Source organism: Pseudomonas kermanshahensis (assembly GCF_014269205.2).
GTDB lineage: Bacteria > Pseudomonadota > Gammaproteobacteria > Pseudomonadales > Pseudomonadaceae > Aquipseudomonas > Aquipseudomonas kermanshahensis.
In genome coordinates this window covers 1,664,432-1,718,652 of the sequence record NZ_JABWRY020000001.1, presented here as the reverse complement: position 1 = coordinate 1,718,652, position 54,221 = coordinate 1,664,432, and the positions used below count along the sequence as shown (strand labels likewise).

General features: G+C 60.3%; 63 protein-coding genes, 3 tRNA genes and 1 pseudogene (2 of these 67 running past the window's edge). 39 read left to right on the top strand and 28 right to left on the bottom strand.

What is annotated here, in order from left to right; genetic code table 11:
* The 6 genes from gorA to HU764_RS07885 form a co-directional block, all read right to left on the bottom strand.
* A protein-coding gene (gene gorA, locus HU764_RS07910) for a glutathione-disulfide reductase (RefSeq protein WP_186681135.1) crosses the window boundary here: on the bottom strand, positions 1–655 show its beginning. Its footprint begins 701 nt before the window's first position; only the first 655 of its 1,356 coding nucleotides appear in the window; the start codon lies at positions 653–655; the stop codon falls past the left edge of the window.
* Between the two features lie 97 nt (positions 656–752).
* The gene (gene galU, locus HU764_RS07905) at positions 753–1,592 is read right to left on the bottom strand and encodes a UTP--glucose-1-phosphate uridylyltransferase GalU (RefSeq protein ID WP_027592671.1); all 840 of its coding nucleotides are present in this window, start codon (positions 1,590–1,592) and stop codon (positions 753–755) included.
* 47 nt (positions 1,593–1,639) lie between these two features.
* Positions 1,640–3,001 carry a UDP-glucose dehydrogenase family protein gene (locus tag HU764_RS07900; protein ID WP_186704060.1) on the bottom strand — a complete coding sequence of 454 codons (1,362 nt, stop codon included), beginning with the start codon at positions 2,999–3,001 and terminating at the stop codon, positions 1,640–1,642.
* 101 nt (positions 3,002–3,102) lie between these two features.
* Entirely contained in the window at positions 3,103–4,017 is a 915-nt protein-coding gene (locus tag HU764_RS07895) for a c-type cytochrome (RefSeq protein ID WP_186681139.1), read from the bottom strand.
* On the bottom strand, positions 4,014–4,664 hold the full coding sequence (locus HU764_RS07890; RefSeq protein WP_186681141.1) for a c-type cytochrome: 651 nt from the start codon (positions 4,662–4,664) through the stop codon (positions 4,014–4,016). Before HU764_RS07890 ends, HU764_RS07895 begins: the two co-directional genes overlap by 4 nt.
* 145 nt (positions 4,665–4,809) lie before the next feature.
* Entirely contained in the window at positions 4,810–5,169 is a 360-nt protein-coding gene (locus tag HU764_RS07885; protein ID WP_027592675.1) for a hypothetical protein, read from the bottom strand.
* 160 nt (positions 5,170–5,329) lie between these two features.
* On the opposite strand from HU764_RS07885, the gene HU764_RS07880 reads away from it, so the two are divergent.
* From HU764_RS07880 to csrA, 8 genes are all read left to right on the top strand, one after another.
* Entirely contained in the window at positions 5,330–5,632 is a 303-nt protein-coding gene (locus HU764_RS07880) for a DUF1883 domain-containing protein (RefSeq protein ID WP_027592676.1), read from the top strand.
* Between the two features lie 7 nt (positions 5,633–5,639).
* On the top strand, positions 5,640–5,810 hold the full coding sequence (locus HU764_RS07875) for a hypothetical protein (protein ID WP_186681143.1): 171 nt from the start codon (positions 5,640–5,642) through the stop codon (positions 5,808–5,810).
* Positions 5,811–5,861: 51 nt separating this feature from the next.
* Positions 5,862–6,938 (top strand): NAD(P)H-dependent flavin oxidoreductase, encoded by a 1,077-nt coding sequence (locus HU764_RS07870; RefSeq protein WP_186704061.1) that lies wholly within the window; start codon positions 5,862–5,864, stop codon positions 6,936–6,938.
* Positions 6,939–7,044: 106 nt separating this feature from the next.
* Entirely contained in the window at positions 7,045–7,803 is a 759-nt protein-coding gene (modA, locus tag HU764_RS07865) for a molybdate ABC transporter substrate-binding protein (protein ID WP_186704062.1), read from the top strand.
* Complete coding sequence (modB, locus tag HU764_RS07860) at positions 7,803–8,483, top strand: molybdate ABC transporter permease subunit (RefSeq protein WP_027592679.1); 681 nt, start codon at positions 7,803–7,805, stop codon at positions 8,481–8,483. The genes modA and modB overlap by 1 nt, the downstream gene beginning before the upstream one ends.
* Before the next feature lies 1 nt (position 8,484).
* Positions 8,485–9,576, top strand: a complete 1,092-nt coding sequence (modC, locus tag HU764_RS07855) for a molybdenum ABC transporter ATP-binding protein (protein ID WP_186704063.1) — start codon at positions 8,485–8,487, stop codon at positions 9,574–9,576.
* 57 nt (positions 9,577–9,633) lie between these two features.
* The gene (locus HU764_RS07850; protein ID WP_186704064.1) at positions 9,634–10,656 is read left to right on the top strand and encodes a DNA topoisomerase IB; all 1,023 of its coding nucleotides are present in this window, start codon (positions 9,634–9,636) and stop codon (positions 10,654–10,656) included.
* 253 nt (positions 10,657–10,909) lie between these two features.
* The gene (gene csrA, locus HU764_RS07845) at positions 10,910–11,107 is read left to right on the top strand and encodes a carbon storage regulator CsrA (protein WP_099454680.1); all 198 of its coding nucleotides are present in this window, start codon (positions 10,910–10,912) and stop codon (positions 11,105–11,107) included.
* A gap of 46 nt (positions 11,108–11,153) precedes the next feature.
* Here the strand turns inward: csrA and HU764_RS07840 are convergent, their stop codons facing one another.
* From HU764_RS07840 to HU764_RS07830, 3 genes are read right to left on the bottom strand one after another with little or no spacing between them, the layout of a single operon-like run.
* Positions 11,154–11,507 carry a response regulator gene (locus tag HU764_RS07840; protein ID WP_186681151.1) on the bottom strand — a complete coding sequence of 118 codons (354 nt, stop codon included), beginning with the start codon at positions 11,505–11,507 and terminating at the stop codon, positions 11,154–11,156.
* Positions 11,508–11,518: 11 nt separating this feature from the next.
* Entirely contained in the window at positions 11,519–12,964 is a 1,446-nt protein-coding gene (locus tag HU764_RS07835; protein ID WP_186681153.1) for an ATPase domain-containing protein, read from the bottom strand.
* 29 nt (positions 12,965–12,993) lie between these two features.
* A complete protein-coding gene (locus HU764_RS07830; RefSeq protein ID WP_186704065.1) occupies positions 12,994–14,130 on the bottom strand; it encodes a two-component system sensor histidine kinase NtrB in 1,137 nt (378 codons plus the stop codon).
* Positions 14,131–14,406: 276 nt separating this feature from the next.
* On the opposite strand from HU764_RS07830, the gene HU764_RS07825 reads away from it, so the two are divergent.
* Together HU764_RS07825 and HU764_RS07820 are read left to right on the top strand one after the other, a co-directional pair.
* Positions 14,407–14,491 (top strand) — tRNA-Leu (locus tag HU764_RS07825).
* A gap of 104 nt (positions 14,492–14,595) precedes the next feature.
* On the top strand, positions 14,596–15,009 hold the full coding sequence (locus tag HU764_RS07820; RefSeq protein ID WP_099454684.1) for a DoxX family protein: 414 nt from the start codon (positions 14,596–14,598) through the stop codon (positions 15,007–15,009).
* Position 15,010: 1 nt separating this feature from the next.
* On the opposite strand, the gene HU764_RS07815 is transcribed toward HU764_RS07820, so the two are convergent.
* Entirely contained in the window at positions 15,011–15,208 is a 198-nt protein-coding gene (locus HU764_RS07815) for a hypothetical protein (protein WP_085273068.1), read from the bottom strand.
* A gap of 366 nt (positions 15,209–15,574) precedes the next feature.
* Between HU764_RS07815 and HU764_RS07810 the strand changes: the two genes are divergently transcribed.
* On the top strand, positions 15,575–15,826 hold the full coding sequence (locus HU764_RS07810; protein ID WP_186704066.1) for a hypothetical protein: 252 nt from the start codon (positions 15,575–15,577) through the stop codon (positions 15,824–15,826).
* A gap of 45 nt (positions 15,827–15,871) precedes the next feature.
* Here the strand turns inward: HU764_RS07810 and HU764_RS28065 are convergent, their stop codons facing one another.
* From HU764_RS28065 to sohB, 4 genes are all read right to left on the bottom strand, one after another.
* Positions 15,872–16,051 (bottom strand): hypothetical protein, encoded by a 180-nt coding sequence (locus tag HU764_RS28065; RefSeq protein ID WP_369124820.1) that lies wholly within the window; start codon positions 16,049–16,051, stop codon positions 15,872–15,874.
* Positions 16,052–16,162: 111 nt separating this feature from the next.
* Positions 16,163–16,387 (bottom strand): hypothetical protein, encoded by a 225-nt coding sequence (locus HU764_RS07805; RefSeq protein ID WP_027592688.1) that lies wholly within the window; start codon positions 16,385–16,387, stop codon positions 16,163–16,165.
* Positions 16,388–16,832: 445 nt separating this feature from the next.
* A tRNA-Cys gene (locus tag HU764_RS07800) sits at positions 16,833–16,906 on the bottom strand.
* A 153-nt stretch (positions 16,907–17,059) separates the two neighbouring features.
* Positions 17,060–18,079 carry a protease SohB gene (gene sohB / locus HU764_RS07795; RefSeq protein ID WP_186681240.1) on the bottom strand — a complete coding sequence of 340 codons (1,020 nt, stop codon included), beginning with the start codon at positions 18,077–18,079 and terminating at the stop codon, positions 17,060–17,062.
* Between the two features lie 198 nt (positions 18,080–18,277).
* Between sohB and HU764_RS07790 the strand changes: the two genes are divergently transcribed.
* The 4 genes from HU764_RS07790 (at position 18,278) to HU764_RS07775 (ending at position 21,410) form a co-directional block, all read left to right on the top strand.
* Positions 18,278–18,991, top strand: a complete 714-nt coding sequence (locus tag HU764_RS07790; protein ID WP_186681159.1) for a histidine phosphatase family protein — start codon at positions 18,278–18,280, stop codon at positions 18,989–18,991.
* A gap of 54 nt (positions 18,992–19,045) precedes the next feature.
* On the top strand, positions 19,046–19,363 hold the full coding sequence (locus HU764_RS07785; protein ID WP_085273065.1) for an SCP2 sterol-binding domain-containing protein: 318 nt from the start codon (positions 19,046–19,048) through the stop codon (positions 19,361–19,363).
* 188 nt (positions 19,364–19,551) lie between these two features.
* Complete coding sequence (locus HU764_RS07780) at positions 19,552–20,619, top strand: phosphotransferase family protein (RefSeq protein ID WP_186704067.1); 1,068 nt, start codon at positions 19,552–19,554, stop codon at positions 20,617–20,619.
* Positions 20,620–20,642: 23 nt separating this feature from the next.
* Entirely contained in the window at positions 20,643–21,410 is a 768-nt protein-coding gene (locus HU764_RS07775; protein ID WP_027592693.1) for an SDR family oxidoreductase, read from the top strand.
* On the opposite strand, the gene HU764_RS07770 is transcribed toward HU764_RS07775, so the two are convergent.
* Positions 21,411–22,232: a class I SAM-dependent methyltransferase gene (locus HU764_RS07770; protein ID WP_186681163.1), complete on the bottom strand. Its 822-nt coding sequence runs from the start codon at positions 22,230–22,232 to the stop codon at positions 21,411–21,413.
* A 32-nt stretch (positions 22,233–22,264) separates the two neighbouring features.
* Positions 22,265–22,615: a hypothetical protein gene (locus tag HU764_RS07765; protein ID WP_085273062.1), complete on the bottom strand. Its 351-nt coding sequence runs from the start codon at positions 22,613–22,615 to the stop codon at positions 22,265–22,267.
* Between the two features lie 114 nt (positions 22,616–22,729).
* On the opposite strand from HU764_RS07765, the gene HU764_RS07760 reads away from it, so the two are divergent.
* Positions 22,730–23,032: an RcnB family protein gene (locus HU764_RS07760; protein ID WP_027592696.1), complete on the top strand. Its 303-nt coding sequence runs from the start codon at positions 22,730–22,732 to the stop codon at positions 23,030–23,032.
* Between the two features lies 1 nt (position 23,033).
* On the opposite strand, the gene HU764_RS07755 is transcribed toward HU764_RS07760, so the two are convergent.
* Positions 23,034–24,194: a GGDEF domain-containing protein gene (locus HU764_RS07755; RefSeq protein ID WP_186704068.1), complete on the bottom strand. Its 1,161-nt coding sequence runs from the start codon at positions 24,192–24,194 to the stop codon at positions 23,034–23,036.
* A 224-nt stretch (positions 24,195–24,418) separates the two neighbouring features.
* Here HU764_RS07755 and HU764_RS07750 point away from each other — a divergent pair, with 224 nt between their 5' ends.
* From HU764_RS07750 to HU764_RS07735, 4 genes are all read left to right on the top strand, one after another.
* Positions 24,419–24,607: a hypothetical protein gene (locus HU764_RS07750; RefSeq protein WP_085273060.1), complete on the top strand. Its 189-nt coding sequence runs from the start codon at positions 24,419–24,421 to the stop codon at positions 24,605–24,607.
* A gap of 74 nt (positions 24,608–24,681) precedes the next feature.
* Positions 24,682–25,068, top strand: coding sequence for a glycine zipper domain-containing protein (locus tag HU764_RS07745; RefSeq protein ID WP_027592699.1), 387 nt, complete (start codon positions 24,682–24,684; stop codon positions 25,066–25,068).
* Between the two features lie 140 nt (positions 25,069–25,208).
* Entirely contained in the window at positions 25,209–27,038 is a 1,830-nt protein-coding gene (locus tag HU764_RS07740; RefSeq protein WP_186704069.1) for an SLC13 family permease, read from the top strand.
* A gap of 138 nt (positions 27,039–27,176) precedes the next feature.
* Positions 27,177–28,601: a GGDEF domain-containing protein gene (locus tag HU764_RS07735; protein WP_186704070.1), complete on the top strand. Its 1,425-nt coding sequence runs from the start codon at positions 27,177–27,179 to the stop codon at positions 28,599–28,601.
* 1 nt (position 28,602) lies between these two features.
* Here the strand turns inward: HU764_RS07735 and HU764_RS07730 are convergent, their stop codons facing one another.
* Positions 28,603–29,364 carry a sulfite exporter TauE/SafE family protein gene (locus HU764_RS07730; RefSeq protein ID WP_027592702.1) on the bottom strand — a complete coding sequence of 254 codons (762 nt, stop codon included), beginning with the start codon at positions 29,362–29,364 and terminating at the stop codon, positions 28,603–28,605.
* Between the two features lie 98 nt (positions 29,365–29,462).
* Between HU764_RS07730 and HU764_RS07725 the strand changes: the two genes are divergently transcribed.
* A complete protein-coding gene (locus tag HU764_RS07725; protein WP_186704071.1) occupies positions 29,463–30,368 on the top strand; it encodes a LysR family transcriptional regulator in 906 nt (301 codons plus the stop codon).
* Positions 30,369–30,500: 132 nt separating this feature from the next.
* Here HU764_RS07725 and HU764_RS07720 read toward each other — a convergent pair whose 3' ends face one another.
* Together HU764_RS07720 and HU764_RS07715 are read right to left on the bottom strand one after the other, a co-directional pair.
* Complete coding sequence (locus tag HU764_RS07720; RefSeq protein WP_186704072.1) at positions 30,501–30,695, bottom strand: hypothetical protein; 195 nt, start codon at positions 30,693–30,695, stop codon at positions 30,501–30,503.
* 417 nt (positions 30,696–31,112) lie between these two features.
* A complete protein-coding gene (locus HU764_RS07715) occupies positions 31,113–31,466 on the bottom strand; it encodes an SH3 domain-containing protein (RefSeq protein ID WP_085273059.1) in 354 nt (117 codons plus the stop codon).
* Positions 31,467–31,676: 210 nt separating this feature from the next.
* Between HU764_RS07715 and HU764_RS07710 the strand changes: the two are divergent.
* The 5 genes and pseudogenes from HU764_RS07710 to HU764_RS07690 all read left to right on the top strand — a co-directional run bounded on the left by HU764_RS07710 (position 31,677) and on the right by HU764_RS07690 (position 34,075).
* Positions 31,677–32,722, top strand: a pseudogene (locus HU764_RS07710) (alpha/beta fold hydrolase).
* Positions 32,723–33,057: 335 nt separating this feature from the next.
* On the top strand, positions 33,058–33,243 hold the full coding sequence (locus HU764_RS07705; protein ID WP_186704073.1) for a hypothetical protein: 186 nt from the start codon (positions 33,058–33,060) through the stop codon (positions 33,241–33,243).
* A gap of 90 nt (positions 33,244–33,333) precedes the next feature.
* On the top strand, positions 33,334–33,540 hold the full coding sequence (locus HU764_RS07700; RefSeq protein WP_186704074.1) for a DUF6434 domain-containing protein: 207 nt from the start codon (positions 33,334–33,336) through the stop codon (positions 33,538–33,540).
* An 85-nt stretch (positions 33,541–33,625) separates the two neighbouring features.
* Positions 33,626–33,841 (top strand): hypothetical protein, encoded by a 216-nt coding sequence (locus tag HU764_RS07695; protein WP_225935623.1) that lies wholly within the window; start codon positions 33,626–33,628, stop codon positions 33,839–33,841.
* A 54-nt stretch (positions 33,842–33,895) separates the two neighbouring features.
* Positions 33,896–34,075, top strand: a complete 180-nt coding sequence (locus HU764_RS07690; protein WP_085273057.1) for a hypothetical protein — start codon at positions 33,896–33,898, stop codon at positions 34,073–34,075.
* Positions 34,076–34,283: 208 nt separating this feature from the next.
* On the opposite strand, the gene HU764_RS07685 is transcribed toward HU764_RS07690, so the two are convergent.
* From HU764_RS07685 to HU764_RS07665, 5 genes are all read right to left on the bottom strand, one after another.
* Positions 34,284–35,513, bottom strand: coding sequence for an OprD family porin (locus HU764_RS07685; protein ID WP_225935702.1), 1,230 nt, complete (start codon positions 35,511–35,513; stop codon positions 34,284–34,286).
* A 443-nt stretch (positions 35,514–35,956) separates the two neighbouring features.
* Positions 35,957–36,652 (bottom strand): hypothetical protein, encoded by a 696-nt coding sequence (locus tag HU764_RS07680; RefSeq protein WP_186681178.1) that lies wholly within the window; start codon positions 36,650–36,652, stop codon positions 35,957–35,959.
* Positions 36,653–36,668: 16 nt separating this feature from the next.
* On the bottom strand, positions 36,669–37,562 hold the full coding sequence (locus HU764_RS07675; protein ID WP_186681180.1) for a fumarylacetoacetate hydrolase family protein: 894 nt from the start codon (positions 37,560–37,562) through the stop codon (positions 36,669–36,671).
* A 3-nt stretch (positions 37,563–37,565) separates the two neighbouring features.
* Positions 37,566–38,366, bottom strand: coding sequence for a 2-keto-4-pentenoate hydratase (locus HU764_RS07670; RefSeq protein WP_186704076.1), 801 nt, complete (start codon positions 38,364–38,366; stop codon positions 37,566–37,568).
* Between the two features lie 5 nt (positions 38,367–38,371).
* Complete coding sequence (locus HU764_RS07665; protein ID WP_027592714.1) at positions 38,372–39,166, bottom strand: IclR family transcriptional regulator; 795 nt, start codon at positions 39,164–39,166, stop codon at positions 38,372–38,374.
* A 362-nt stretch (positions 39,167–39,528) separates the two neighbouring features.
* Here HU764_RS07665 and HU764_RS07660 point away from each other — a divergent pair, with 362 nt between their 5' ends.
* The 4 genes from HU764_RS07660 to HU764_RS07645 all read left to right on the top strand — a co-directional run bounded on the left by HU764_RS07660 (position 39,529) and on the right by HU764_RS07645 (position 44,069).
* Positions 39,529–40,959, top strand: a complete 1,431-nt coding sequence (locus HU764_RS07660) for an MFS transporter (protein WP_099454718.1) — start codon at positions 39,529–39,531, stop codon at positions 40,957–40,959.
* A 160-nt stretch (positions 40,960–41,119) separates the two neighbouring features.
* On the top strand, positions 41,120–41,944 hold the full coding sequence (locus HU764_RS07655; RefSeq protein WP_186681186.1) for a shikimate dehydrogenase family protein: 825 nt from the start codon (positions 41,120–41,122) through the stop codon (positions 41,942–41,944).
* A 302-nt stretch (positions 41,945–42,246) separates the two neighbouring features.
* On the top strand, positions 42,247–43,245 hold the full coding sequence (locus tag HU764_RS07650; RefSeq protein WP_186681188.1) for a Gfo/Idh/MocA family protein: 999 nt from the start codon (positions 42,247–42,249) through the stop codon (positions 43,243–43,245).
* 29 nt (positions 43,246–43,274) lie between these two features.
* A complete protein-coding gene (locus HU764_RS07645; protein ID WP_186681190.1) occupies positions 43,275–44,069 on the top strand; it encodes an IclR family transcriptional regulator in 795 nt (264 codons plus the stop codon).
* Positions 44,070–44,150: 81 nt separating this feature from the next.
* On the opposite strand, the gene HU764_RS07640 is transcribed toward HU764_RS07645, so the two are convergent.
* Positions 44,151–44,960 carry a sugar phosphate isomerase/epimerase family protein gene (locus tag HU764_RS07640; protein WP_186704077.1) on the bottom strand — a complete coding sequence of 270 codons (810 nt, stop codon included), beginning with the start codon at positions 44,958–44,960 and terminating at the stop codon, positions 44,151–44,153.
* A 267-nt stretch (positions 44,961–45,227) separates the two neighbouring features.
* Here HU764_RS07640 and HU764_RS07635 point away from each other — a divergent pair, with 267 nt between their 5' ends.
* Positions 45,228–46,016 (top strand): SDR family NAD(P)-dependent oxidoreductase, encoded by a 789-nt coding sequence (locus HU764_RS07635; RefSeq protein WP_099454723.1) that lies wholly within the window; start codon positions 45,228–45,230, stop codon positions 46,014–46,016.
* Positions 46,017–46,747: 731 nt separating this feature from the next.
* Here the strand turns inward: HU764_RS07635 and HU764_RS07630 are convergent.
* Positions 46,748–46,835 (bottom strand) — tRNA-Ser (locus HU764_RS07630).
* Between the two features lie 133 nt (positions 46,836–46,968).
* Between HU764_RS07630 and HU764_RS07625 the strand changes: the two genes are divergently transcribed.
* The 8 genes from HU764_RS07625 (at position 46,969) to HU764_RS07590 (ending at position 52,753) form a co-directional block, all read left to right on the top strand.
* A complete protein-coding gene (locus HU764_RS07625; protein WP_003251184.1) occupies positions 46,969–47,640 on the top strand; it encodes a Bax inhibitor-1/YccA family protein in 672 nt (223 codons plus the stop codon).
* Between the two features lie 179 nt (positions 47,641–47,819).
* Positions 47,820–49,199: a nucleobase:cation symporter-2 family protein gene (locus HU764_RS07620; protein ID WP_085273009.1), complete on the top strand. Its 1,380-nt coding sequence runs from the start codon at positions 47,820–47,822 to the stop codon at positions 49,197–49,199.
* A gap of 117 nt (positions 49,200–49,316) precedes the next feature.
* Positions 49,317–49,709 (top strand): sulfurtransferase complex subunit TusD, encoded by a 393-nt coding sequence (gene tusD, locus HU764_RS07615; protein WP_099428820.1) that lies wholly within the window; start codon positions 49,317–49,319, stop codon positions 49,707–49,709.
* 1 nt (position 49,710) lies between these two features.
* The gene (gene tusC, locus HU764_RS07610) at positions 49,711–50,070 is read left to right on the top strand and encodes a sulfurtransferase complex subunit TusC (RefSeq protein ID WP_099454724.1); all 360 of its coding nucleotides are present in this window, start codon (positions 49,711–49,713) and stop codon (positions 50,068–50,070) included.
* A complete protein-coding gene (tusB, locus tag HU764_RS07605) occupies positions 50,070–50,366 on the top strand; it encodes a sulfurtransferase complex subunit TusB (protein WP_186681195.1) in 297 nt (98 codons plus the stop codon). The genes tusC and tusB overlap by 1 nt, the downstream gene beginning before the upstream one ends.
* Positions 50,363–50,698, top strand: coding sequence for a TusE/DsrC/DsvC family sulfur relay protein (locus tag HU764_RS07600; RefSeq protein WP_027592724.1), 336 nt, complete (start codon positions 50,363–50,365; stop codon positions 50,696–50,698). Before tusB ends, HU764_RS07600 begins: the two co-directional genes overlap by 4 nt.
* Entirely contained in the window at positions 50,695–51,696 is a 1,002-nt protein-coding gene (locus HU764_RS07595; protein WP_186681197.1) for a glycosyl transferase family protein, read from the top strand. Before HU764_RS07600 ends, HU764_RS07595 begins: the two co-directional genes overlap by 4 nt.
* A 94-nt stretch (positions 51,697–51,790) precedes the next feature.
* Positions 51,791–52,753, top strand: a complete 963-nt coding sequence (locus tag HU764_RS07590; RefSeq protein ID WP_186704078.1) for a glutathione S-transferase family protein — start codon at positions 51,791–51,793, stop codon at positions 52,751–52,753.
* A 115-nt stretch (positions 52,754–52,868) separates the two neighbouring features.
* On the opposite strand, the gene cysG is transcribed toward HU764_RS07590, so the two are convergent.
* Positions 52,869–54,221, bottom strand: partial view of a siroheme synthase CysG gene (gene cysG / locus HU764_RS07585; RefSeq protein ID WP_027592727.1) — the 3' portion only. The gene runs 39 nt beyond the window's last position; only the last 1,353 of its 1,392 coding nucleotides appear in the window; its start codon lies off the right edge, out of view; it ends in the stop codon at positions 52,869–52,871.

Genomic DNA, 54,221 nt, shown 5'->3' with positions numbered 1-54,221 from the left:
TTTCCAGCTCTTCTTTCAGGTGCGTGCGCACCGAGCCGTCGAAGCCACGCAGGAACAGGTCGCCGCGGTACAGCAAGGTGGTGTCGGCACCCAGGCCCTGGAAGATGCCGGCAAACTCGACGGCAATGTAACCACCGCCCACCACCAGCACACGGCGGGGCAGTTCCTTGAGGTAGAACGCCTCGTTGGAGGTGATAGCCAGTTCCTTGCCTGGGATGTCTGGCACCTGCGGCCAGCCACCAGTGGCAATGAGGATGTGCTCGGCCGTGTAGCGCTGGCCGTCGACGTCCACTTCGTTGGCGCCGGTCAGCCGTGCATGGCCTTGCAACAAGGTCACCCCGCTGTTGACCAGCAGGTTGCGGTAGATGCCGTTGAGGCGCTCGATTTCCCGGTTCTTGTTGGCAATCAAGGTGCCCCAGTCGAAATGCCCTTCTTCCAGGGTCCAGCCGAAGCCTGCGGCTTGTTCCAGCTCGTCAGCGACGTGCGCGCCATACACCAGCAGTTTTTTCGGCACGCAGCCGACGTTTACGCAGGTACCGCCCAGGTAGCGGCTCTCGGCCACTGCCACTTTCGCGCCAAAGCCCGCGGCAAAGCGCGCAGCGCGCACACCGCCGGACCCGGCACCAATCACGAACAGATCAAAATCGTAGGCCATTTATTCAGTCTCCTAGGCTGGCGCCCAGCATACCGCCGTTGGCCGCCGCAAACAAAAAAGCCACCCCGAAGGGTGGCTCTCAGACCTGCCAGGCTTATCAGTAAGCCTTGCCCGTCTTGTAGTAGTTCTCGAAGCAGAAGTTGGTCGCGTCGATGTAGCCTTCGGCGCCACCGCAGTCGAAACGCTTGCCCTTGAACTTGTAGGCGATCACGCAGCCATCTTTGGCCTGCTGCAGCAGGGCGTCGGTGATCTGGATTTCACCGCCTTTGCCCGGCTTGGTGTTGGCGATGATATCGAAGATATCCGGGGTCAGGATGTAGCGACCAATGATCGCCAGGTTCGATGGCGCGTCCTCAGGGGCCGGTTTTTCGACCATGTCGGTGACGCGGAAGATGTCGTCGCGGATCATCTCGCCGGCGATCACACCGTACTTGTTGGTTTCCTGCGGGTCGACTTCCTGGATGGCAACGATCGAGCAGCGGTACTGCTTGTACAGTTTGACCATCTGGGTCAGAACACCGTCACCTTCCGGGTTGACACACAGGTCGTCAGCCAGCACAACGGCGAACGGTTCGTCGCCGATCAGCGGACGGCCGGTGAGGATCGCGTGGCCCAGGCCCTTCATTTCGGTCTGACGGGTGTAGGAGAAAGAGCACTCGTTGAGCAGACGACGGATGCCGACCAGGTATTTTTCCTTGTCGGTGCCCTTGATCTGGTTTTCCAGCTCGTAGCTGATGTCGAAGTGGTCTTCCAAAGCACGCTTGCCACGGCCAGTCACGATGGAGATCTCGTTCAGCCCGGCATCCAGCGCTTCTTCAACGCCATACTGGATCAGCGGCTTGTTGACCACCGGCAGCATTTCCTTGGGCATGGCTTTGGTAGCGGGCAGGAAGCGGGTGCCGTAGCCGGCGGCCGGGAACAAGCATTTTTTGATCATATACGTCCTTAACGAAGGCTAGGCCTGTGGAATTCGGCGCAGTCTAATCAGGCGGCAGTCACCTTACAATGCCCCACCTGAGGCCGACCGATGCCATGATAGAGATAACCCAGTGTAGATAGTTCCTGAGCATCGTAAATATTGCGACCATCGAATACCACTGGCATGCGCATAAGCCCCCGCACCCGTAGGAAGTCCGGCTGCCTGAATTGCTTCCATTCGGTCACCAGTATCAAGGCGTCCGCGCCTTCGACGCAGGCGTAAGGGTCTTCGCTCAGGCGCAGTTGGCCAGTGGCCAAGGCGTGCGGGTAGCGCCCTGCCATGCCGCCCAGCGCCACCGGGTCGCAGGCCTGTACCCGCGCACCGGCCGCCAGCAAGGCGTCGATCAGTACCAGGCTGGGCGCCTCGCGCAGGTCGTCGGTACCGGGTTTGAAGGCCAACCCCCACAGCGCCACGCTACGCCCACGCATGAAGCCGCCAAAATGCTGGTGCAGCGCCTTGAACAGCAAGGTCTTCTGCACTTCGTTACGGGCTTGCACCGCCTGCAGAATACCCGCCGGGTAGCCAAGCTGCTCGGCGGTGCGGATCAGCGCCCGGACATCCTTGGGGAAGCACGAGCCGCCATAGCCACACCCGGCATAGATGAAATGGCTGCCGATGCGCCGGTCGCTGCCAATGCCTCGTCGCACCTGCTCGATATCCACGTCCAGCTGCGCGCAAAGCCCGGCCAGCTCGTTGATGAAGGAGATCTTGGTGGCCAGAAAGGCATTGGCGGCGTATTTGCTGAATTCGGCGGCGCGCGGCGCCATCAACAGGATGCGTTCACGGTTACGCACAAACGGCGCATACAGCCGCTGCAGGCACTGGCTGGCGGCTGCGCTGTCGGTGCCGATGATGATGCGGTCCGGGCGCATGAAGTCTTCCAGGGCGCTACCCTCCTTGAGAAACTCGGGGTTGCTCGCCACCTCGACAACAAAGCCTGCGCCACGCTCGCGCAGGCCAAGCGCAATGTGTCGGGCTACGCGTTCCGCGGTGCCTACGGGAACAGTCGACTTGTTCACCACCAGGCACGGGTGGGTCAGGTGTCGCCCCAGGCTGTCGGCCACGGCAAGCACATGCTGCAGGTCGGCTGAGCCGTCTTCCTGGCTCGGTGTGCCCACTGCGATGAACACCACCTCGGCGGCGGCCAGGGCTTGCTGCCAGTCATCGCTGAAGGCCAGCCGGCCCGCCTGCATAGCGCTGTGCAACAGCGCCTGCAGGCCTGGCTCGTGGATCGGGCAGTGGCCTTGGCGCAGTTGCATCAGGCGCTGCGGGTCGCGCTCCAGGCAGACCACGCGATTGCCCATTTCGGCAAAACAGGCCGCCGTCACCAAACCAACATACCCCGCCCCGATCACACAGAGTTCCATGGCCGCGCTCCTTCAGGATGATGGCGGCCATTGCAACCCGGCAGTGGTTGCAGGGCGGTGACGGGTAGATGACAAAAACGGTTGTTGCCTGTCCTGGCCTATCAGCTACCGGTTCCTTGCCCGATCAGCACCCCCTCGACCTTCTGCCCATACAGGTTCACCCCGTCATTGGCATGAAACTTCAGCCGCGTCTTCTCGATAGAGCCCTCCACCAACCGCGGGTCCTGCGGCCGCTCATGGCGGTTGATCCATGCCGCCACATCCCAGGCCTGTTCATCGCTCAGGCTGCCAGGCTTGCCCAGCGGCATGTTGTATTTAATGAAGGACGCCGCCGTATTGATACGGTGCATCCCAGCACCCCAGTTGTAGGAATCCTTGCCCCACAACGGCGGCATCACATACTCGCCGGCCACCTGCTGCCCTTCGCCATTGTCGCCGTGGCAAATCGCACACTGGTCACGGTAGACCTGCTGGCCACGCTTGAAGTCATAGCCACCCTTGGGCTGAGGGACATCCGGGTAGCCGCGCCCGGCGATCTCCACGCCTGTCGGCGCCTTGGTCGACAACCAGTAGGCATACACCGACAACGCCGTCATCTGCGGGCTGTCTGCCGCCGGTGGTTTGCCATTCATGCTGAACTGGAAACACCCCTGAATACGCTCGGCATAGGTGTTGACCTTGTCGTTTTTCTTGCGATACGCCGGGTACATCGGATACGCACCCCACATCGGCGCAGAGTGGGCCAAGCGCCCCTGATCAAGGTGGCAGTTGCTGCAGTTCATGCCGTTGCCCACGGCTTCGGGCATCAGCCGCCGGGTATCGACAAACAGCGCATGGCCCTGGCGGACCATCTTGCCAAAGGCATTGTCCGGCAACTCGCTCTCGGCAGGCGGCACGAACTGGGGCGCGGCCTGCACGCCCGGCACTTTCAACTGCGACTGGTCTTCCATGGCGATCGGGCCTGCCTGGGCACTGCCCATGGCCAACAGCAGCACGGCTGGAATCATCGGCTTCATGGCGTGACCTCCGGGTGGGCGGGACGGGCGAAGAACGCGGCAATCGCCTTGACCTCGTCATCGGTCATGGCCTTGGCCACGCCGACCATCAGTTGGTTGGGGTCATTGCTGCGGCTGCCGTCGCGCCAGGCATTCAGTTGGGCTACCAGGTAAGCCGCAGGCTGGCCTGCAAGCGGTGGGAAATGCTCACCCACACCGCTGCCGCCTGGGCCATGGCATTGCACACACCCCGGAATCTGCCGCCCCCAGTCGCCATACAGTGCCAGGCGCGTGGTGGGGTCATCGGCTATCTGCTGGCGGCGCAGATCGGCTGCTGGCTCAGCCGGGAGGCTGGCCAGGTAGGCACTGACAGCTTTGATTTCGTCGTCGCTCAGGGCCTTGGCAAGCGGTTCCATGACCGGCTGCTTGCGGGTGCCATTGCGCCAATCCTGCAATTGCTTGCTGAGGTAACCGGCCGGCAGGCCGGCCAAGCGAGGGAACCCGGCAGCGGCAATGCCCTTGCCGTCTGGGCCATGGCAACCTATACAGGCCATGGCGGCGGGGTTCGCCCCACCCTGGGTGAAGATCTTCTGGCCATCGGCGGCATGCGCCGTGGGCCAGGCCAGGATCAGCAGGCTGCCGATCACGACTCGACTCAACGGGGTCATCACGAATCTCCATTTCTTTTGTTATAAGCTTAGGCTTAAAAAACATAAGCAAATGGATACTAGACCCGTAGGGCAAGTCGCAACAACGCCAACACCTACCAGGTGACAGCGATTGGCCGTTTAACCGCGCATCCGTTGCGCCAGATCAATGGCCAGAAATGCACTGCGTCGCTGCGGTGCGCACATCACCCAGGCGCAACGGGAAGTTGTTCAACCGTTCATGCAATTTGATGCTGCTGCCGCTGCCACGCGAGTCGATATCGACCAGTGCCGCCGGCCCAGCCCCGGCCGTGAGCTTTTGCGGGACGATCAGGCGCAAGCCATCACCGCGTTGCTCCTCGACCAACGGATCACGGGTATCGGCCAGCTTCTGCTTGACGCAATCGGCGTATTCACGCGGTGTCTTGCCAGACATCACATCCAGCGTTTCATGCGACTGCTCAAGCTCCGAAACGCTGACACAGCCCCCAAGCCCCAGGAACAACGCCGCCACCATCCACTTCATTTGCAGCACCTCTGCCATCAAGAATCCAGTTCGACCACAGCCACGCCTGTTTGCTCCCTGCTTTGGCAGAATTATCTACGCCTGGCCATCGAGCGCGGCAGCTTAGCGTGACATCGTGGTATCTTTCGCCTTTGCAGATCCAAACCTTGCGGAGCATCACATGAAATTCGTACACCAGCGCGAGCACCTCAACGAGGACGATATCGTCGTCATCGAGTGCTCCCAGCGCTGCAACATCCGCCTGATGAACGACGCCAACTTCCGCAGCTTCAAAAATGGCGGTCGACACACCTACCATGGTGGTGCCTTCGACAAGTTCCCGGCCAAGATCACCGTTCCAAGTACCGGTTTCTGGAACATCACCCTCGATACCGTGACCACGCGCCCGATCTCGGTAACGCGCAAGCCGACCTTGACCCACAAGATCAAGATCATCCGTCGCTCGTCGTCGAAACTCAGATAAGACCGCCATGACCCAGACCATCAAGTACGTCATCAAATACAAACTCGACGGCGCGCGCCGTTGGGATTTCGCACTCATGAGCGATGCCTCCCAGGAGCAGGCGCTGCAAGCGCTGCGCAAGATCCACGGCGACGACGCCGAAAAGATCAGCGACATCCAGGTCAGCAAGGCCCTGTAAACGCCCCGCAGGTACTGCCGCACCGATCACGCCGCCCGCAAGGAGACCCGCATGAGTCCTTGGCCCGACCGCCGTATTCTCGATCTGCTGGGCATTGAAGTGCCTATTCTGCAGGCGCCGATGGCAGGTGCGACGGGCTCGGCCATGGCCATTGCCGTGGGCGCTGCAGGCGGCCTTGGCGCACTGCCCTGCGCCATGTTGAGCAGTGATCAGGTACGTGATGAGATCGAAGCGTTCCGCGCCGGCTGCCCTGGGCGGCCGCTGAACCTGAACTTCTTCTGCCACCAACCACCACCGCCCGACGCGATCCGCGAGGCGCGCTGGAAGCAGGCACTCAAGCCTTACTACAACGAGGTGGGTGCCGATTTCGACGCCCCTACCCCGGTCTCCAACCGCGCGCCATTCGATGAGCAAAGCTGCCAGCTGGTCGAGCAGTTGCGCCCTGAAGTGGTGAGCTTTCACTTTGGCCTGCCCGAGCCCCACCTGCTGCAACGGGTCAAGGCCAGTGGTGCCAAGGTGCTGTCCAGTGCTACCACGGTGGAAGAAGCGCTATGGCTGGAGCGTAACGGCTGCGACGCGATCATCGCCATGGGCTATGAAGCGGGCGGCCATCGCGGCATGTTCCTCAGCGAAGACATCACCAGCCAGATTGGCACCTTCGCCCTGGTGCCGCAGATCGTCGACGCAGTCACGGTACCTGTGATTGCAGCCGGGGGCATCGCCGACCACCGTGGCCTGGTCGCGGCCCTTGCCTTGGGCGCCTCGGCCGTGCAGATTGGCACGGCCTACCTGTTCTGCCCCGAGGCCAAGGTGTCTGCGGCTCACCGCCGCGCGCTGGACACCGCGCCCGCCAGCGACACGGCCCTGACCAACCTGTTCACCGGCCGCCCAGCGCGGGGCATCAACAACCGCATCATGCGTGAGCTGGGGCCGATGAGCGACCTGGCACCGCGCTTCCCGCTGGCAGGTGGCGCGCTGATGCCACTGCGTGCAATCACCGACCCGCAAGGCAACAGCGACTTCAGCAACCTGTGGTCAGGCCAGGCGCTGCGCTTTGGCAGGCACATGCCGGCAGCTGAGCTGACCCAGGAAATTGCCAGCAAGGCACTGCAAACGCTATCGCGCTGAACAGCACGTGCAGGCCATTACCGCCGTCGTCGTCCAGCCCCCTTCCCGGCCAATGGCCTATCGCTATATAGTTCACGCTATAACGATAACCCAAGGAGCTGTCTTCATGCGTATCCGCCCATTCCACCTGGCCGCCACTGCACTGGCGAGCCTGATCTGCCTTAACACTGCCTGGGCCGACGAAGTCCAGGTCGCGGTCGCAGCGAACTTCACAGCCCCCATCCAGGCCATAGCCAAAGACTTTGAAAAGGACACCGGCCACACGCTGGTCGCCGCCTATGGTGCTACCGGGCAGTTCTACGCCCAGATCAAGAATGGCGCGCCGTTTGAAGTATTCCTCGCCGCCGACGACAGCACCCCGGCCAAGCTCGAGCAGGAAAAGGAAATCGTCCCAGGCTCGCGCTTCACCTACGCCATCGGCACCCTGGCCCTGTGGTCGGCGAAAGAAGGTTACGTGGATACCAAGGGGGACGTGCTGAAGCAGAACACGTACAAGCACCTGTCCATCGCCAACCCTAAAGCCGCCCCCTACGGCCTGGCCGCGACCCAGGCGCTCGACAAGCTGAAACTGACCGAGGCCACCCAGGGCAAGATCGTCGAAGGGCAGAACATCACCCAGGCTTTCCAGTTCGTGTCCACCGGCAATGCCGAGCTGGGCTTCGTCGCGCTGTCGCAAATCTACAAGGACGGCAAAGTCACCAGCGGCTCGGCCTGGATCGTGCCGTCCAACCTGCACGACCCGATCCGCCAGGACGCTGTGATACTCAACAAAGGCAAGGACAGTGCCGCTGCCAAGGCGCTGGTCGAATACCTGAAAGGCCCGAAAGCCGCCGCGGTAATCAAATCCTACGGTTATGAACTCTGATGCCACTGGACGCCAGTGACCTGGGTGCCATCTGGCTGACCATCAAACTGGCCAGCCTGACCACCTTGATCCTGCTGATCGTCGGCACGCCCATCGCTTGGTGGCTGGCGCGCACGCGCTCTTGGCTGCGTGGGCCGGTGGGCGCGGTGGTGGCCCTGCCGCTGGTGCTGCCACCGACGGTCATCGGCTTTTACCTGCTGATCGCCCTCGGGCCCCATGGCTGGCTTGGCCAGGCCACCCAGGCATTGGGGCTGGGCAGCGTGGTATTCAGCTTCAGCGGGTTGGTGATCGGCTCGGTGATTTACTCCATGCCCTTTGTGGTGCAACCTTTGCAAAACGCCTTTGGCGCCATCGGCCAGCGGCCGCTGGAAGTCGCTGCCACCCTGCGCGCCAGCCCATGGGACACCTTCGTCCATGTGGTACTGCCGCTGGCCCGCCCCGGGTTCATCACCGCCAGCATTCTGGGCTTTGCCCATACCGTGGGCGAGTTTGGCGTGGTGCTGATGATCGGTGGCAACATCCCCGACAAAACCCGCGTGGTCTCGGTGCAGATCTTCGATCACGTCGAGGCCATGGAGTATGCGCAAGCCCACTGGCTGGCCGGTGCCATGCTGGTGTTCTCGTTCTTGGTGCTGCTCCTGCTGTACGCTGGGCGCCGCGGCAAAGCTGGCTGGAGCTGAAATGACTGCATCGATTGTGGCGCGCCTGAAGCTGGCGCGCGACGACTTTACCCTGGATGTCGACCTGCAACTGCCTGGGCGCGGGATCAGCGCGCTGTTCGGCCATTCCGGGTCTGGCAAAACCTCCTGCCTGCGCTGCCTGGCGGGGCTGGAGCGCGCCGCCAGCGCCTACATCGAAGTAAACGGCGAGGTCTGGGAAGACAGCAGCCGCGGCTATTTTCAAGCGCCTCACCTGCGCCCGGTGGGCTATGTATTCCAGGAAGCCAGCCTGTTCCCGCACGTGTCGGTGCGCGGCAACCTGGAGTTTGGCTGGCGCAGGGTCGCGCCCAGCGAGCGCAAGGTCAGCCTTGAGCAGGCCTGCCAGTTGCTGGGCATCGGCCACCTGCTCGCACGTCGGCCCGCCACGTTGTCCGGCGGTGAGGCGCAGCGGGTCGGTATCGCACGCGCGCTGCTGAGCAGCCCACGGCTGTTGTTGATGGACGAGCCGTTGGCTGCCCTCGATGGGCCGCGCAAGCGCGAAATCCTGCCGTACCTGGAGCGCCTGCATGACGAGCTGGATATTCCGCTGGTGTATGTCAGCCATGCCCAGGACGAAGTAGCGCGCCTTGCCGACCACCTGGTGTTGCTGGAGCAAGGCCAGGCCGTGGCCAGCGGCCCGATTGGCGAAACGCTTGCACGCCTGGACCTGTCGCTGGCCCAGGGCGAAGATGCCGGTGTGGTGTTCGAAGGCCTGGTAGTCGGGCATGACCCCCATTACGACCTGCTCGACCTTCGTCTGCCCGGCAACGGCGCGCCGATACTGCGCATTGCCCACCCCGCTCACGTCATGGGCAGCACCCTGCGGGTAAAGGTGCAGGCGCGCGACGTGAGCCTGGCCCTGACGGCGGACAGCGCCTCCAGCATTCTCAACCGGTTGCCGGTACAGGTGCGCGAAACCCGCCCGGCAGACAATCCGGCCCATGTGCTGGTGAGCCTGGATGCCGGGGGCAATGCCTTGCTGGCGCGCATCACCCGCTTCTCGGCAGACCAGCTTGACCTGTACCCAGGCCAGGCCCTGATCGCCCAGATCAAGTCGGTGGCTTTATTGGGCTGAGCAACCCGGACGCGACCGTTGTCCATTGATCAGAGACCTGATCGAGGCCTGCCGCCGATGCTCGACTGCCCCCTGCCCCGCACCCTGCATTACGTTGACGACAGCCAACCTGGCCTGAGCCGACGGCGCTGGCGCGACCGCTTCATCTACCTGGACACCGAGGGGCAGCGGGTTCGCGACCCCGACACCCTCGCACGCATTGCCGCACTGGTGATCCCCCCAGCCTACAGCGATGTGTGGATCTGCGCCGACCCGCAAGGCCATCTGCAAGCCACCGGCCGCGACGCCCGTGGCCGCAAGCAGTACCGCTACCATGAGCAATGGCGCGAACTGCGCGACCAGCACAAATACGGGCGCATGTTGGCATTTGCCCAGGCACTGCCGAAATTGCGCTCGCAACTGGAGACCCACCTGGCCAGACCGGGCCTGGACCGGGAAAAGGTGATGGCACTGGTCGTCAGCCTGCTGGACCACACCCTGATCCGCATCGGCAACCAGCGTTACCTGCGTGACAACCAGTCATACGGGTTGACCACGCTGCGCAACCGTCACGTCAAGGTGCAAGGCGGCACCATCCGCTTCCAGTTCCGCGGCAAGCGCGGCGTCGAGCACGATGTCACCCTGCACGACAGGCGCCTGGCCAACCTACTCAAGCGCTGCATGGAGCTGCCGGGCCAAGCGCTGTTCCAGTACCTCGACGAAGAGGGGCAACGCCACAGCATCGGTTCCAGCGATATCAACCAGTTCTTGCAGGCGCTTACTGGCGCTGACTTTACCGCCAAAGACTACCGCACCTGGGCTGGCAGCAGCCTTGCGCTGAACCTGCTCAGGCCGCTGGCATGGGAGCCGGAAACCGAAGCGAAACGCCAGGTCGCTGCCATCGTCAAGCAGGTCGCCACGCGCCTGGGCAATACCCCGGCGGTATGCCGGCGCTGCTACATCCACCCGGCCGTGCTGGAACACTTTGCCCTCGGCCGCCTGGCCAGTTTGCCCCGCAAACGTAATCGCAAAGGCCTGGATCCAGAAGAAGTGGCGCTGCTGTTATTTCTGCAGGCGCTGGAGGAACAGGACGATCATTGACACTGTCTATTTAGGCCATGATGCAGAGAAATTTCCCATCCGGGCTGAACCCCCCTATTCTTGCCACCGAGCACCTTCGCCGGGACACCGCTTGCGGCAGTTACCGGCGCCTGCACCTGAAGATACGCAACAGAATTTGTCTGTCGGGGAATTCCTATCCGCCGAAAGCGTCTTTAATGAGAAGGAAGAGGGACTGGCTCCCACCGCCGCGGCAATTAGCCCGACGGATTTCAACATTACCAAGGAGAACTACATGCTGATACTCACCCGTAAGGTTGGCGAAAGCATCGTCATCAACGATGACATCAAAGTCACCATTCTGGGCGTCAAAGGGATGCAGGTGAGGATTGGCATCGATGCACCGAAAGATGTTCAGGTGCACCGCGAAGAAATCTTCAAGCGTATCCAGGCTGGCAACCCAGCCCCGGAAAAGCACGACGAGCCGCACTGAGCGGCACTGCCTCAAGCCGCACGGATGCGCTTGATCGACCTGCGTCTCAGTTGCCCAGCAGTTCGCGCACCTTGGCGATCATCCTGTCCATATCGAAGGGCTTGTCGAACACCGCGGCGAACAGCTCCGGGCATCCTTGGCTGGCCTGCGCGCCGCTCATGAGGATGACCGGCAAGTCGCTCAGCTGCAGCTCCTCGCGCATCCTGCGTGCCAGCTCTTCACCATTGAGCAACGGCATCATGTAGTCGGTGATCACCAGCTCGACGCGTTTTTCCTTCAGTGCTTCCAGCGCCTTGAGGCCATTGCTCGCCTTTTCCACCAGATAACCTTCATCCTCCAGGGCAAAGCCGAGGATGTCGGCGATCAGGTATTCGTCATCGACGATCAGAATGGTGTTCATCAGCCGCCCCGTCACCCGCCGCCTTGCTGCACCGGCGTCCCCGAGAGCACGCCGCTGGCGCCCTCGAAGGCCTTGCGCAAGGTAATGCCCTGCGGGCCGAGCAACAGCTCGTGCAGCGCGGGGTCATGGTGGCTGTCACGCACCTTGAGAATCGACAGCATGCGCCGCAGCTGGGAACCCAGTTCGACGAAACGCATCAGCATCAAGTTGTCGACGATGCTCGACAGGTCCGGTGCCGGGGCCATGATTTCCGACCCGAACATGTCACGCATCTCCCAGGTCAGCAGCACACTGACGTCTCGCGCCCGCAACTCGCCGGTCAAGGCGCGGAAAAACGCGTTGAGCCGAGTCGGGTCAATTGCCAAACGGCTGAAGGCGCCCAGGCTGTCGATCACCACACGCTTGCTGCGTTGGGCCTCTACACGCGCCAGTAAGCGCGCACCAACCTGGTCCAGCAAACCCTCCGTGGTGGGCTGCCAGCACAGCTGCAGCGCACCTTCGCGTTCCAGAGCGGCAAAATCGTAGCCAAGCGATAGCGCCTTGAGGCGCAGGCGTTCGGGTGTTTCGTAGAATCCAAAATGCACACCAGGCGCTTCTTTCGTGCACGCACCAAGAAAGGCCAGGCCCAGTGACGTCTTGCCGATACCGGAGGGCCCCATGATCAGGCTAACGGAGCCTGTAGCCAGCCCGCCGTCGAGCATTTCATCCAGGCTGGGAATGCCCGAAGAAACACGGCTCAGGCTGGCGTTGCCCAGGTGGCTGGGGTGGCTGAACAGCGATTCAAGACGTGGAAAAACATGCATGCCCGCTTCATCGATCAAGCATTCATGGCGCCCCGACAGGGCTGCGCTACCACGCGTCTTGCGCAGTTGAATATGGCGCACGGCACGGCTGCCCACCAGTTGCTCGCCCAGTTCGAGCACACCATCGACCATGGTGTGCTCCGGGCTACCCTCGTCCAGCCGGGCGCTGGTCAACAACAGCAGGGTGCAGCCGGCAAAGGCGGCGTGGCCTTGCAGTTCCGAGACGAATTTCTTGGTGTCCAGGGTCGTTTCGGCGCGCACGCGGGCATTGAGCACCCCATCGACGATCAGCAGGCTGGCCTGCTGCCGGTTGATTTCCTGGCGCAGCAGCTTGACCACGGCATCGAGCCCTTCCTGCTCCAGGGTATCGAAGGCACTGACAAATTGAATCTGGTCGCCCACCAGGGTCGGATCAAAAAACGCCAGCGTCCCAAGATATTGGAACAGCCGCTCGTGCGATTCACTGAGCAACGTCGCCACCAACACCCTGCCGCCACCCTGTACGTGGCCACAGGCCAATTGATTGGCGAGGATGGTTTTACCCGCGCCAGGCGGGCCTTGAACGATGTAGGACGCGCCCGCGACCAGCCCGCCCTTGAGCAGGGCATCGAGCCCTTCGATCCCCGTCACCAGCCGCTTGAGTGCTTGTGCCATGGTGTGTACCTGTAGAATTGGTGATCCGCTTATGGGTCACACGCGGGCAAATAAAGACGCATGCACGTGCCTTGGCCAGGCACGCTGTCGACGCTGATGGCGCCATTGCTCTGCTTGGCAAAACCGTAAACCTGGCTCAGGCCAAGGCCGGTGCCCTTGCCGAAGGCCTTGGTGGTGAAAAAAGGCTCGAAGATACGTGGCAGTACGTCGGGAGCAATCCCGCTGCCGCTGTCCTGCACCTCGAAGCACACATAACGGCCACGCAACCCTTCAACGTCCCCGGCCAGTTCAACAACATCGACCGCCAGGCCGATGCTGCCTTTACCCTCAATGGCGTCACGGGCGTTGAACAGCAAATTGAGCAGCACCATCTGCAACTGCCCGGCATCGACTTCGATGGCGGGCAGACTCGCGGGCAAATGGTGTTGCAGGTCGATTTCACTTGTCAGCGAATGCTCGAGCAAGCCACGCGTGGCAGCGATCAACTCCAGGGGCGCGATGCGCGTGACATCCAGCTTACGGTGTCGGGCAAAGCTGAGCAGTTGTTGGGTCAGCTCGGTGCCCCGCTCGCCGGCCTCGAGGATGTGATGCAACATGCGCTGGATGCGCTCCGGGTCGTGGGAGGTCAGGGCCAGCCGGGCGGAACTCAGGATGATCGTGAGCATGTTGTTGAAATCATGCGCCAGCCCGCCGGTCAGCTGGCCGAGCGCTTCGAGCTTCTGCGCCTGGAACAGCTGCGCACGCACAGCGTCGAGCTGCAGTGCCGATTCGCGCCGGTCGGTAATGTCGCGGGTAACCTTGGCCAGGCCAATGATCTGCCCAAGGTCATCGCGAATCACATCCAGCGCGGCCAGCGCCCAGAATTGCGAGCCGTCCTTGCGCACGCGCCACCCCTCATCCTGCGCCACGCCTTGCTCAAGCGCCTGGCGCAGCAAGCGCTCGGGGAGCCCTTGCGCGCAATCCTGGGGGGTGAAGAACAACGAGAAATGCTGGCCGATCACTTCATCGGCCCGGTAGCCCTTGATGCGTTCGGCGCCAGCGTTCCACGACACCACATGCCCCGTCGGGTCGAGCATGTAGATGGCGTAGTCAACCACCGATTGAACCAGCTGTTCATAGCGGTGCGCGGGCATGACAGGGTGTTCGAGACAGTCAGCTGAAACCATGCAGACTCCACAGGCACAGCGGGGAGGAATTGGGTTTAAGCAGGAGTGTCCTCTGCAGCCGCCCCCGTGGCAACTGATTGTCAGTGTTATCGATCGACGAGTACAGGCAGTGAGGCGAATCCTGCTGCCTGCGGTCACGGCTAACTTCACCTTGATAATAGGTGCTGGAGTTGACTCAACTATAACAATGGGTTATAAAGCGCGCTTGAATGCAACGCGCTTTCTACTTAGATACATCTGCTTAGAAGCCCGCCGGTCGTCAAGGCCCATTCAAGTGCGAGTGTGGTGGAATTGGTATACACAGCAGACTTAAAATCTGTCGGCGTGAGCCTTGCGGGTTCGAGTCCCGCCACTCGCACCAAATTCCTTCGAAAAGGCGCCCTGGTGGCGCCTTTTTGCTGCCCAGCGGAAATCTTCGGTGTAACTGCTAGAGTGGAGCTTGTCCCCGTCCACTGGTATGCCGCCATGCGCTACTCCCTGTTCGATGGTCAACGCGACTTCATCATCCTGGTTGCCCGCATTCTGCTGATGATTCTGTTTGTTGTGTCCGGGTGGGCCAAGTTGACCGGCTTTGAAGGCACGGTCAGCTACATGACCTCGCTCGGCGCCCCCGCCCCTACAGTTGCCGCAGCCGTTGCGGTGATCATGGAGTTTTTCGTCGGCATCGTGCTGATTCTGGGGTTCTACACGCGCCCGCTGGCCTTCCTGTTTGCACTGTTCGTGCTGGGCACCGCATTGATCGGCCACCCGTTCTGGAACATGGTCGACCCCGAGCGCAGCGCCAACATGACCCAGTTCCTGAAAAACCTGAGCATCATTGGCGGCTTGCTGTTGCTGGCCGTGAGTGGCCCCGGCCGCTTCTCGCTGGACCGTCGCTGACTCACGCGTCTTCGCAGTCGTCGAACCAGGCTGGGTGATCACGTTCCTCGTCATCGAGGTCATCCAGCGTTTCCTCATCCTCCTCGACAGGGTCTTCGGCGCCTTGGGCGTCTGCCTCGGGGTCGATGCCGTCGTAAAGGAATTCGTGGTCGAGCAGGTGGTCATGCTCGGGCTCGTGCAGATCGTCTTCGTCGCGCATGCGGGGCGGGCTCCTGGAATGGCGGGAGGCTTGTATAGGCTGAACAGGGGGCGAGGTCAATGGGTTGCGGCTTAATGCTGAGTTAACGGAGCGGGCGCAGTCTGCAGGCTCTCCCTTCAAACGTTATTTGCCCGCCTTTTCATGGCGGGCTTTTTTTGGGCGGTGATTTTTTGATGCGGGGCGAAGGGCCTGGCTTGAGATTTTTAGCGCGTTTGAGATCGAGCGGCTGACCAACGAGCGCAACCTTCAAAACCCACTAAGCTCCACTATCCGATACTCGGGTATTCGGCTTTTCCACACATTGCCCATCGTCGCTCTGGCGATCCACACCGACGTGCCGATTTTCGGCGCAAAGAGGGTGCTCCAATGGCGACAATCGAGACAAAAGCGTTCGCTCGCGGGTTGCTCAAAGTAGAGAACTGCTGGCAGGCCTACATCCTGTCACGCCGATCCACCCAGGGGCTTGCCGGCCACGAACTCACGGCCGCGCAAGAAGCGTGCGACCGCGACTACATTCGGTTTCAGAACCAAAGCCAGCAGTTTTACGCCGAAGTGCGCAAGCGGGTAGGCGACGCTGAAAAGCTGGAAGCGGACTTGGCACGCTACCCACCTCAATAACGTTTCTTCAGCCGTCATTGGGGTCGCTGTGCGACCCCATTCGCCTTATCTGACGACTTTGGAGCTGGGCCACCTCGCCGATGGCAGCTTGGGGCCGACACGATCGGATGCACCAATGCCAGACGCCACTTCCTGGATGGCTCCGCCCTTAGAAAGGAATGCTTTGATCTGCTCGTCTAGCCGCAGGTGGGCTTTGTGCGTGGGGGACTGATGGGAGGCATTCATGACTGAACCTCGATAGAGGAGTCACTGAAATGCAGCAACTCGTTTGTCACTATACGCTGCATCGGCCACAGAATGGGCGAAATCCCCTGCCCTTGCCACCAGTGCCTGCCGTTACAGGGCCTCCACTCGCCGGTCACCGGCCGGCGGCGCCGCTTTCAAGATGTGGGTAAAGCTCCCGGTCAGGCCGAACCGAAGCTCTTTGGGCATCAAGAATGTGAAGTGAATGAGCCATGACCCATCGCCGAGCAACAACGTCTCGCTTCTGTACCGAATGACTTCCGCTTCGCTAATGCCGATCGCCACAGCGACTTCCTGATTGCTTGGCTTGCGATCCATTGAGGTGACTCCCTCCGACATTGCGCCGGGAAGCCATCAATACTCCTCCAGAGTCGGAAGCGCTACTTATAAATTTCCACCCTGGCACACCGCTTCATGCTGCAGTAGCCCTTTCAGTATAAAACGTCATCAAAAGGCAATGAGGCCTGCGACAACGCCCTTAGCTAAACGCCAGGGTTTCCACAGGGAAAGGTGGTCGAACAATCGGCTGGAATTGCCCGCGACACCTGCAACAGCGAGGTAGACGAACCACTTTCGCAGCGCTCTGGAGAGTTTCTTTTTTGTGAATCGCAACAGTCGGTACACCTTGAAAAATAACCCTGTCGCTAAAAACGGAAAAGCCCAACACGTACTGAGCTTAGGCGTCACGCCTCAAGGGGCTTCTGTATTTTCCGCCCCACAAAGAAAAACCCCGCAGACGTTAATCTGCGGGGCTTTCGAATAATGGAGGCCGAGGTCGGAATCGAACCGGCGTAGACGGATTTGCAATCCGGAGCATAACCACTTTGCTACTCGGCCTCAAAGTCGGATCTAGCTGCTTGCGCTTTGCTATCTCCTTGAAACACTGAACCTTTTTCAAAGTTCGCTGCGTTTCGATGGGCGCCATTATGTCTTCAATCATCGAACCTTGCAACCCCCTGAACATAAAAAAATTTCAAGGGGTTCAAGGTGTTAGCGCAAGCGGCCGAGTTTGCTCCAAAGCCCCACCACAGTGTTCTCCACCGTGCCGCTGGCAGCCATGCCGATACGTTCCTGCAAGCTCTTGCGTTCGGCGTAGTGCAGGTGGAACAGGTTGGCGTTGCGGGCGCGGTCGCTGAGGTACTCGTCGCTGGTCTGCAGCTCGTCAACCAGCTTGCGGTTGAGAGCCGCCACGCCCAGCCAGACTTCGCCGGTGGACACTTCGTCGATGTGTAACTGCGGGCGATAGCGCGAGACAAAGTCCTTGAACAGCTGGTGGGTAATGTCCAGGTCTTCCTGGAATTTCTCCCTGCCCTTTTCGGTGTTTTCGCCGAACACAGTGAGGGTGCGCTTGTATTCGCCCGCTGTGAGCACTTCGAAATCGATGTCGTGCTTCTTCAACAGGCGATTGACATTAGGCAGTTGCGCCACCACACCAATCGAACCCAGCACGGCAAAGGGCGCGCTGACGATCTTCTCGCCAATGCAGGCCATCATATAACCACCGCTGGCCGCCACCTTGTCGATGCACACGGTCAGCGGGATGCCCGCCTGGCGAATACGCGCCAGCTGCGAAGCCGCCAGGCCGTAGCTGTGTACCAGGCCACCGCCACTCTCCAGGCGCAGCACTACTTCGTCCTGCGGGGTGGCGAGGGTCAGCAGCGCGGTGATTTCGTTGCGCAGGCTCTCGGTGGCCGAGGCCTTGATGTCGCCATCGAAATCGAGCACGAAGACCCGGCCCTTTTCTTCGGCCTTGCCTTTTTTCTGCTGTTTTTCCGCCTTGGCCTGCTGCTTGCGCAGCGCCTTGAGCTGGGCCTTGTCGAGCAGGCCCGACTCCAGGCGCTCACGCAGCTCTTTATAGAACTCGTTGAGGCGGGTGACCTGCAATTGCCCGCCCGGTTTGCGCCGCCCTTTACCGCGCAAACCGGCGATGGCCGACAGCACGACCAGGATGGCAATCACCAGGGTGGCGGTTTTGGCGAGAAAGCTTGCGTATTCGGCAAGAAACTCCACGTTGACTCCTTCATAGACCAGCGCCAGTTCGGCGCGTAACTGCTGCAAGCATACCGGTGCGCCTGAGGCGCTGCCAGCCGGTGTAAACGCTGGCAACACAGTTCAAACAACCTTTTCAAACGCTTGTATGTTTTTTCGTTGACAGCCTGTGTGGCACATCCTAACCTCGCAGCAACCTCCAACAGGCCGGATACCTCCGTGGGCAACCTCTACCTGATCCGACATGGCCAAGCCTCCTTCGGTGCCGAGGACTACGACGTCCTCTCGACCATCGGTGTGCGTCAGAGCCAAGCCCTGGGTGAACACCTGGCACTCCTCGATGTGCAGCTGGATCGTTGCGTGGCCGGCGACCTGCGCCGCCAGCAGGACACCGCACGCCTGGCCCTGGAGGCCTTGCACGCCACAGGCTGCCCGGTTCCGGCTGTTGAGACCGATGCGGCATTCAATGAGTTCGATGCCGATGGTGTGATCCGTGCCCTGCTGCCCGGCCTGCTGGCGCAAGAACCCGATGCCCTGCACATCCTGCGCAATGGCGCGCAGCATCGCAGCGAATTCCAGCGCCTGTTCGCGCTGATGGTGCAGCGCTGGCACGCGGGCGATCATCCTGCCAACGATGGCCTGGAGACTTGGCAGGCCTTCACCGCGCGCGTCCAGCGTGGCCTGCAGCGTGTGCTCGAAGGCGCGGGCAGTGGCGACAACATCGCCATCTTCACCTCCGGCGGCACCATTGCGGCCCTGCTCCATCTGGTTACCGGCATTACCCCCAGCCAAGCCTTCGCGCTGAACTGGCAGATCATCAACACGTCGCTCAGCCAACTGAAGTTTCGCGGCCGCGACGTGGCACTGGCCTCCTTCAACAGCCAAGCCCACGTGCAGCTGTTGAGGGCGCCGGAGCTTGTCACCTACCGATGAGCCCGGCTTGTTGTGTCCCTGCGGACGCGAATATAACTTAATAAGGATTACGCCATGAGCGATGTAGCTAAAGCCGTCGAAGCGATGAAAGCAAAGTTCAATCCAGCCGCTGCCGCAGGCCTGGACCTGGTGTTCGGCTTCGACATCACCGACGAAGACAAAAAGTACGCCCTGATCATCAAGGACGGTACGTGTGACATCCAAGAAGGCGAAAACCCAGACGCCAACTGCACCCTGGTGCTGGACAGCGAGACCCTCAAGGGTATCGTCAGCGGCGAGACCGACGGCATGCAGGCCTTCATGGGTGGCAAGCTGCGCGTCGAAGGCGACATGATGCTGTCGATGAAACTCAGCGAGCTGTTCCCGTCCTGAGTGATGGGCACGCCGATTGATCAAAAAACCGAAGCCTGACCGGCTTCGGTTTTTTTTTGCCCGATCACATCAAGGCGATTGATCCATCAGCAACACCCTCACCTATATGACGGCTGGCACGCTTGTTCCAACGCCGGCAGGCCATTAGATTAGCCAATAGTTGTTGCGAACGAAAATAAGGAAAACGCATGACGCTCACCGATCAGTCCACCCAGGTCCGCCCCGGCGAAGAACTCGACGCGGCCGTCATCGACCCTTATCTCAAGGCCCATATTCCCGGCCTCGAAGGCTTGCCGAGCATCAGCCAGTTCCCCGGCGGCGCCTCCAACCTCACCTACCTGGTCACCTACCCCGGCCGAGAGTTTGTGCTGCGCCGCCCACCGTTCGGGCAAAAGGCCAAGTCGGCCCACGACATGGGCCGTGAATTTCGTATCCTCAATCAGCTCAACAGTGGCTTCCCTTACTGCCCCAAGGCGTACCTGCACTGCACCGACGAGACCCTGATCGGCGGCGAGTTCTATGTGATGGAGCGGGTCAACGGCATCATCCTGCGCTCGGACATCCCGGCTGAACTCAAGCTCGACCCAGCCAGTACCGAAGCTTTGTGCAAAAGCTTCATCGACCGCCTGGTCGAACTGCATCAGGTCGACTACCAAGCCTGTGGCCTCGCCGACCTGGGCAAGCCGGAAGGCTATGTGCAACGCCAGATCGAGGGGTGGACAAGCCGCTATGCAAAAGCCATCACCGACGATGCCCCGCGCTGGGAGCACGTGATTGCCTGGTTGCACGACAAGATGCCCGCCGACCACCCACGCCCCGGCATCGTTCACAACGACTACCGCTTCGATAACGTGATACTCGATGCCGACAACCCAATGCGCATCATCGGCGTGCTGGATTGGGAAATGGCCACCCTCGGCGACCCGCTGATGGACCTGGGCAACAGCCTGGCCTACTGGATCGAGGCAGCAGACCCGGCGCCCGTGCAACTGATGCGCCGCCAACCCAGTAACGCGCCCGGCATGCTCACCCGCCGGCAGTTCGTCGACTACTACGCCGAGCGCGCCGGCATTCGCCTCGACAACTTCGATTACTACTATTGCTATGGCCTGTTCCGCCTCGCCGGCATCGTTCAGCAGATCTACTACCGCTACTACCACGGCCAAACCCAGGACAAACGCTTCGCTCAGTTCATCCACATGAACCGGCTGCTGGAGCAGATGGCCTTGCAGGTGACCCGCACCTCCACGCTCTGATGACAGATAACAAGGAAAACAGCATGTCCAAGACCCACTTGTTCGACCTTGACGGCAAGATCGCCTTCGTTTCCGGCGCCAGCCGCGGCATCGGCGAGGCCATCGCCCATCTGCTGGCGCAGCAGGGCGCCCATGTCATTGTCTCCAGCCGCAAACTGGACGGCTGCCAGCACGTTGCCGACGCGATCATCGCCGCTGGGGGCAAGGCCACCGCGGTGGCCTGCCATATCGGCGAAATGGAGCAGATTCAGCAGGTGTTCGCGGGGATACGCGAACAGTTCGGGCGCCTGGACATCCTGGTCAACAACGCGGCCACCAATCCGCAGTTCGGCAACGTGCTGGACACCGACCTGCTCGCCTTCCAGAAGACCGTCGACGTCAATATCCGCGGCTACTTCTTCATGTCGGTGGAAGCCGGCAAGCTGATGCGCGAACACGGCGGCGGCAGCATCATCAACGTGGCGTCGATCAACGGTGTTTCGCCAGGGCACTTCCAAGGCATCTATTCGGTAACCAAGGCTGCGGTGATCAACATGACCAAGGTCTTCGCCAAGGAATGCGCGCCGTTCGGCATCCGCTGCAATGCCCTGCTGCCCGGCCTGACCGACACCAAGTTCGCCTCGGCGCTGGTGAAGAACGAGGCCATCCTCAACGCCGCCCTGCAGCAAATCCCGCTCAAGCGCGTGGCCGACCCCAAGGAAATGGCCGGCGCGGTGCTGTACCTGGCCAGCGACGCCTCCAGCTACACCACCGGCACCGCACTCAACGTCGACGGTGGTTACCTGTCCTGATCAGGCCTTGATCGCCTGCAAGGTGTAGCTCAAGGGCAGGCGTGACGGCTGGTGGCGCAAACGCCACTCGCCGTCAGCGCCCTTGTCCATCTGCCCAGGCAGCGCTTCCCAAGGGATGCTCGGGTGCTCGACCAGGCCGGTCAGCTGCAGCCCGTGCGCCAGCAAGGCACTGATAACCTCGCCCAGGCCGTGGTTCCACTCATGGGTCTCGGTATGGACGAGGCGCTGGTCGGTTTCGACGTATGTCTGGTCGGTGTGCCACACCGTCGGGGTTTCGTGCTCGAAGTACGGATACTCGATCAACAGGCGGTCCTGATGGTCTTCGTTGACGGCCATCAGCATCGGGTGGCCATCGCGCAGGAACAGCCGCCCACCCGGCTTCAACAAGGCCGCCACAGCGCGCGCCCACGGCTCGATGCGGGGCAGCCAGCAGAGCGCGCCGATGCCGGTGTAGACCAGGTCGAACGTGCCCGCTGGCAGCACTTGGTCGGCGGCGTAGACATCTGACTCCACATACGCGATTGGCGCTGCGCAGCGTTCGGCCAACGCCCGCGCCTGCGCCAGCGAAGCCGCGGAAAAATCCAGACCACAGACCTGTGCGCCAAGGCGCGCGAGCGACAGGGTATCGGTGCCGATGTGGCACTGCAGGTGAACGGCGTTGAGCCCGTTGATATCGCCCAGCAGCGGCAAGTCGAAACGAACGGTCTCGGAAAGATGCGCGGGGCGTTCGACCAGCAGCTCGACCTCATAATCTTTCGAGGCAGCGTGCAAGGGGGCGCGTTCGTCCCAGCTGGTGCGGTTGAGTTGCAGCGATCGGTCCATGGTTGACGTCCTTGTCTGCTTGTACTGTTTAGCTACAGGCACGTCGCCGCAGCAGCACGCCGCTGCAGCGCCACGCCGTCATTTTTTTGCGCGTAGTAATCGACCCGCGCCCCACCCGCCTGCGGATAAACGTCCACGAACGCCTCGGCCTCGCGGGTATACACGGTGAAACCACCCGGCTTGCGCGGCTCCAGGTAGCCACTGGCATCGTCCCCGAACACCGCCTCTTCCTGCCAGCTGAACTGAATGCATTGTGCAACCAGTTCTGGCGCCTTGTGCGAATCGAGCTGCGCGGTCGGCTTGCCGCCACGTGCCGTTTCCATGGTCGCGGAAGCGCAACCGACCAGCATCAGTACTGCGGCCATCGGCAGAATCGCTCGCATGTTCAATCCTCAGGGCAAAAAAGAAGGCGACTCTAGCATTGGCGGGCACCGCGAGTGAATTGTCGGGCGCATGCTGCTGTCGCAGTAGGAACATGCCGTCACAAGGAAACCGCGATGAAAAAGCATCACCTGATACCCGCCTTGCTGCTCGCCGCCCTGCCCTGCCTGCCGTTGGCCGCTTCTGCCGCCCCGTCCGCCGAAGAAAGCATTACGGGGCCAGAAACCCACAACCGTGAACTCAAGGTGGGTGACAAGGCCCCCGACCAATACAAGCGCGATGATCAGACGGTAAAAGACTGGAAGGCCAAAGGCCTGCCCACCCCAGAAAAGGAAAGCCATTGGGTACGCATGGGCGAGCACTACGTGCTGGTGCAGATCACCAATGGGGTAGTGCTGGCGATCCACCCGGCCAGCTGAATCAACTGACCTGCACCAAGGCCGCCATGTGCACGGTGTTGCGCCCGGCGGCCTTGGCCTGATAAAGCGCTGCATCTGCCTGCGCCAGCAGGCTTGAGGTGCTGTCCCTGGGCGCTGGCACACCGCACCACAGCCCGACACTGAAACGCAGCTCGATCTCATCACCGGCAAAACGCGCGGGGCTGTTGGCAATCGCTTCCCGCAAGCCCTGCAGCGCGGCCATCGCCCCGCTTCTGTCGGTACCTGGCAACAGCAGCAGGAATTCCTCCCCGCCATAGCGCCCAAGGCTGTCCCCCTGGCGCAAACGCTGCTGCAACTGACGCACGCAATGGCACAACACCTCGTCACCCGCCAAGTGCCCATACAGGTCGTTGATCCGCTTGAAATGATCGATATCGATCATGGCCACGGCCAGGCTGCTCTGCGCCTCGCGGGCGCGGTCGAGCTCGACGCCGAAGCGTTCGAGGATCGCCCGGCGGTTGTAGGTGCCGGTCAACACATCGCGCAAGGCCAAGTGCTGCAAGCGCGATTCGCTACGCTCCTTGGCCATCAACACCAGGCCGATGGAATACATCATCACCGTGACTGTGCCGATCGCCACCGAAATGCTCTGTTTGAGGTTGCTGGTGTCATAGCGCATTTCCACCGCCGTGCCATTGGCCACCGCCACGGCGCGCATGCCCAACCCGACCAGGCTGATCAGCGCACCGATCTGCAGCAGCAGGTGCGCCCTGCCTGGCCGCTCGACGTACCGCCTGGCCCAGTACAGGATCATCGAGCACTGCAGCATCAACACCAGCGTCGCCAGCAACATGCGTGGTTCGAGGGTGTCGAGCAGCAGCATCAGCCCCACCAGCATGCACGCCGGGATGATGAAGATCAGCCGCCACGGGATCACTTGCTCACGCACCCGGAACAAGCTGGCCGAATAAAACGCCAGGGCCAGTGACTGCAAGCTGTTGCCCAGGCCATAGCTGAGCCACAGCGGCGCTTGCGCGTAAACGGTGTAGCAGACATACGCCAAGGCATGCACCAGCAGCCCGCAGCCGGTAAGCAGCAGGTTGTCGCGGCGGTTGCTGCGGCCGACCAACAACAGGCAGAAAGCCAGAATGGTCGCTACCAGGGCGACCGCGGCGAACAGCGTGGGGGTGTGGGCGATCATCGTGATTCACCGTGTGGCAGTTTGCCGTCTTGGCTGCGGCTTACCGTGCAGTCTAGGTGCCGACGGCCGGCTCGGCCATGACCGAGCGAGACAGAACAGCAGCCGGCAAGCACGCCACTCATCGCTGGCAGGACAATTTTTTGCCCGCCCAGGAAACCAAATGGATCGATCCCAGTCTGAGGAAGTGTCCCGTAAACCTTTGCGGATCAAGGACCTATATCGTGATGACCCGCCTTGCAAGCTTTTCGCTGATTGCCGCCATCCTGCTGACTGCTGGCTGCCACAGCCATCGCTACCATGACGACGACGATGGCTGGCGTGATCGCGACCGTGGCCATGGCCACCATCATCGGCATGACCGTGACGATGACGACGACGACCGTCAATACCGCGGTGACCGCTACTACCGCTGAAGCGTCTTTGCAACCCTGACCCGCCGCCCGCTGCGCGGCACCTTAACCTGATGATTCCTTTTGAGGTTCGTACCATGCGTCTGACTCTGCCTTCCCTTGCCCTCGGCCTGCTGCTGTGCCAGGGCGCTTTCGCCGGTGACGGTACCGCCGCCATTGGCGGTGGCCTGGGTGGTGTACTGGGTAACGTTGTCGGCCAACAGATCGGCGGCAGCACAGGTGCTGCCATCGGCGCCGGTGTCGGCGGCGCTGCCGGCAGTGCGGTAGGCGCTCGCAAGGGCAACCGCACCGAGGCTGCCATCGGCGGTGGCCTGGGTTCTGCGGGCGGTTCGCTGCTCGGTGGCAAAGTCGGCGGTTCTGCCGGCTCCACCATTGGTGCCGGCCTGGGTGGCGCGGCCGGTGGTGCCATCGGTAACCACATGGGCGACAACAACGGCAAGAAGCACCACCGTCACCGTCACTGATCCAGGCGATAAACAGGGGCCGCATAGCGGCCCCTTTTGCGTCTTAAACCCTGCAACACATCAACACACCCTTCATCCCAAGCTGGCACACTGGCTGCTAATGTCTACCGTGCCCCTGTGTGAAGGAACACCCCCTCCCCATGAACCACGAGCTGCTCTGGGTCCTCGGCCTGCTGGCCATCGTCGTCGTCCTCTTCATCATCAACCGCCCGCGCATGGACGTGGTCGCCCTCATGGTGATCCTCGCCCTGCCGTTATCGGGCATCCTCACGGTGGAGCAGGCACTGGCCGGTTTCAGCGACCCCAACGTGGTACTGATCGCTGCCCTGTTCGTGATCGGCGAAGGCCTGGTACGCACCGGCATTGCCTACCGCATCGGCGAATGGATGAGCGAACGCGCCGGCAACAGTGAGGCGCGCTTGCTGATACTGCTGATGGTGGCGGTGGCGGGCCTGGGGTCGGTGATGAGTTCTACGGGAGTGGTGGCGATCTTCATCCCGGTGGTGCTGAGCATCGCCGCACGCCTCAAGCTCTCACCCAGCCGCCTGATGATGCCGCTGAGCTTTGCTGGCCTGATCAGCGGTATGCTCAGCCTGGTGGCCACGCCGCCCAACGTGGTGGTGCACAGCGAACTGGTGCGCCATGGCGAACAGGGCTTCAATTTCTTCAGCTTTACCCCGTTCGGCCTGGTGGTGCTGGTGCTGGGCATCGGCTACATGCTGCTCACCCGCCACTGGCTCAACGGCGAAGTGCGCAAGGACGGCCGGGTAGAAACCCGCCGCACGTTGCTTGACCTGGTACTGGACTACAAGCTCAGCGGCCGCGAGCGGCGCCTGCGCATCCGCCCGCATTCACCGCTGATTGGCCACACCCTGGGCGAGCTGGAGCTGCGTACAAAGCATGGCGCCAACGTGATCGGCATCGAGCGCCAGCACAAATTCACCACACGGGTGATCACCGCCGACTCCAATACCGTGCTGCACCAGGGCGACGTGCTGCTGCTCGACTTGTTCGCCAACCGCGACGACCTGCGCAGCCTGTGCCAGACCATGCAACTGGAGCCCCTGCATTTCAAGGCGGCCTACTTCATCGATCAGTCGCAGGAACTGGGCATGGCCGAAGTGTCGCTGCCACCCGGCTCGCAGCTGATCGGCAAGAGCGTCCTCGAGCTGGCGTTCCGTACCCGCTTCGACCTCAACGTGGTCGGCTTGCGCCGCGATCAGATGGCCATCGAAGAGCAACTGGTGGAAGAAAAGCTGCGCCTGGGCGATACCCTGCTGGTGGTCGGCCCCTGGAAAGCCGTGCGTCAACTGCAGAGCAAACCGCACGACTTTCTGGTGCTGAGCTTGCCCGCCGAGATCGACCAGGTCGCCCCGGCCCGCACTCGCGCGCCGCAGGCCTTGTTGAGCCTGGCGGTGATGGTCGGGCTGATGGTCAGCGGCGCGGTGCCCAATGTGATCGCCGCGCTGATCGGCTGCCTGCTGATGGGCGCAGGCCGGTGCATCGACATGAACAGCGCCTACCGGGCAATCCATTGGCAGAGCCTGGTACTGATCGTCGGCATGCTGCCGTTCGCCCAGGCCCTGCAAAAAACCGGCGGCATCGACTTGGCCGTGACCGGGCTGGTCAGTGTGCTGGGCGGGGCCGGCCCCAGTGCCATTCTTGCCTGCCTGTTTGCCGTGACGGCGGTGATCGGCCTGTTCATTTCCAACACCGCCACTGCCGTGCTGATGGCGCCGGTGGCAATCAGCACGGCCACGCAACTGGGCATGTCGCCCTACCCCTTCGCCATGACCGTGGCCCTCGCCGCATCGGCTGCGTTCATGACGCCCGTCTCGTCACCGGTCAACACCCTGGTGCTGGGCCCGGGGCAATACCGGTTCGGTGATTTCGTCAAAGTCGGCGTGCCATTCACCTTGCTGGTGATGCTGGTGACTGTGGTGATGGTCCCGTGGTTCTTCGGCTTGTAAGGAAATCGACTGGGGATACCGGCAATTTGGCATTATCTTGCAGGATCGCGGCAGATTGACATCAAGTACCCTGTCGAAACACACTGACACGTAATTGCCCCAGGTGCTTCAAGCCGTTGTCCTGGATTTCGTTTCCGCTTGCCGGTCGAGTTCATGGTTTTTCCAGCCCAATCGCGCTTGTTGCCCTATGTCGCGCTGCTTTGCCTCACGTTTGCCCTGACCCTCGGCGGCATCCTGGCACGCCCCATCGAGTCCCTCTCCCTGTTCTGGCCGGTGAATGCGGTATTGGTCGGCGTGCTGTTGCGCTACCCCCGCCAGGCCAACGCCCTCGGCTTCATGCTGGTGTGGCTGGCCATGGTGCTGGCCGACCTGCTGTGCGGCAGCGCCTGGAAGCCGGCGTTGTGGTTCAACCTGTGCAACCTCGGCATGGTGTTCACCGTGTGGCAGTTGTTGTCACGCGTGCCGCGCGTGCACCGACGCATGCGCAGCCCGCATGGCGTACTCAGTGTGTTTGCCGCGTGCGCCGCTGGCGCAATGGTTGCCGCGAGCCTGGCCTCGGTGATGGCCGCACCGTGGTTCGAGCAATCGCTGCAGGCCACCTGGCTGGCCTGGTTCAGTGAACAGTTCTCGACCGGCGTACTGGTGCTACCGGTGCTGCTGTCGGCGCCCTCGGTGCGGGCGATGGTGCGCAGTGGCGCCCAGGCAGTGCGTTTGCCGCCGCTGCTGGTGCTGCTTGGCTCGCTGGCCTTCAGCATCGCCTTCGGTGGGCCAGGGGCGATTGCCTTCCCGATCGCCGCCCTGCTGTGGTGTGCCTGGACCTACCCGCCGTTTCTGGTCTCGATGCTGACGCTCACCGCCGGCAGCACCCTCATCGTCGCAGTCGCGCAAAACCTCATGCACTTCAGCGTGCCGCAGAGCGAACCCGGGGTCACCACCCTGATGTCGGCGCGCCTAGGTATCGCCATGCTGGTGCTCGGGCCGCTGGTGGTGGCCTGCGTCAGCCAGGCCAACCGCAGCCTGATGGCACGCCTGGCGCACCAGGCCACCATCGACCACCTGACCGGGGTACTGACCCGCAGCGCGTTCACCCGCCGCGCCAATGCACTACTCGACAGCCGCCAGCAACATGCCCAAGCATTGCCGCTGACGTTGATGATGCTGGATATCGATCACTTCAAGGCGATCAACGACGCACATGGCCACGCTATCGGTGATCAGGTACTGCGCCAGTTCGCCCGCACCCTGCAAGACCAGTTGCACGAAGGCGAACTGTTCGCGCGCATGGGCGGCGAGGAGTTCGTCGTGATCCTCCCAGGCCTTGCGCCAGATCGCGCCAAATTCACTGCCGAACGCCTGCGCCGGGCCGTACAGGACCTGCACGTGGTGCACGCCGACCATCGCCTGCAGATCACCGTGAGCATCGGCCTGGACGGCTGCGCCGCCGACACCCCGGCGCCGAGCCTGGACGAGCTGCTGGCGCGCGCTGACCAGGCGCTGTACCGGGCCAAGGCGCATGGCCGCAATTGTGTTGAACAGGCCGAGGCACAGCGCCAGGTGGTCTGACTCAACCGGCCAGCAAATCCCAGGACAGCTTGGCAATCAGTACGCACAGCAAAATCAGAAACAGCCCACGCACGAAACCTGCGCCCTTGCGCACCGCCAGCCAAGTGCCGGTCAATGCACCGAGGATGTTGCAGGCCGCCATGGGCAAGGCGATGGCATACAGTACGTTGCCCGACGGCACGAAGAACACCAGCGCCGCCAAGTTGGTGGCGATGTTCACCACTTTGGCCGAAGCCGAAGCGTGCAGGAAGTCCAGGGCAAAAAAACGAATGAACAGAAAGATCAGAAAGCTGCCGGTCCCTGGCCCGAACAGGCCATCGTAAAAACCAATGGCCCCACCGATCAACACCGCCAGGCATTGCTCCTTGCGGCCGATCTGCGTGGGCTTGTGCAACGTGCCGAAGTCCTTTTTGCAGAACGTGTAGATCGCCATCAGCACGATCATCACCAGCACGGCCGGGCGCATCACGCTGGGCGGCACCAGCGATACCGTGGCGGCGCCGGCAAACGACATGACAAAGGCACTGAGCGCCGCGGGCACGATCAGCCCCCAGTCCAATGTGACCTTGCGGATGAACGAGCGAGCCGCAAAGGCAGTGCCGCACACCGAGGCCAGTTTGTTGGTGCCCAGCAAGGCCGCCGGTTGCGCGGTGGGCAGCACGTTGAACAGCGCCGGGATCTGAATAAGCCCGCCACCGCCTACGGCGGCATCGATCAAACCGGCGGCAAAGGCGAACACAGAAAGTACAGCGATATCCATCATGACGCGGCTCCAGGCAGTAAGACAGGCTGCAAGGCTAATCAAAGTGCCGCGCTTGTGTTGAAATGCCACATTGCGAAAACTGCAATGAGGAGCAGGCAATGGCCTTGGACATGCTGCGGGAGATTCAGGCGTTCGTCAGTGTCGCCCACAAGCGCAGCTTCGTCGCTGCGGCACGCGCCCTAGGGCGTTCACCCAGCGCGGTAACCCGAGCGGTGCAAACGTTGGAGGACAACGCCGGCAGTAAACTGCTCAACCGCAACGCCAACGCGGTGACCCTGACCGAAGCTGGCGAGCGCCTGCTCCCCCATGCCGAGCGCTTGCTGGATGTGCAACGTGATGCAGTCGACGAGTTGGCCGCGCTAAGCGGTAGCGCCCAAGGCTGGATCCGTTTCGCCGTGCCGCAATTGCTCGGTGAGCATGTGCTGCCCCGGGTGCTCGCCGAGTTTTCCCAGCGTCATCCACAGGTGACCCTGGACGTGCAGTACAGCGATGCCGCCCTGGACCCGCTGCTGGACAAGTTCGACTTCGTGGTGCGCGGCGCCTTTCCGCAATCCAGCGAGCTGATCGGCTATCCGCTGTGGGGTTACCAACGCCATCTGTATGCAAGCCCGGCTTACCTGGCCAGCGCCGGCAACCCGCAACACCCAGAAGACCTGGAGCACCATGCACTGATTCTGCATACCGCCCCACGCATACTCAAAGCCTGGCATTTCTGCCGAGATGGCCAGATCACCAGCCTGCGCCCAACGCCACGGCTTCGGCTGGGTTCTGGCGATGCGGTGTACCACAGCACACTGGCCGGGGCCGGTATCGCCCGCCTTGCGGCCTGGGTGGGCGAAGCTCAGGTCAAAGCTGGCCGCCTGGTGCGGGTGTGCGCGCAATACCGCCTGACCTCAAGCACCGGCCAAGACCCTCAAATGCACGCGCTGTACCCGGCCGGCGAGTTGCCCGCGCGGGTTCGTGAGCTGCTGCAGGCCCTGCGCCGCGCCGGCCTGTCGGCCTAACGGCGACAGCTCAAAAGGACTGTTCAAATTCTGCTCAATTTAACAGAGCCCGCTTCCGGCTTGGCTTGCAGCATTTTATCCACAGACCTACCCACGTTTTTTGTGGACAGATTTCCCAGCGCAAAGAACGACTTATCGCACATGCAGCAACGCTGTATTGGCCAGCCTGACCAACTCGATCCACTCAAGCGTGCTGATCTCACCCGCCTGTTCCAATGCGCCCGCGCTGCGCAGTGCCTCGTCGTACGCGTTCTCATCGAGCGTGCCATCAGCGAGAAAACGGCTACGCCACTCCAGCATGGCTGAAGTGCCTTTCTTGCATTCCATGTGTGTTTCGACTCCAAGGCAAAAGTCCGGCCCGTCAACGTGGGCCCTAGGACGGCGGCGGGAGATTACACGAGCCATTCGCACTTGAGAATTACTTGCAGGTACCACTGATCAGTCATGGTGAATGAACGGGGCAGCCGGGGGCGCAGGCGGGTGGGCCCATCTGGCGAATCAGACGGGCCGCGAAGGAAGGAGTCGGGTGAAAGTCAGCTTGGCGGGATGGTGCCCAAAATACCTATCAGAATGGTCAGGAGCAGAAAACCACCCAGGAACAGCGTCAGCTTGCCCATCGGAACCTCTACAGTGTGATGCGGGGATGGGCCTATTGTCGGTCCATGGCTGATACGGTTACAGATGCAGGTTTATAGAAAAAAAGCGGATCAGATGCCAGTGATCAGCACAGCGGCGCGAGCCACCTCAACTCAATTGCTCCAGTTTTGCCAGCGGCAACCAACCGAACTCATCATCGTCATGGCGCCGACACCACATCCAGCCATTGAGCGAGCGCACCTTCTGCACCAGTTGCCCGGGGTCGGCATCCAGTTCATGGGCCGAGTAGTGATCAAGCGCCCTGCCTTTCTCCACACTGAACCGCTCGATCAATTGCGCCGGCACCCACCCCGGCTCCTGCCCAGGGCACGAACACAGGTACCAGTCCTGCCAGCCCGGCTCGCCTTCATAGCGCGGGCCGATATCCAGCAGCGTGCCCTTGGCAAAACGAATCGGCCTTGGGTATTCGCTGCGGTGGCGCTCGATCACGACGTAATGCATAGGGCCTCTCCTTGGCCAGGGGGAAATTATCGATCGTAGCAGAAGCGGTCTGACACGCTGCGACGGCATGGTTGTATCTTTATGTGTACAAACTGAGACCTGATACACAAGAACGTTTCCTACAGCTAAATCGGACATACCCTCGATACAGAGGTCCTCTTTACTGGCTTGCATCAACCCATACCTGTGGCCTTGCCAAGGAGATGCCCGATGCTTGCCCACCCCTCGACACCTTCAAGCCACCCAACACGCCGCATCCGCCACCTCCTCGCCTGTGCCCTTCTTTCCCTTGGCCTGATGGCGACTGCCGCCTGCTCGGCTGCGTCAGAACCGGCCCAGGCAACGGCCACCTCAGCGGAGCGCTTCGGCCCACTCAAGCACGTTGAAGCTGGCGTTCTCGATGTGGCCTATGTCGAGCAAGGCCCAGCCGATGGCCCTGTGGTCATCTTGCTGCATGGGTGGCCCTACGACATTCACAGTTTCGAGGCGGTGGCACCGAAGCTCGCCGCAAAAGGCTACCGCGTGCTCGTGCCGTACGTACGGGGCTATGGGCAGACCCGCTTCCTTTCAGCGCAGACCCTACGCAATGCCCAGCCCTCGGCCCTGGCCAGCGACGTCATCGCCTTCATGGACGCCCTCCACATCCAGCACGCCGTGCTCGCTGGTTTCGACTGGGGCGCCCGCACTGCCGACATCGTCTCGGCCCTGTGGCCCGAGCGGGTCAAAGCACTGGTGTCAGTCAGTGGCTACCTGATCAGCAGCCAGGAAGCCGCCAAGGCGCCGCTCCCCCCAGTGCCGAACTGCAATGGTGGTACCAATACTACTTCGCCACCGAGCGTGGCCAAGCCGGTTACGACAAGAACCGCCATGCGTTCGCCAAGCTGATCTGGCAGACCGCCTCACCCAAGTGAGCCTTCGATGACACCACCTTCGAGCGCAGTGCCAAGGCGCTGGACAACCCCGATCAGGTTGCCATCACCGTGCACAACTACCGCTGGCGCTTGGGGCTGGCACAAGGCGAGGCCCGCTACGCCCCACTGGAAGCGAAACTGGCCACCTTCCCCAGCATCAGTGTGCCGACCATTACCTTGGAAGGTGATGCCAACGGAGCACCGCACCCACCGGCAGAAAGCTATGCACAACGCTTCACCGGCAAGTACGCGTACCGCCTGATCAGTGGCGGCATTGGCCACAACCTGCCCCAAGAAGCCCCCGATGCGTTCGCTCAAGCAGTGATCGACGCGGACCACCTGTAGTCACCGACGTGTTTCCCGCGTCAGCAGCCCCTACTTCAGGGGCTGTAATTGCTACATAAGGTTTCACAACGTTCGGTGGCCCTGCTTTACACCGCTGCTGGCGACGGCGCGATCTAAATTGCTCGAAACCCTTGAGCCTGGGGCGTTGAGAACCTTATGCAGCACACGATTTGAAACGGTCAGATGCGAAGTTTGTAGGATCTTTACCCGTACATCGTAGGAGAAATCCAAGCAGTGGCATTTCCCTGTATGAAACATCAGTTTCATCGGCAAAATCGAGCTGCTACGGTCCCATTTTCCTACAACGGCACGGATGCCCACCGCATGAGAAAAGCATGGACCCGTTCGACGCCTCGGCCCTGAAACTGCAAAAAAACCTGCTCAACCTGCGACAATCGCGTGATCGATTTAGAAAGGAGGGCTATGACAAGGAAGCCGATGACCTTGAGAAGTCGATCGCGCGAATAGAGGCGGTGTTGAGCAAGATGGCGGGCACGGTCAAACCACCGACCTTGCAGTAGCCCCTGTTCAGCCAGCGGCCAGCGCATGAGTGATTTGTAGTGTCTGCGCGGGTAAGCTCTTTGCTCATGCCTTCATACAGGAATAGGGAAATGAGCGTTGACTGGCACGCAGGGCCGATCACCAGAAGCACCCCGCTGGACAAACACTACCGGAGCACGCAAAAAGTTCGACGGTTCCTGACGGATGAGTGCGGAAGCGCATTCAAGTTTGATCGCGCCTTCATGGCCTGGATCAAGAGCGGCGAGCCGTTGACGATCGGCGACGTGGCTGACGGGTGGATACGTACCCATCTTTGAATTTGGCGCGCTGAGGGTGAGGGGTTAACTCAAGCAGATGTGTTCGGTAACTTGCGGCAATACACCAATGCCAGGTGGCGTCTTCGTGGGCCATTTCTTCGGCCTGAGGCACAGCTGGGCGAGCCAAGTGCAGATGTCATTTCAAAGCGTGGAAGACGTTCGGCGGCTTTCAGAGGGGCTTGAGGTTATCCTGTTGCGTGAAACGGAATCCCCTATGATCATCGATTCTGAATCCGTGAATTGGCATCGGATCGATGTGATCGTGCGCACGGTGCATTCCGCCAAGGCTAACCAAGCCTAATGACCCGAACCGTATGCCCTTTACGCCTTTTGTCGTTCTCTGCTGGAAGCCCTAATGAACAAATTGATCCTGCCTGTCGCCATCTTCTTTAGCGTACTCATCGCTGGGAAAGCCTCCGAGCATTTCGGGCTGGAGGGCAGCTGGAAAATCGGCCTGCTCTGCGTTGTAGCGGCTGCCGTGCAGATCGCCGTGACCCGTTTCCAGCGCCTGCAACAGCAAAAAGTGCAACGCTGACCCTGCGACGGAACCGCCCTAGCCCGCCTTGGCGGGCTTTGTTTTGCCCGTTGAAATCAGAATCGATATCCCCGGTTCGCGAGAGCAAACAAAAGGGAATTGGCCTCACCATCAATCCAACTGTCTGCCTCAGCACCCGCACAGCCAGATGATCGCGGATCCATTTTGTACGTTCATTTCTCGAATGACGCCCACTGCTTTACGCAAATCAAAACAACGAAAGCGGGTAGTTAATGATTAGGCGGTTTTCATTGAAACTGGTATTAGTCCCCCACGCTCGACGCAGTGTCGAATTTCGCCATTTGACGTTCAGGTCTTTAAGCGCGCCAGACTGGAAAACATAAGCCAGTTCACTCTCCCTGCCCCACTCCTCGGCGTCATTCTCAGTACCCACATGGATACCGCTACCCTTGATGTACCGGTTCATAAGGGTCAGCCCGGGCACGCCCAGTGCCGTGAAATTATAATCATGTCGCAACTGCCAAGAGCGCTCATTAGCATTTTCGTAGCTAGAGTTAAAGCTGTCATTGGCCAGTGAGCCACCCGACGTGCCGTTGACTTTCATCCAACCGTCCTGACCAGAGACCTTTTGCAACCCGATATAAAATGTGTTTGCACCATACTTGGCGAAAAACAACCCAGACCCTGTACGGTTATCAAGATCTCCCGCCAGAGATCGCCCCTCATCCTTACCAGTGAACCATTGTAAATTGGCACCCAGCGTCCAGTCGCCAACGGATTGGCTATGGGTGAGCTGCACCATCTGCTGACTATAGATATCTTTCAACTCAGCCCCCCACACGCCGAGCATCGTCCGCTTGTCATTGAACGTATACTCGCCACCCAGGAAGTTGAACCGATCAGAGGTGACGCCCGGTTTCTGCGCGAGGAACATATCCTCCATGCTGGCATCATTTCGCGGGCTGTTAGCACGGAATTGCCCGCCGTAGAGGGTAACATTTTCGATTTCTCGAGAAGTAATCTGTGCACCGCGGAACGTCTGGGGTAACGACCGGCCGTCATCTGAACGCAAGATTGGCAGCGTAGGCATCCATTCGCCGACCTTGAGCTCTGTAGAAGAGAACCGCGCTTTACCTGCAATTGCCAAACGCCCGTAATCATCGGCCGCGCGGCCATCATCATGAATGGGCAGCAATTGTGTTCCTCGGGTGCCACGCCCACTGTCTAACTTCACGGCGAACAGCCCCAGGGCGTCAACGCCAAAGCCCACCGGCCCTTGGGTGAAGCCCGACTTATAACTCATGATAAAAGCTTGACTCCACTCTTCTGCTTTGCCTTGAGTGGCAGCGTCGCTGACAAAGTTACGATTAATGTAAAAATTACGTAGTGCCAGCGCAGCAGTTGATTCCCCTATGAATCCAGCCTCGGTTGCCTGCACGCAGACTGCCGTACTGAGAAACGGCAGAACAAAAAACATCTTTGCGTTATTGTAAATATATTCGGATGCGCGGATTTTCATTTCTTATTATTTCCATCACAGACATTCAATATAAACGCAGCTTGTCACGCCGAGTATTCATTCAACGAGGTTTTGTACAACGCTTTCTATTATTTGACGCCCCCTTTAAGCAGAGGGTTCTTCCGTTTCAATGAATAGCGCAAGCCTGCATAATCTCAGGCTTATTGCCGCGCCTCCGTGGCGCAGCGCGTGGCTGAGCGCTGGCGCGCTATTGTTGCGACATCCAGCAGACGGCGACGGCCGAGCCCCTCAATTCGTGAGCGCAAGCCAAACTCCCAGTACCCTCTATAAAGTCGAAAAATGAGCACGCCAAAGACAAAGCGCATGGCACTTGGCGAGGCGCGCCCAGAAGAGGAAAACGATCAAGCACTACCTGCAGTGTCGCTGCAGGTCAGCAAATCTCAACCCGCGCTGGAAGGTGTCTTGCAGCGGGTGTATTCCAGTTGGTAAAGCGTGGTGGCGAGCTGCTGCTCAGGGTCGTCCAGCAGGTTGCTCAACTCCGCGACCAGTCGCTCTCTGATATGCCCGACATAGTCAGCGGCGCAACCTTCGATCATGATGATCCAGGATGGAATTTCAGTGCCCTCTGATCGGGCCTTCTTCTCCGCAGTCTCAACCTTGCTGACGGCTTCATCAGCGGTGCAGAAGTGGACACCGGTGATCCCTTGTGCGTCGACCAGCGGGGGCAACATTCGATCGCGCAATGCTTGCAGAACGTCCGTGTAGCGCTCGACGGCGACATTGAAGCGCAGGGTCACCAAATAAGCGCCATTACCCACACCGGCCGTGTAATGAACGTCGCAAATTGATCGGGCGACATTACGGTATGACTGCACGACTTTCTGTGTCCATGGCGTCGGCGCATTTAGGCGAGCCAGATAATCTGGCCCCCCCAGCACCTCGACAGAATCAGCCTCGTACAGATTGAAATAGGCAGGCCCAGCATCGAGCGCGATGTATCGTCGCCCCCGCTGAAATCCCGGAATCGCCGCGCGCTCTGGCATGTGTTCACGGTTATGCCATTCGTAGAACTCATCCCGCGCGTCGGGCATAAGATCATGCCAAATTGCAACCACGCCTGTTCCTGCAAAGCTCATGTCTTATTCTCCGGCATTAATCAACATTTGGATGACGGCCCGCAACCCAGGCAGCTCCCATTTCCGCTACATACGGCACTACCGCCTGAGACTGTTCGCCCAGCCCTGTGCCCCCTACGCGCATGACGTCACCCGCCTTGAGAAACACATTTGGTTTCTGTCCAAGCCCAACACCTGGTGGTGTCCCGGTGATAATCACATCACCCGGCATGAGCGGCATGAAACGGCTCAGGTAAGAAACGATGTGCGCGACACTGAAAATCATGGTCCGAGTGTTACCGTTCTGATAACGCTTGCCGTTCACTTCCAGCCAGAGGTCGAGGTTCTGCGGATCGGCGATTTCATCGCGAGTCACCAACCAAGGGCCAAGTGGCGCGAAGGAAAAGCTGCTCTTACCCTTGGTCCATTGCCCTTCGTACTCAAGCTGATAGGCGCGTTCGGAGACATCGTTAGCCAGGCAGTATCCGGCGATATGATCCAGCGCCTTGCTTTCTTCTACGTGCCAGGCGGGTGAACCAATCACGATGGCCAGTTCAACTTCCCAGTCGAGCTTCTTCGCATCACCCGGCAGAATCACAGGGTCGTTTGCACCGCTGATAGAGCCTGTGTGTTTATTGAATACAACAGGCTGGCTCGGAATAGGCGTGTTGGTCTCGGCGGCGTGGTCAGAATAATTGAGGCCGATGCAGATCAGGTTCGGCACACTGCCCACACACGGCCCCAGACGCGATCCAGCAGGCGCGAACGGCAGACGCTCAATGTCGACACCGCGCAGCTTCTCGATGCTGGACGGCGACAGCGCCGCTGCATCGATGTCATCGACAATGCCAGTGAGATCCCTGACCTGTCCTTGAGCATCCAAAATTCCAGGCAGTTCTTGTCCAGGCAAACCGAAACGAACCAAGCGCATACGTTACTCCTCAAGCGTTGAAAAAAAGACAGACAGTGAACCTGCCTCGCCGAACTGGATGTCCAGCGGCTGGTGAGTGGGAACTTCGAGTACCCCTGCATAGGAGCCGGTGATCACGACCTGACCCGCTTGCAGATCAATGCCCCGTGCAGAAAGAAAATTTGCAAGCCAGACGATCGGTGCGACGGGGTCATGATCCGGGTGAGTGCCGGCAACGCTCACAGGCTCGCCACCCGGATGACTAAGCGTTACATCAAGGTGAGTGGGCAAATTGTTCGAGGTTAGTGAAACGGCACGTGCCCCCAGGACTAGCCCCTGGTTGAACAACCCGTCAGCCAGCAACTGCTCAAACGTAACTTTTTGCGGATCGGTGTACCGACTGTCGATCACCTCCAGCGCAAGGTGTACCTGGCTGATAGAGCGCGTTATGTCGTCGGCCGTGTAAGGCGCCGCGCGGGCAGGAAGGCCGGCCCCTAACACGCATGCAAGCTCAGGTTCGATTCGCACCTTGGAAGTTGCGGAGCCCAGGGAGTATTGGTCGCAGCTCACGATGCTATCGGTGTAGATAGGCGCGACTATCCACTTGCCGGGCTTGGGCAATGCGCATTTCCATCCGCCCACTTTTTTCCCGGCCAGCACACCGACATGCTGCTGTATCTCGAAGCCTTGCTCTAGGCTCAGTGAAATCTCATTGCATGGCAGGGCATCTAATTTATTACCCGTTTGGCGTGCGTTCACGAGGTGCGCGGCGGCTTGCAGAAGGATGGATTCAGGCGCATCGGCTGATTGACTGAACTTATCCATGCACTTCATCCCTGCACACTGGATTGCCGAGGCCATACCGTACCGAGCTTGTTCGCAGCATCCTCGAGCAATGCATGCAAATCCTCGTAGCGGTCTGGATGCATGCGCAACACCGGACCGGCGATACTCATGGTCCCGACCACAATTCCAGATGGAATGAGCCTCACCGGAACCGCGATTGCCCACACGCCGGCCTCAGCCTCTTCCACAACGAGTCCGTAGCCCCGTGCTCTGGTCGCCGCCAAGTCGGAAAGTAAGCGTTCGACAGTATTGATAGCCCGAGGACCCTTGCCTGTACCCTGGTCTTTGCCCAAACCGTCGCGGATAGCAATCTCGACAGCTTGCTCGTCAGGCATAGATGCAAGCCAGGCTTTGCCATTAGCGGTGGTGTACAGATTGATAGGCTGATCCATGGCGGGCGAGTACATCAACCCAGGTGCAGCGCCTTGAGCCGAGGCCAGCCAGGACAAACCGCCCTCGCATACGACCGTTAGGCGTACCAGCTCATGGGATAAAGACGCTACATTCTCAATGATCGGCTGAACAAGCTCCGGCAAGCCGATGCCGTTCAGATAACGCTGCCCCAAAAGCGCCAATTTGAGTGTCAGACGGTATTGGGATGTCGCCTCATCCTGCTCGGCCCACCCTTGCTCCACCAATTGTGCAAGCACACGGTGCGCAGGCCCCTTTTCCATCCCCAATTCACCTGCAATATCGGACATTCGCATCCAGCGGGCCTCACGAGCCAGCAGCTCGATAGCCTCAAGGCAACGATCAACAGCACCTTTAACGACTCTCATGGAATTATTCTCAGCTGGTTTTGAGCAGCGCCGACGAAAATGTCACGCCGTTCTATCTGGAACACAGTTACAATAGTAATCATCACGCGATCGTCAAGTCAACGCAAATACGTTCAGTCGCTTGCCCCCTCCCCAACTGCTTATCTATACCCGACTCACTAGAAGTACAGCGATGAGGCTGCATTCACGCTGGCGGGCCTTCCACTCCCTCAAACCATGAATGGCTCGCGAACAGCCGGCCTAAGGGCGGCCGACTCATGAACCTGAACCGTGCCAGCACGCTTGACAAAGGCAATGCTCGGGAACAACATTACAAATGGAACGACGTTACAATAACAAAATTACGGTACCGGAGACACTTCATGAGCCATGGCATCCCGAGCGATCCACACCCCAAGCGTCAGTCAAGGAAGGCCGCAGCTAGCGGCTGGATCGGCTCGGCGTTGGAGTACTACGACTTTTTCATTTATGCGACTGCCGCTGCCCTGCTTTTCCCGCAACTGTTTTTTCCAACGGACGATCCAACCGTAGGAATCATCGTTTCACTCGCTAGCTTCGGCGTTGGGTATATCGCACGACCTATAGGAGCAGTGGTGCTAGGGCACTTGGGTGACCGCCATGGCCGCAAGACAGTATTGGTCTACTGCATGTTCTTGATGGGCTTCTCGACCATGTGCATTGGCTTACTCCCGACCTACCAGCAGATCGGCGTGTGGGCTCCCGCAATACTGATTATCTTGCGTCTGATCCAAGGGTTCGCGGTTGCCGGTGAAGTGTCTTGCGCAAGCTCTATGACCATGGAGCATGCACCTGACGGGCGCCGTGGTTACTTCGCAAGCTTTACCCTTCAAGGCGTGCAAGCTGGGCAACTGCTCGCGGCGGGGGTTTTCCTGCCACTCGCCCAATTCATGCCTGCGGATGAGTTTGCGTCATGGGGCTGGCGAATTCCCTTCTTGCTCAGCGCTGTGGTGCTTGTGGTCGGATGGATCATCCGCCGCGAAGTACATGAGGCCCCAGTCTTCGCTGAGGCGCGAGCACAGGACAAACCTCGTAAATTGCCAGTAGTCGAGGTACTCACCGAAAGCTGGAAGGATGTGTTGCGCGTCATCTGCATGGCACTCTCTGCAGTACTTGCAATCCTCGCCTCCGTGTTCGGCGCCACCTATGCAGTCCAGCCTGCTTACGGTATTGGTTTTCCCTCCGGCTTGTTCATGTGGATTCCTGTCCTGGGCAATTTGTGCGCTGTGATACTTATCCCATTCGTCGGTAAACTCTCTGACAGAATTGGCCGTCGCCCCCCGGTGATCGTGGGCGTGCTCTGCGGCGGTCTCTTGTCGTTTGGGTACCTCTATGCAATCAGCATCCACAATCTCTGGCTGTCTCTGATTCTCTCGCTTCTCATGTGGGGCGTGGCCTACCAAGGTTTCAATGGTGTTTTCCCAAGCATGTTCCCTGAGTTGTTCCGCACACGGGTACGCGTCACTGGTATGGCCATCGGTCAAAACATCGGCGTGGCATGCACTGCATTTCTGCCAGCCCTGTTCGTATCGGTTGCGCCGCCTGGCACCGAAAATATCCCTCTGAAAATTGGAGCGCTGACTTTCGGTATCTGTGCCATCTGCGCCATTGCGGCGTTTACTACCCGCGAAACGTTCCGTATTCGCCTGAGCGAACTGGGTGACCCCGACGCTGTGCCAATGTCGAAGGAGGAGTACGAACTGCTGCGGGAAAAATCCAATCCCAGATCGAGCACTAGCACCCCGAATCAAGCGCTCAAAAATCAACTCCAGTGATGCCCGACTGACAACCAGACTCATCACTCTCAACGTGTTGCGCAGTTGCTCTGCGCAGCACGTTAAGCACCCCGGCGATAAACGTGTGCGCCGCCAGCAAGAAAGTCCAACAGCTGCGAGCTGGCAATTGGCGTGCCCCCGTCAACTACAGTAGGTTCACATGCATCCACTCATCACCGGCAAAACGCGCATCTATGGATTGATAGGTGATCCGCTCAAGAGCGCCAAATCGCCAATGCTGCTGAATAGGCTATTCGCCGAAGCACAGTCTGACGCCGTCTGCATTCCATTGGAGGTCGGTACGCAGGGCCTGGCCGAGTTCGTAAAAGGCGCGCGCACAATCCGCAACCTCGCCGGACTACTGGTCACCATGCCGCACAAGCAAACCATGCTTGAAGTCGTAGACATTCTTCACCCTACCGCGCGCCAGATCGGCGCAATCAATGTGGTTCGCTGCGACAAGGACGGTCGCTGGGAGGGAGCCGTGTTCGATGGGCTCGGCTGCGTACTGGGCATGCAGCGTCAGGGTGTTTCTCTACACGGGAAATCAGTTCTCCTGGTCGGAGCAGGGGGCTCGGGAAGGGCCATCGCTTTCGCCGTTGCCGCTGCTGGCGCCCGCTCACTGACCATTTCAGATTTGGATCCGCTCCGCGCCGCTGACTTGGCGCAAATCGCTGGCAAAGAAGGGGCGTGCAACGTACAAGCAGGGCCTCCAGATCCTACAGGTCATGACATCGTTATCAATGCTACCCCGCTTGGCATGAACCCTGATGATCCGATGCCAATAGAAGCAACGCTGCTGAACCCAGCCACGGTGGTGGTCGACATCATCACTCGAGCCGAGCCGACCGCTTTATTAATTGAGGCACAAACACGCGGATGCAAAACCCTTGACGGCCAGCCCATGCACGTAGGCCAGGCCTTGCTGGCTCTTAGTTTCTTGGGTTTTGAAGACATCGAGCGCCGTTACTCGACGGGATTGTAGCCTCCCATACCCCTCCCCTGACTGCCAGCCCTCACCCTCTTCATCACTCCAATCAGAACATTCTACGATGCGCATGCTTTCGGCATGCGCGCACCCCTCACGCCGACTGCTATTGCTCCACAGCGCCGGCACAGCGCTCAGCGCCCTACCAAAACGTAACTTACTTCCGTTCATAACAGGGTCGTGATAGGCTGTTTTGCAACCTCAAAAATGTCGCTTGCGCGCTATTCTTTCGCGGTTCGATCCGTAACCTCCATGGCACCGCAGGTTTGTCAAACATACTTATTTATAAAGGTGGATGTTTGAAAGTCGTTCTCCTAGAAGTCAGCCACTGGCACACCCCGCTCTATCTCGATGCGCTTGAGCGCTTGCCTGATGTAACGGTCACGGCGGTGTCCGACGCAACGGGGTCGCGGGGTCCCGCTCTCGCCCAGCGTTTCGGAGCGCAACTTTACGATCACTGGGAAACCCTGCTGGAAAACGAGGAAGCTGATTTTGCCTTCGCCTTTGGCCCGCATGATGAGCTGTATGCCATGGGCGAGGCATTGATCGAGCAAAAGGTCCCCTTCGCGATGGAAAAGCCTTGCGGGCTAACCCAGCATGAGGTGCTGGACCTTTACCAACGCACCGAAGCCAACGGTCTGTTCGTGGCGGTGCCGTTGATATGGAGGCACAGTGAATTACTGAACCGCCTAAAACAAGAAGCCAGGCAGAGTGAAGCCAAGTGGAGAACCCTGGCGTTTCGATTCAACGCTGGCCCGCCTGGACGCTACCTGGCTAACAGTTGCTCTTGGATGCTTGAGCCAAAACGATCGGGGGGCGGATGCACGATCAATCTCGCCCCTCATTTCGTCGATCTGGTTGAGGAAATCTCCGGAGAGGCGATTCGCAGCGTGTCGGCAGTGATGTATCGCGATTCGTTACTGACAGCAGTAGAGATCGGCTCGTTGATGACTTTGGTGACCGAGAGTGGCTGCATCTGCACTATCGAAACGGGGTACAATTATCCCGCCAATACACCCGAGCAGCGGGAGTATTCATTTTCAATGTCAACTGATCAGTTCTATGCGCGCTCTACCGCTGACGGCTTGCGACTGGTCGACGCGTCCGGGCAGGCAAGTGACCTGCACATGAGCTTGAACTCTGACGTGTATTACGACAACTTCGTAACCGACATCCTCGCGCCTGACCGAGACGTTGCTTATACAGGCGCCAGGTTAGCAACCATGCACCGCGTCATGCGCATCATCGAGGCGGCCTATGAGTCAGATCGCCTGGGTGGCGCCCCCATCACCCTATAATGCCCTGACGCGAAACAAAGGACTAAAAATTGTCACATATAGGCCGCTACTTCAATACTCTGGAACTGCTCCTTTCCCATCCAGGCGGCCTCGCCCTGTCTGAAATCAGTGAACAGACTCAAGTGGCGATGGCCACGGCTCACCGTATATTGAGCGCCCTGCGGGAAAGAGGCTACGTTTACCAGGACGAGCAGGACCATTACTGCCTGACGCTGAAAATCCCCAGCATGGGCGTGAACTACATCACTGAAACTGGGTTTGCCAGGATCATGCAACCTTTGCTCAACGAACTAGCCAGCGAAACCGGCGAGCATGTTCGCCTGGCGGAAGTTGCAGAGGATCATCTGACTTGGGTATTGCAGGCCACGAAAAATAACAGGGGCCTTCAATACCGCCGCGCCCTAGACGAAAAAATCATTCCCCATACCACTGCGGCAGGCAAAGCATGGCTCTCCACTATGCGTGATGAGCGCGCCATGCGCATTCTCGCCGCCTGGGATATCGAGAATAGCCGAGAATATGCAGGGCCCAACGCACGCGTTTCGATTCGCGACATTTTTGATGACATCGCACTGATTCGCAAAGAGGGGCATGCGGTAGTACGAGAAGAAGGCGAAGTGGGCGTGTGCGTCGTGGCAGTGCCTGTATTCGACCCCTCACGATCAAGCAACTCAGCCCCGGTGGCAACTCTTAGCATCGCCGGCCCCATTGCACGCATGCGCGAGGAAACCTTGGATGCTCATATTGAACACTTGAAACGTTCGGCCACCAGGGTGGGAGAGTGCTGGTCTCTGTGGACATCTGTCAGCGGGGGAGACTCGTAAGCTGCGCGCTAATGCTCTAACTTGCACCTGGGCCCATTGCGGGCCTCAGGGCTACTGGGGCGACGAGCGATAGAAAGGCAACTACCGAATGTTCCACCCCTTCTCACGCAGATCCTGCACACCTTTGTTCAGTTCATATAAGGCGTTTTCTTCGCGGATGATTTCGAGCACGCAGTTTTCAATACCGCAGGTCGCGTGAACGGCTTCACCCAATCCGATGAAGTCTACCACTCCGGTACCAACTGGATCATGCCCCCACACATCCGTGCCGGTGTCGGACACATGCACAAAGTCGATAGCACTCTGGTAGGCCAGCAAACTCGCTACTGGGTCCTCACCTATGTAAGCAGCGTTGGCGATGTCATAAACGACTCTGACGACATCATCATTGACAGTATCAACAACCTCAGCCAACTCCCGCATCGTAGGTGTGAAGCAATACGGGGTATTTTCTAGCAGCAAGCGCACACCAGCCTGTTTCGCCAGCGGCGTCAGAGCCGCCAGGCTCTCGTACATCCAATCATAAGTCTTTTCGAGCGGTGGAGAAATCATCGGGCGCCGCGTGCCAGGAGATATCACCACCTCCTGGGTACCCCAAGCGACAGCCAGGTCAATCACCGCCTTAATGTGATCAATGCTCTTCTGACGCATGTTGGCGGCGGGACTTGCCAAGTTGACGTCATAGCCGCCGGCATTGAGCGACCTGATCTTGGCATCGTACTGACGTAGACGCACGCTTGCAGCAGAACGCTCTGCAGTCGACATTTCCACCGGCCAGCAATGTGGCGAACTTACGGGCACCTCGAACACACGGTGCCCATGCTCAGAGAGCTGCGCAATTGCATCGATTGCCGTGGATGACCACAGATAAGAAAACGTGCTGATGATCATATCGAAACATCCTTTCAGTTGAGTATTCACCGGAGTGAAACGGGCCATTCATATTATGAATTTTGTAGGCTGACCACTATCGCTTGCAGCAAGACGCGACCATGGATGCAGATAAATGGCGACAGCCAATGCGCTGCTAAGGAAATCCTGATGATGAAAAAAACATAACGTAATCGAATTCCATTGTCAATTTGGTTGCAAAGTCACACTTGGTTTTGTAGGTTAGGGCTCCCACCTACAACAAAATCTATGTGTGAGGGTTGTTAAATGAGAGCTTTGGTGAGTGGCGGTAGTAGCGGCATCGGTGCTTCGGTATGCCTCAGGATCGCGGAGGCTGCGCTTGCCCGGGGCTCGCAGCCGAAAATTGCCGTTTGTGGGCAAGCCCCAAACTCAACCCAGGATGAAATCGTTCGAAAAATCATAGCCATGGGTGGCGTCGCGATATCATTGTCTGGTGATCTCGGCGATCCTGCAGTGCCTGACCAACTGGTAGCAGCTGCAGTGGCCGAATTCGGCGGGCTTGACACGCTGGTTGCGAATGCCGGCGTCGCCAGCCCCGGCGCGATCTGCAATTTGTCCATTGAGGATTGGGACGACATGTTCGCCGTCAATCTTCGCGGCGCCTGGTTGCTTGCCAAAGCAAGCTACCCGCATCTTCGCGAAAGCCGAGGCTCAGCGTGCTTTACCTCGTCGATGTCTGGCCAGCTTCCGCACGCCGGCTCTGGCGCCTACAGCCCCACCAAGGCAGCATTAACAATGCTGGCGCAAACTCTCGCCCTGGAGTGGGCACCTGAAGGCATTCGGGTCAATATCGTGTCCCCAGGCATGACACATACACCCATGTCTGAAAAAATGTACGCTGATCCGCAGATCAAGAAAGCACGAGAAGCGATCATCCCACTGGCCAGAATCGGCGAACCGCTAGACATCGCAAACGTGATCGAATTTCTCATTAGCCCGCTAGCGGGCTATGTCACGGGACAGGATATCTGTGTCGATGGCGGATTCTCCAAATCGATCCTTAGCCATATTCCAGGTCGACCAAGCTCCAAATGATTATCACGGCTGGGGATTGAGCCTATACAGAAAGACTTAAATCCAAACCCTCTACAAGACACTAAAATGGGGCCGTGCGACCTTGCATTGTGTCGTGCGGCTTCGACCGAAGCTGTATCCTCGCGAGCTTCTATTCGCACCTACCTGCGCCTTGGCCATTTAAACCCCTCCCCTAAAACTCAAGCCCGCCGACCTACTCGGGCGAGGCGAACTTAGCATCGATGGCGACAATATCTACAAGCAGCTGATCTGCGGCGCAGCAGTGGGCTGGATGGTGGTCGGCAAACAAAGCATCAACCCACCGACGAGGGGCGATGGGGTCAGCACCTCTGAGCTATCGGCCAGGCCGAGGGCGAGCTACAAAACGAGCTCATCGACTCGCTGAAACGGTCACCTACTACCGACACAAGCGCACCAGCAAGCGCAGGAAGAACCCCGGCAAGGAATGAATCAGCTATTTCTTCCTGAACAAGTCAGCTAAGCCGAGACCCTTAGGCAGCGATCTGAGCTTGGCTTGACTGAAGTGAGGCGAACTCGAAGCGAAGGCGAGCAGCTAAGGACCTAGCATGTTGGGGCCGAGGTAGGCAGTTGCGCGACATCTTCGAGAAGGCGCCAATCGACGGGCTCAGAACTACGGACGTATCGGAAGCGCTTCCGAAATAAAGTGCCCATGGGTAGTTTTTCTACGCCCCAAAAACGCAAAAAGCCCTGAATAATCAGGGCTTTGAATATGGCGGAAGCGTAGAGATTCGAACTCTAGGATAGTTGCCCATCGACGGTTTTCAAGACCGTTGCCTTAAACCACTCGGCCACGCTTCCAGCTCGTTTTGCGGCCGCCATAATACCGTAATGAAACACGCTGTCAAACTCTCTGTGTCGCGGGTTGCAGGACGTCTGATAGACTCCTAGCATCTGAACGTCTGAAACCACAGGTTTACCAAGGAGCCTCGCCATGCGCGAACAGGATTACGCCGTACACCACGGCCAGCAGGTCGAGCAGCAGGAGATCAGCAAAGTCCTGCGCAACACGTACAGCCTGCTGGCACTCACCCTCGCCTTCAGCGGTGTCATGGCCTTTGTGGCCCAGCAGATGCGCGTCGGCTACCCGAACGTGTTCGTGGTGCTGATCGGCTTCTACGGGTTGTTCTTCCTCACCAACAAACTGCGTGATTCGGCCTGGGGCCTGGTGTCCACCTTTGCCCTCACTGGCTTCATGGGCTTCATCCTCGGCCCTATCCTCAACCGTTACCTGGGCATGGCCGGTGGCGCTGAAGTGGTCAGCTCGGCATTCGCCATGACCGCACTGGTGTTCGGTGGCCTGTCGGCCTATGTGCTGATCACCCGCAAGGACATGAGCTTCCTCAGCGGCTTCATCACGGCAGGCTTCTTCGTGCTGCTGGGTGCAGTGGTTGCCAGCTTCTTCTTCCAGATCAGCGGCCTGCAATTGGCGATCAGCGCTGGCTTCGTGCTGTTCTCGTCGGTCTGCATTCTGTTCCAGACCAGCGCGATCATCCATGGCGGCGAGCGCAACTACATCATGGCGACCATCAGCCTGTATGTATCGATCTACAATCTGTTCGTCAGCCTCCTGCAGCTGTTCGGCATCATGGGCCGCGACGACTGATATCGCGCCTCATTAAAAAGCCCGCTTCGGCGGGCTTTTTTGTGCGCCAAAGACTGACTTAAAAGTCAGCTTATTGAGCGAACAGACACCGATCATGCCGCCATCGTGCTTGCCCCTACCCCAATTGCGCTTCAGCCCGTAGAATGCGCTCCTTTTTTCTTCCGGGGCGGCTTTCTGCAATGAGCTCACACGAACACAGCCCAGGCGCATCGGCGCCTGCCAATGAACTGGTGCTGGGTCTTGAGGACAAGCCACGGCTGCTGATCGGCCTGCTGGCGGCGCTGCAGCACCTGCTGGCGATCATCGTGCCGATCGTGACACCGGGCCTGCTGATTTGTCAGGCATTGGGTGTTTCGGCGCGGGACACCAACCTGATCGTATCCATGTCGCTGGTGATCTCCGGCATCGCCACCTTCGTCCAGTGCAAGCGCTTCGGGCCGTTTGGCGCGGGGTTGCTGATTGTTCAGGGCACCAGCTTCAACTTCGTCGGGCCGTTGATTGCTGGCGGCGCGCTGATGGTCAAGCAAGGCACGCCGGTAGAAGGCGTAATGGCGGCCATTTTTGGCGTGGTGATCGCAGGCTCCTTCGTGGAGATGGGCGTGTCGCGTATCCTGCCGTTCGTCAAACGCCTGATCACGCCACTGGTGACCGGCATCGTCGTGCTGATGATTGGCCTGACCCTGATCAAGGTCGGCCTGATCAGCATGGGCGGCGGCTTTGGCGCGATGGCCAACGGCACCTTCGCCAATGGCGAAAACCTGCTGCTGTCGGGCGTGGTGCTGGCGATCATCGTCATTCTCAACCGCATCCCGGTGGTATGGATGCGCAGCTGCGCTATCGTCATCGCCTTGGCGGTGGGCTATGCGCTGGCCGGCTACCTGGGCCGCCTGGACTTCACCGGCATGCACGAGGCTGCGCTGTTCCAGGTGCCCACACCGCTGCACTTTGGCCTCAGCTTCTCGTGGGCGCTGTTCATTCCGATGCTGGTGATCTACCTGGTGACATCGCTGGAAGCCATTGGTGACGTTACCGCCACCAGCAAGGTCTCGCGCCAACCGGTCGAAGGCCCGGTGTGGATGCAGCGGATCAAAGGCGGCGTGCTGGTCAACGGCGCCAACTCGCTGCTGGCCGGCTTGTTCAACACCTTCCCCAGCTCAATCTTCGCCCAGAACAACGGCGTTATTCAGCTGACCGGCATCGCCAGCCGCCATATCGGCATCTGGATCGCTGTGATGCTGGTGCTGTTGGGCCTGTTCCCGACGGTTGCTGGAGTGATCCAGGCGGTACCGGAGCCGGTACTGGGTGGCGCGGCCATGGTGATGTTCGGCGCGGTAGCGGCCTCGGGTATCAACATCCTGGCCAGCACGCAGCTGGACCGTCGCGCCCTGCTGATCATTGCTGTGTCGCTGGCCTTGGGCCTGGGCGTGGCCCAAGTGCCTGAGTTCCTGGCCCACATGCCGGCGGCAATCCGCAATGTGCTGGAGTCGGGCGTCGCCACCGGCGGTATCTGCGCCCTGGTGCTGAACTGGTTCCTGCCAGAGAGCAAAGAGCGCGCCTGACCCTTCAGCGCCTCGCTGAAAAGCCCAGCCCCTCTGCACAAGGCCACGAGGTCCTTGTATGAGCGGGGTTGGGCTTTTTTGCTTTATCATGGCGGCATTCCTTTGCATGAGTTGTCCATGAAATTCGCTATCGCGGTTTTTTCCCCGGCCCATGCGCCCTCCTCGCGCCGCGCCCTGCGCTTTGCCGAGGCGGTGCTGGCCGGCGGGCATGAGATTGCCCGGTTGTTCTTCTATCAGGACGGGGTACACAGTGCCTCGGCCAACGTGGTCACGCCCCAGGATGAGCTGGATGTCGCCGCCCAATGGCGCACCTTCATCGACCACCACCAGCTGGACGCGGTGGTGTGCATTGCCGCTGCATTGCGCCGTGGCGTGCTCGACGAGGCCGAAGCCAGCCGCTATCAACGGCCAGCCGCGAACCTGCCCAAGCCCTGGGAGCTGTCCGGGCTCGGCCAACTGCACGAGGCGGCGCAGAGTGCCGATCGGCTGATCTGCTTCGGAGGCGATTGAAATGGCCAAGTCATTGTTGATCATCAGCCGCCAGGCACCCTGGAACGGCCCATCGGCCCGTGAGGCGCTGGACATCGCACTGGCCGGTGGCGCGTTCGACCTGCCGCTGGGCATGCTGTTCCTGGACGATGGCGTGTTCCAGCTCGCCCCGGGCCAGCAACCTTCAACTTTGCAACAGAAGAACCTGGCGGCCAACCTGCAGGCCTTGCCGATGTTCGGCGTAGAAGCGCTCTTCGCCTGCAGCCATAGCCTGCGCCAGCGCGGCCTTGCCGCCGACACCCTGGCGCTACCGGTGCAGGTGTTGGACGACGCGGCACTGACCGCATTGATCGCCCGTTTTGACCAGGTGGTAACGCTGTGATGACAACCCTGCATGTAATTGCCCACTCGCCCTTCGGCGACGACCGCCTGGCCAGTTGCCTGCGCCTGCTCGGTGCCGACGATGCACTGCTGCTGTGCGGTGATGCGGTCTATGCACTGCACGCCGGCAGCGAGCCCCAGCAGCTGCTGCAAGCCGCCGCGCTCGATCAGCGCTTGTTCGCCCTCGACGAAGACCTGCACGCCCGCGCGGTTGCCAACGACCTGGCCACGCCTGTGGACTACGCTGCATTCGTCGAGCTGTCGCTGCATTACGACAAGGTCAACAGCTGGCTATGAGTACGCTGAACGTTGGCGATCAAACGATTGCCCTGGACAAGGACGGCTTCCTGGTCGACCTGCACGACTGGTCCCCTGCCGTCGCCGATGCCCTCGCCACACGTGAAGGCATCCCGCTGACCGCTGACCACTGGGAAATCCTCGAGCTGCTGCGCCAGTTCTACCAGGAATTCCAGCTTTCGCCGGCCACACGCCCGCTGATCAAGTACACCGCGCTGAAGCTGGGCCCTGAAAAGGGCAACAGCCCGCACCTGAACCGCCTGTTCAACGGCACTCCTGCCAAACTTGCCGCCAAGCTGGCGGGCCTGCCCAAGCCGACCAACTGCATATGATCGAACCACGCCCGCTCACCCTGGAAACACCCGCCGAACACCCGTTCGCTGAATTCGTGCGCATCCTTGGCAAAGGCAAGCGCGGCGCGCGCGGCCTGACCCGCGAAGAAGCCCGCGCGGCCATGACCTTGCTGCTGGAAGACAAAGTCGAGGACACCCAGCTCGGCGCCTTCCTCATGCTGCTGCGGCACAAGGAAGAAAGCGCCGATGAACTGGCCGGTTTCACCGAGGCCCTGCGCGCGCACTTGCAAGCGCCGCACATTGCCGTGGACCTGGACTGGCCCACGTACGCGGGCAAGAAGCGCCACCTGCCCTGGTACCTGCTGGCGGCCAAGTGCCTGGCCAACAACGGGGTGCGCATCCTGATGCATGGCGGCGGCGCCCACACCGCCGGGCGCATGTTCACTGAACAACTGCTCGAACAGCTGCAGATTCCGCTGTGCCGCGACTGGGCGGCTGTCAGCACCGCGCTCGACCAGCAGCGGCTGGCGTTTTTCCCGCTGCAGGACTGGGCACCCCAGTTGCAACGCATGATTGACCTGCGCAACACCTTGGGCCTGCGCTCGCCAATTCACTCCTTGGCTCGGGTACTGAACCCGCTGGGTGCGCGCTGCGGCCTGCAGAGCATCTTCCACCCTGGCTACCAGGCGGTGCACCGTGAAGCTAGCCGCCTGCTCGGCGACCATGCCGTGGTGATCAAGGGCGATGGCGGCGAGATCGAGGTCAATCCCGATGTCATCAGCCATCTCTATGGCACTACAGCGGGCGAGGCCTGGGATGAAGAGTGGCCAGCCCTGAGCGAACGCCGCCATGTCAAACCACCGAGCCTGCAGCCGCAGCAACTGCTCGCCGTGTGGCAGGACGAAGCCGAAGACAGCTACGGCGAAATGGCCGTGGTCGCCACCATGGCCCTGGCCTTGCGCGGGCTGGGGCAGAACCGTGACGACGCCTTCGCCACAGCGCGTCGCTACTGGAGCGAACGCAACGCATCGATTTAATCGATTAAAGACCCCGAGTCTTTGCGCTATTTATTCGAACGATATTCCCTAGACTGGGCTCCAACGACAAACAACTTTGTTCCAGGAGCTCAACATGGGCCTTTTGATCGACGGCCGCTGGCACGACCAGTGGTATGAAACAGGCAAAGACGGGGCCTTCAAACGCGAAAACGCCCAGCGCCGCAACGCGTTGCCCGCACCCGAGGCCGGCCGTTATCACCTGTACGTGTCACTGGCTTGCCCATGGGCGCACCGCACCCTGATTTTCCGTGCCCTCAAGGGCCTGTCGCCGCTCATCGATGTGTCGGTGGTGAGCTGGCTGATGCAAGAGAATGGCTGGACCTTCGACCAGCAGCAGGGCTCCACCGGCGACCACCTCGATGCACTCGAATTCCTGCACCAACGCTACACCCAGGATGACCCGCACTACACCGGGCGCGTTACCGTGCCGGTGCTGTGGGACAAAAAAGAGAAGCGTATCGTCAACAACGAATCGGCCGAGATCATCCGCATCTTCAACAGTGCCTTCAACGAGCTGACCGGCAACCGCCTGGACCTCTACCCCGAGCCCTTGCGCCCGGCGATCGAAGCGCTGAACGAACGGATCTACCCCGCAGTGAACAATGGCGTCTACCGCGCAGGCTTCGCCACCACGCAAGAGGCCTACGAGGCCGCGTTTGACGACGTGTTCAATGAGCTGGATTACCTGGAAGACGTGCTGAGCCGCAATCGCTACCTTGCTGGCGAGTACCTCACCGAGGCGGATGTACGACTGTTCACTACGCTGGTGCGCTTTGATGCGGTGTACCACGGGCACTTCAAGTGCAACCTGCGACGCCTGAGCGACTACCACAACCTGTCAAACTGGCTGCGCGAAGTGTACCAGTGGCCGGGGGTGGCGCAGACGGTGGATATGGAGCATATCCAGAAGCATTACTACATGAGCCACAAGACCATCAACCCGAATGGGATCGTGCCTAAAGGGCCATTGCAGGACTTTGGTCTGGCGCATGATCGGGAGCGGTTGGTGGGCCAGGGGATCTGGGTTAACCGGTGACACAGCGGGGCTGCTTTGCAGCCCTTCGCAGCACAAGGCTGCTCCCACAGCTCCGGCGCACGCCTGTGTAGGAGCAGCCTTGTGCTGCGAAGGGCCGCAAACGGCCCCACCCGTTTCAGCTATGTTGCGAACCTTCAAACCACGCCAGCTTCTCACGCAACTGCACCACTTCCCCCACAATCACCAGGGTCGGCGCATGCACTTCATGCTGGGCCACAAGCGCCGGCAAATCCGCCAGGGTGCCCGTAAACACCCGTTGATTGCGCGTAGTGCCTTGCTGCACCAGCGCCGCGGGCGTACTGGCCGCACGCCCATGACGAATCAGTTCGGCGCAAATGGTCGGCAAGCCTACCAACCCCATGTAGAACACCAGGGTTTGCGCCGGTGCCACCAGGTCATCCCAAGGCAAATTGCTGGTGCCATCCTTGAGATGCCCGGTCACAAAGCGCACCGATTGGGCGTAGTCGCGATGGGTCAGCGGGATGCCGCCATAGGCTGAACAACCACTGGCCGCGGTAATGCCGGGCACCACCTGGAAGGGGATGCCCTGCTCGGCCAGCTGTTCGATCTCCTCGCCACCACGGCCAAAGATGAACGGATCGCCACCCTTGAGCCGCAGCACGCGCTTGCCCTGCTTGGCCAAGTCGACCAACAGGCGGTTGATCTGGTCCTGCGGCACGGCATGGTCAGCGCGGCGCTTGCCGACGTAGATACGCTCGGCATCACGCCGGCACATGTCGATGATGGCCGGGGCCACCAGGCGGTCGTACAGCACCACATCGGCCTGCTGCATCAGGCGCAACGCGCGGAAAGTCAACAAGTCCGGATCGCCCGGCCCTGCCCCCACCAGATACACCTCACCGCCCTGCTGCACCGGCGCGCCGTCGACCATGGCCTGCAACAGGCGTTCGGCCTCGGCACCCTGCCCGGCCAGCTGACGCTCGGCAATCGGGCCCTGGAAGACATTTTCCCAAAAGCCGCGACGCTGGTTGACGTCTGGGTACAGGCGTTTGACCTGGTGCCGGAACCGCGCCGCCAGCCCGGCCAGTTCGCCGTAGGCCGAAGGGATCCACGCTTCAAGCTTGGCGCGAATCAAACGCGCCAGCACGGGCGCATCACCCCCACTGGAGACTGCCACCACCAACGGCGAGCGGTCGACGATGGCCGGGAAGATCACCGTGCACAGGGCCGGCGCGTCCACCACATTGACCGGCAGGTTGAGCGCCTGGGCATCGGCCGATACCTGGGCGTTCAGCCCAGCGTCATCAGTGGCCGCGATCACCAGCCGGCAACCGACCAGGTCGGGCGCCTGATAGCCGCGCACCAAGACCTCACCGCCACCTTCCCGGGCCAGTGCGGCCAGTTGGCCGTCAACCTCGGGCGCCACCACGCGCAGCGCGGCGCCGGCATCCGCCAGCAGGCGCGCTTTGCGCAAGGCAATTTCACCGCCGCCGACGACCAGTACCCG

Bases quoted from the DNA above. Each gene is read 5' to 3' on its own strand.
- galU (WP_027592671.1), bottom strand. From the start codon at position 1,592: ATGATCAAAAAATGCTTGTTCCCGGCCGCCGGCTACGGCACCCGCTTC.
- HU764_RS07900 (WP_186704060.1), bottom strand. From the start codon at position 3,001: ATGGAACTCTGTGTGATCGGGGCGGGGTATGTTGGTTTGGTGACGGCG.
- HU764_RS07895 (WP_186681139.1), bottom strand. From the start codon at position 4,017: ATGAAGCCGATGATTCCAGCCGTGCTGCTGTTGGCCATGGGCAGTGCC.
- HU764_RS07890 (WP_186681141.1), bottom strand. From the start codon at position 4,664: ATGACCCCGTTGAGTCGAGTCGTGATCGGCAGCCTGCTGATCCTGGCC.
- HU764_RS07885 (WP_027592675.1), bottom strand. From the start codon at position 5,169: ATGAAGTGGATGGTGGCGGCGTTGTTCCTGGGGCTTGGGGGCTGTGTC.
- HU764_RS07880 (WP_027592676.1), top strand. From the start codon at position 5,330: ATGAAATTCGTACACCAGCGCGAGCACCTCAACGAGGACGATATCGTC.
- HU764_RS07875 (WP_186681143.1), top strand. From the start codon at position 5,640: ATGACCCAGACCATCAAGTACGTCATCAAATACAAACTCGACGGCGCG.
- HU764_RS07870 (WP_186704061.1), top strand. From the start codon at position 5,862: ATGAGTCCTTGGCCCGACCGCCGTATTCTCGATCTGCTGGGCATTGAA.
- modA (WP_186704062.1), top strand. From the start codon at position 7,045: ATGCGTATCCGCCCATTCCACCTGGCCGCCACTGCACTGGCGAGCCTG.
- modB (WP_027592679.1), top strand. From the start codon at position 7,803: ATGCCACTGGACGCCAGTGACCTGGGTGCCATCTGGCTGACCATCAAA.
- modC (WP_186704063.1), top strand. From the start codon at position 8,485: ATGACTGCATCGATTGTGGCGCGCCTGAAGCTGGCGCGCGACGACTTT.
- HU764_RS07850 (WP_186704064.1), top strand. From the start codon at position 9,634: ATGCTCGACTGCCCCCTGCCCCGCACCCTGCATTACGTTGACGACAGC.
- csrA (WP_099454680.1), top strand. From the start codon at position 10,910: ATGCTGATACTCACCCGTAAGGTTGGCGAAAGCATCGTCATCAACGAT.
- HU764_RS07840 (WP_186681151.1), bottom strand. From the start codon at position 11,507: ATGAACACCATTCTGATCGTCGATGACGAATACCTGATCGCCGACATC.
- HU764_RS07835 (WP_186681153.1), bottom strand. From the start codon at position 12,964: ATGGCACAAGCACTCAAGCGGCTGGTGACGGGGATCGAAGGGCTCGAT.
- HU764_RS07830 (WP_186704065.1), bottom strand. From the start codon at position 14,130: ATGGTTTCAGCTGACTGTCTCGAACACCCTGTCATGCCCGCGCACCGC.
- HU764_RS07820 (WP_099454684.1), top strand. From the start codon at position 14,596: ATGCGCTACTCCCTGTTCGATGGTCAACGCGACTTCATCATCCTGGTT.
- HU764_RS07815 (WP_085273068.1), bottom strand. From the start codon at position 15,208: ATGCGCGACGAAGACGATCTGCACGAGCCCGAGCATGACCACCTGCTC.
- HU764_RS07810 (WP_186704066.1), top strand. From the start codon at position 15,575: ATGGCGACAATCGAGACAAAAGCGTTCGCTCGCGGGTTGCTCAAAGTA.
- HU764_RS28065 (WP_369124820.1), bottom strand. From the start codon at position 16,051: ATGAATGCCTCCCATCAGTCCCCCACGCACAAAGCCCACCTGCGGCTA.
- HU764_RS07805 (WP_027592688.1), bottom strand. From the start codon at position 16,387: ATGGATCGCAAGCCAAGCAATCAGGAAGTCGCTGTGGCGATCGGCATT.
- HU764_RS07785 (WP_085273065.1), top strand. From the start codon at position 19,046: ATGAGCGATGTAGCTAAAGCCGTCGAAGCGATGAAAGCAAAGTTCAAT.
- HU764_RS07780 (WP_186704067.1), top strand. From the start codon at position 19,552: ATGACGCTCACCGATCAGTCCACCCAGGTCCGCCCCGGCGAAGAACTC.
- HU764_RS07775 (WP_027592693.1), top strand. From the start codon at position 20,643: ATGTCCAAGACCCACTTGTTCGACCTTGACGGCAAGATCGCCTTCGTT.
- HU764_RS07770 (WP_186681163.1), bottom strand. From the start codon at position 22,232: ATGGACCGATCGCTGCAACTCAACCGCACCAGCTGGGACGAACGCGCC.
- HU764_RS07765 (WP_085273062.1), bottom strand. From the start codon at position 22,615: ATGCGAGCGATTCTGCCGATGGCCGCAGTACTGATGCTGGTCGGTTGC.
- HU764_RS07760 (WP_027592696.1), top strand. From the start codon at position 22,730: ATGAAAAAGCATCACCTGATACCCGCCTTGCTGCTCGCCGCCCTGCCC.
- HU764_RS07755 (WP_186704068.1), bottom strand. From the start codon at position 24,194: ATGATCGCCCACACCCCCACGCTGTTCGCCGCGGTCGCCCTGGTAGCG.
- HU764_RS07750 (WP_085273060.1), top strand. From the start codon at position 24,419: ATGACCCGCCTTGCAAGCTTTTCGCTGATTGCCGCCATCCTGCTGACT.
- HU764_RS07745 (WP_027592699.1), top strand. From the start codon at position 24,682: ATGCGTCTGACTCTGCCTTCCCTTGCCCTCGGCCTGCTGCTGTGCCAG.
- HU764_RS07740 (WP_186704069.1), top strand. From the start codon at position 25,209: ATGAACCACGAGCTGCTCTGGGTCCTCGGCCTGCTGGCCATCGTCGTC.
- HU764_RS07730 (WP_027592702.1), bottom strand. From the start codon at position 29,364: ATGATGGATATCGCTGTACTTTCTGTGTTCGCCTTTGCCGCCGGTTTG.
- HU764_RS07725 (WP_186704071.1), top strand. From the start codon at position 29,463: ATGGCCTTGGACATGCTGCGGGAGATTCAGGCGTTCGTCAGTGTCGCC.
- HU764_RS07720 (WP_186704072.1), bottom strand. From the start codon at position 30,695: ATGGAATGCAAGAAAGGCACTTCAGCCATGCTGGAGTGGCGTAGCCGT.
- HU764_RS07715 (WP_085273059.1), bottom strand. From the start codon at position 31,466: ATGCATTACGTCGTGATCGAGCGCCACCGCAGCGAATACCCAAGGCCG.
- HU764_RS07705 (WP_186704073.1), top strand. From the start codon at position 33,058: ATGGACCCGTTCGACGCCTCGGCCCTGAAACTGCAAAAAAACCTGCTC.
- HU764_RS07700 (WP_186704074.1), top strand. From the start codon at position 33,334: ATGAGCGTTGACTGGCACGCAGGGCCGATCACCAGAAGCACCCCGCTG.
- HU764_RS07690 (WP_085273057.1), top strand. From the start codon at position 33,896: ATGAACAAATTGATCCTGCCTGTCGCCATCTTCTTTAGCGTACTCATC.
- HU764_RS07685 (WP_225935702.1), bottom strand. From the start codon at position 35,513: ATGTTTTTTGTTCTGCCGTTTCTCAGTACGGCAGTCTGCGTGCAGGCA.
- HU764_RS07680 (WP_186681178.1), bottom strand. From the start codon at position 36,652: ATGAGCTTTGCAGGAACAGGCGTGGTTGCAATTTGGCATGATCTTATG.
- HU764_RS07675 (WP_186681180.1), bottom strand. From the start codon at position 37,562: ATGCGCTTGGTTCGTTTCGGTTTGCCTGGACAAGAACTGCCTGGAATT.
- HU764_RS07670 (WP_186704076.1), bottom strand. From the start codon at position 38,366: ATGGATAAGTTCAGTCAATCAGCCGATGCGCCTGAATCCATCCTTCTG.
- HU764_RS07665 (WP_027592714.1), bottom strand. From the start codon at position 39,166: ATGAGAGTCGTTAAAGGTGCTGTTGATCGTTGCCTTGAGGCTATCGAG.
- HU764_RS07660 (WP_099454718.1), top strand. From the start codon at position 39,529: ATGAGCCATGGCATCCCGAGCGATCCACACCCCAAGCGTCAGTCAAGG.
- HU764_RS07655 (WP_186681186.1), top strand. From the start codon at position 41,120: ATGCATCCACTCATCACCGGCAAAACGCGCATCTATGGATTGATAGGT.
- HU764_RS07640 (WP_186704077.1), bottom strand. From the start codon at position 44,960: ATGATCATCAGCACGTTTTCTTATCTGTGGTCATCCACGGCAATCGAT.
- HU764_RS07635 (WP_099454723.1), top strand. From the start codon at position 45,228: ATGAGAGCTTTGGTGAGTGGCGGTAGTAGCGGCATCGGTGCTTCGGTA.
- HU764_RS07625 (WP_003251184.1), top strand. From the start codon at position 46,969: ATGCGCGAACAGGATTACGCCGTACACCACGGCCAGCAGGTCGAGCAG.
- HU764_RS07620 (WP_085273009.1), top strand. From the start codon at position 47,820: ATGAGCTCACACGAACACAGCCCAGGCGCATCGGCGCCTGCCAATGAA.
- tusD (WP_099428820.1), top strand. From the start codon at position 49,317: ATGAAATTCGCTATCGCGGTTTTTTCCCCGGCCCATGCGCCCTCCTCG.
- tusC (WP_099454724.1), top strand. From the start codon at position 49,711: ATGGCCAAGTCATTGTTGATCATCAGCCGCCAGGCACCCTGGAACGGC.
- tusB (WP_186681195.1), top strand. From the start codon at position 50,070: ATGACAACCCTGCATGTAATTGCCCACTCGCCCTTCGGCGACGACCGC.
- HU764_RS07600 (WP_027592724.1), top strand. From the start codon at position 50,363: ATGAGTACGCTGAACGTTGGCGATCAAACGATTGCCCTGGACAAGGAC.
- HU764_RS07595 (WP_186681197.1), top strand. From the start codon at position 50,695: ATGATCGAACCACGCCCGCTCACCCTGGAAACACCCGCCGAACACCCG.
- HU764_RS07590 (WP_186704078.1), top strand. From the start codon at position 51,791: ATGGGCCTTTTGATCGACGGCCGCTGGCACGACCAGTGGTATGAAACA.